We start from the raw sequence: 56,858 nt of genomic DNA on the forward strand, positions 1-56,858 counted from the left end.
AGCAACAGCATTGCTGTCATCCCGAGCGCCGCGAGCGACCTTAACGAAACGCCGGCGCTTGCGGCGCCGCCGAAAAGTCACAGGGTCCGAGAAGCCGCCAGCGACCCGCCTCAGCGGGCGTCGATGACGCGATAGGCGATTCCGGCCGGCACGGTGTAGCTCTCGCCCGCGCGGACATATGTCTGCGCCAGGACGTCGCCCGTGGGCGAGCGCAGCTCGACCCAGCTGTTGGTGCGGACCCGGACCGGCGTGTCGACCTTCACCGGAATATTGCTGGTCGCCGGATCGGGAGCCGCCGGCTTGGCCACCGCTTCCTCGGTGGCAGGCACGGACGTCGCGGCTTTCGGCGTGTCGACTTGAATGGGAGGCTGTGCGGCCTGCGCCTGACCGATCGCAGGAACCGTCATGACGGCGGGCGGCGCGGGCACCTGCACCACGACAGGCGGTGCCAACGGTGCCGGCTGGCTCTCCGGTTGAGTGGGCGGTGCGACGCTGTCACGGCGCATCGCCGGCCACAGCTCGGCGGGCTGCGCCGCGGGCGGAGAATTGCGCACTTCGCGCGAAGGTTGTGGCGACGTCGTGGTGCCGGGCGCCGGCGCCGGCGCGCTCACCGTCGGCGGCGCAGCGCTGCCGGTCGGCGCGGCATCCGGCCGCGACGCCAGCAGACGATCGGGCACCGGCGGAACCTTCTCGACCACCACCGCCTGCTCGCGCGGCAGGTAGTGCCATGCGGCATAACCCGCGGCGACGACCAGCAGAACCGTCAGCACCGCAAGACCCACCGGCGCGCGCCGTTCGGCGATCGGGAAATCAGCCGGCAACGCGACAGGCCGTTTGATCGGAACGGCACCGGAATGATGGTACGCCGTCAGTACCTTGTCGGGATCGAGGCCGACGTGAGCCGCGTAGGCGCGCAGGAACGCGGGGACGTATGCCGCGCCAGGCAACTTGTCGAAGCGCCCTTCCTCGATTGCTTCCAAACTGGAACAACGAATACGCAGAGCTTTCTCGACATCGGACAGAGCAAGGCCGCGGGCCTCGCGCTGGTCTCGTAGCAAGCGACCGACCGCACGCCCCGACGACGTATCGCGTTCAATCGCACGCCAATCAACCTGATCCGGCATGATGAACCCTGCTCTTCCCCTCTGGCGCGAGTCTTAGCAGAGGGATTCTGACAGGGCAAAAGCGATTCGACTCTTCGTGGCTAAATTTCGATGGCGTGATCCGCAGCGAACAGTCGCAGCGTCTCGCGCATCGGTCGATCGGGCTGCGATAGCGCAGCGCGCATGAAGCTTGTTGCTTCGCCGAGATCGAGCGAACGGATCATCGCCTTCACCGGCCCGATCGCGCCGGGTGACATCGACAATGCGCGCACGCCGATCGCCAGCAGCGCCAGCGCTTCGACAGGCCGTCCTGCCATCTCGCCGCACACCGCGAGATCGACACCAGCAGGCCGCGCCTTCTCGACTACAAAATGTAGGAGCCGAAGCAGCGCCGGCGACAAGCTGTCGTAGCGCGATGCGACCCTGCTGTTGCCGCGATCAGCCGCATACAGAAACTGCAGCAGATCGTTCGTGCCGATCGAAACGAAATCGACCTGACGCAGCAAGCTGTCGAGCTGCCAAGCCAACGCCGGGACTTCGAACATCACGCCGACGCGCAAGGGCTGGGGAACAGGTTGGCCGCGACGCGACGCGCGCTCGAGCTCGAGATCGAGCAGGCGCCGTGCGCTTTGCAATTCACCCACGTCGGCGATCATCGGAAACATGACCGACAGTGGCCGACCGTTGGCCGCCTGCACGAGGGCGCGCAGCTGTCGCCGCAGCATGGCAGGTCGATCGAGACCGATGCGAATGGCACGCCAGCCCATGGCCGGATTGTCGTCGCCGAAAGCGCCGACATACGGCAGCACCTTGTCGCCGCCGACGTCGAGCGTGCGAAACACAACTGGCCGGCCATCGGCGAGATCGATCACGCGCGCATAGAGCCAAGCCTGTGCATCGACGTCGGGAAATTCCGAACGCACCATGAACGGGATCTCCGTGCGGTAGAGACCGACGCCGTCGGCGCCGACTTCAACCAGATGCTGCATATCGATCAGTAAGCCCGCGTTCATATTCAAGGAAATGCGAACCTGATCGCGTGTCGTCGGTGGCAGATCGCGCAGCGCGGCATACTTGCGCCGCCGTTGCGCCCGGGCGTCGATCGCATCGAAGATCGATTGCAACACATCCTCTGCCGGGCGCACCAGCACCTGGGCGTTGTCGCCGTCGACCACGATCGAATCGCCCGGTTCGATGCGCGCCAGGACGTCCGGCGCTCGACCGACCACGGGAATGTCGAGGGCGCGCGCGACGATCGCGACATGGCTCTGCGCCGAGCCTTCCTCGAGCACCAGGCCGCGCAGGCGCGCCCGGTCGTAGTCGAGCAGCTCGGCCGGGCCCATGTCGCGGGCGATCACGATCATGTCGTCGGGCAGCGATTCCGGATCGACGACGGCGCGACCGGTCAGGCGCAGCAGCAGGCGATTGGTGAGGTCCTGCAGGTCGCTCAGGCGCTCGCGAATATAGGGGTCGGTCGACTGGCCGAGCCGGGTGCGCACGTCGTCGAAGGCGCGCTGCACACCCGCTTCCGCCGTCAGGCCCGACGAGACGGCCTCGCGCACCCGCTCGAGCCAGCCGCGATCGTCGATGAACATACGGAAGGTTTCCAGGATCTCGCGCTGCTCGCCCGACTGCATGTCGTGCGCCTCGAGCATGCGGTCGATATCTTCGCGCACGCCGTGTGCAGCGCTTTCGAAGCGCGCCAGCTCCTGCCCGACATCCTCGGCTACGACCTTCTGGATGGCGATCCGGGGCTCATGCAGGACGGCGTGGCCAATGGCGACGCCCGGCGTCAGTTGAACGCCGTCGACGCGCAGCGGCAGCAGTCCCAGGCCATCGACCTGCTGTACCTCGTTGGGGCTGACGAAGTGGCCGGCGGCGATCAGCTCGGCCAGCACCATGGCGATGGTCTGGAGAGTCTCGATCTCCTCCTCGTCGTATTGCCGGCGGGTGCGGTTCTGGACAACCAGCACGCCCAGCGAACGGCCGGCGCGCACGATCGGCACCCCGGCCAGCGAATGGTAGATCTCCTCGCCCGTCTCCGGCCGGTAGGCGAACTGCGGATGGCTCTGGGCATCGGCCAGCGCCAGCGGACGGGCGTGGGCGGCGATGTCGCCGACCAGGCCCTCGCCGACCCGCAGGCGGGTCCGGTGGACGGCCGACGGGTTCAGGCCCTGGGTGGCGAACAATTCGAGCACTTCGCCAGCGCGCAGCAGGTAGATCGAGCAGACCTCCGCCACCATCTCGTTGGCGACCAGGCGCACGACCTCACCCAGCGTGTTCTCGACGGAGTCGGCACGCGCCATCGTGTCCCGGAGCCGCTTGAGGAGCATTCGCGGTCCGGCCGGGGGAGTTGCTCTCTCCATGGTCAGACCGCTGGATGCTTGAGTCGGATTACGACGAAGCTACGGTCGATGGTTTGGGCGCAGAATCGCCATGCCGCCCTGGACCGATGGGTCCGTCGGGCGGTCCGGCAGGCCATGAGGATGGCGTCGACGCACATGGCCTGCTTATAGCAAGACCCGCGCCGAACTGCCTAATCGCTTGTTCGCATAAGCGAAAAGCGCTCAGGCGGCGTCGAGCTCGTAAGCCGTATGCAAGGTACGGATGGCGAGCTCGGCGTACTCGGCGGCGATCAGCACGCTGATCTTGATCTCCGAGGTCGAGATCACCTGGATGTTTATCCCCTTGGCGGCCAGGGTCTCGAACATCTTGAGGGCGACGCCGGCATGGCTGCGCATGCCGACGCCGATCACCGAAAGCTTGACCACGTTGGTGTCCGCCTTGATCTCGGCGAATCCAAGATCCTTCTTGGCCCGGTCGAGCCGCTCGACCGCGCGCGGCAGATCAGCCCGCGGCACGGTGAAGGTTATGTCGGTCGAGCTGCCGTCGAGCGACACGTTCTGGACGATCATGTCGACGTTGATGTTGGCCTCGGCCAGCGGACCGAAGATCGCCGCCGCCACGCCCGGCCGATCGGCCACCCGGGTCACCGTGATCTTGGCCTCGTCCTTCGAAAAGGCGATTCCGCTCACGACCGATTTTTCCAGACCCTGCGCCATGATCTCTTCCTCGTCCACAACCAGCGTGCCGGGCAGGTCGCTGCCGAGCGCGGCATCGAACGACGACAGGACCTGCACGCGCACGCGATGATTCATCGCCAGCTCGACCGACCGCGTCTGCAGGACCTTGGAACCCTGCGAGGCCATCTCGAGCATCTCTTCATAGGTGACCCGGTCGATCTTGCGCGCCTTCTCGACGATCCGCGGATCGGTCGTGTAGACGCCGTCGACGTCGGTGTAGATGTCGCAGCGATCGGCCCCGAGCGCCGCTGCCAGGGCGACCGCGGAGGTATCGGAGCCGCCGCGACCCAGTGTCGTGATGCGGCCCTCCGGCGACACGCCCTGGAAGCCCGGGACGATCGGCACCTCGCCGGCCGCCATGGCTTTGGACATCTCCGCCGTATCGATGTCGACGATGCGCGCCTTGGCGTAGGCCGCATCGGTGCGGATCGGAATTTGCCAGGACACCCAGGAGCGCGACTTGACGCCTTCCTGCTGCAGGGCCATCGCCAGCAGGCCGATCGTCACCTGCTCGCCGGTGGCGACCACGACGTCGTATTCGCGCGCATCATGCAGGGGCGCGATCTCGTTGACCCATTTGACCAGCTGGTTGGTAGCGCCGGACATTGCCGAGACGACGACCGCGACCTCGTTGCCGCGCGCGACCTCGGCCTTGGCCTTGCGCGCGACATTCTTGATCCGCTCGGTATCGCCGACCGAGGTGCCGCCAAATTTGAGAACGATGCGCGCCATGGACCTGCTCGAAAGCGCGGTATAGACACCGTGAGCACTGGAAAGGTCAAGGGTGGCCCATGGCCCGCACGGCTGAGACCACTTCGGCTGAGACCACTGTCGACCCCGGCGAGGTCGAGCGCTTCGCCCGCATCGCCGGCGAATGGTGGGATCCTGTCGGGAAGTTCGCGCCGTTGCACCGGCTGAATCCGGTGCGCATCGGCTACATCCGCGACCGCGTCGCGGAGCATTGGCGCCGCGATGCCCTCGGAGGCACGCCGCTGGCCGGCTTGTCGCTGGCCGATATCGGCTGCGGCGGCGGCCTGCTCTGCGAGCCGATGCGCCGACTGGGCGCGACGGTGACCGGCATCGATGCCGCCGCCGACAACATCGAGGTCGCCGCCTTGCACGCCGGCAGGCAGGGGCTCGCCGTCGACTACCGGCAGAGCACGGCCGAAGCCCTTGCCGCTGCGGGCGCTCGCTTCGACATCGTGCTGGCCCTCGAGATCGTCGAGCATGTCGCCGATGCCGACCTGTTCCTGCGATCGTGCAGCCGGCTGGTGAAGCCGGGAGGTCTTCTCTTCCTGTCGACCCTCAATCGCACGGCCAAGGCGTGGGCCCTGGCGATCGCGGGCGCCGAGTACGTGCTGGGCTGGCTGCCGCGCGGCACGCACGACTGGCGAAAATTCCTCAAGCCGTCCGAGGTCGCGCGCAGCCTGCGCGCCAGCGAGCTGGACGTGCGCGAGATCGTCGGCGTGGTCTACAGCCCGCTCAGCCGGACCTGGTCGCTGAACCGCGCCGATCTCGACGTCAACTACATGCTCTACGCAACGTCGCGCCCGTAGAGGGTTCGCATATTGGCGCTCTCTTCATTTTCCTCCCCAACTCTGTTGTGGTCGGCATTTGGCCGCAAGCGGCCAAAAGCCTGAGGTGTCGCCGTCTTCGGCGACGGGGTCATGAGCAACAGGACTGAGGCTCATGACCCCTCCGCCCCGTAAGACGGGGCACCTCCCCAGCGAAGCTGGGGAGGAGAGTGAAAGGCTAATTCCCCCGGGGAATCCACGGCAGGCGGCCGAACTCGATGCCTTCCTCGGCGAGCGCCTCGGCCTCCTGATCGGTCGTCTCGCCGTAGATGCCGCGCCGATCGCTTTCGCCATAGTGGATCTTGCGCGCTTCCTCGGCGAAGCGGTCGCCGACATGCTCGCAATTCTTCTCGACCTGCTCGCGCACCTTGACCAGCGCCTCGCGCAGCTCCTTGGGCATGTGGCGGGCCAAGGCGGCCATCTGCTGCTGCTCGGGCGAAGGCGCCGGCGCAGGGGCGGGAGGCGAAGCGGCCTCTTCCGGCGCGGCGGCCTTGCCGCCCTTCTTGCCAAGGCGCGGCGTCATGAGCGCGCGCTGAACCGCGACATCCCCGCATACGGCACAGCCGATCAGGGATTTCTTCTCCTGGCGCTCATAGGTCTTGCTGTCCTTGAACCAGCTATCGAACTCGTGGCCATTGGAGCAGCGCAGTCGGTATAGGATCATGAAACGAGCAACAATTTCCTGCAGTTGGCACTCCCCAAAGGGGAGTGCCAGAGATGATGGGGTGTGATCGTGGCCCATGCAAGAGGCACGCCTTCTTCCTGGATCGTGCAATGGGCAGGTCTGGTTTCCAACGGGGTCGCGGTGCTCGACGTTGCTGTGGGCCGCGGCCGACACAGCCGCTTTTTCGCCGACCGTGGCCATCCCGTCACGGCAGTCGATCGCGACATCAGCGCCGTCGATCCGCATCCTGCTATCGAGGTCATCCAAGCCGACCTCGAGAACGGGTCGCCCTGGCCGCTCGGCAGTCGGATCTTCGGCGCCGTCGTCGTCACCAACTACCTGCACCGTGGGCTGATGCCCGACCTGCTCGGCGCCCTCGCGCCAGGCGGCGTGCTCCTCTACGAAACCTTCATGGTGGGCAACGAGCGCTTCGGGCGGCCCAGCAACCCCAACCACCTCCTGAAGGATGGCGAATTGCTCGACCTTGCGCGCGGCCGTCTCTCGGTGACCGCCTACGAAGCCCGCCTGATCAGCGCCCCGCAGATGGCGATGGTGCAACGGATCGCCGCCCGGCGTCCCGGGTAGAACGTCATCGCCGGGAGCGCGCCGCTCCGTGGCGCTCACGGCTATGGGCGCCACGCGCTCATAGCGCGCTAACTCAATTTTGGTCGGCGGTCCAACAAAACCCTCATCCTGAGGAGGCCGCGAAGCGGCCATCTCGAAGGATGGGCCGCGGAAGAGATCGCGAAACAGGGCGAGTTGTAGCACCTGCCGTATTGCCACCCTGCGAGACGCTACGCTTCGCGTGGCTCTTCAGGGCGAGGTCCTCTGCAAAGTGAGCGCCTGTGAGTGGCCCGCTCCCAGCAATGAACTGGCTGATCCTACTCCGCAGCCCTGGCGAGGCCGGGCTTGTGGAGAACCGGCGTGCTGTACTTCCGATCATGCGTCAGCGACGGCACCATCTTGCGGGCTTCGGCGACCTTGCCGAGGTCGATGTCGGCGACGACGAAGCCCGCGGTCTCGCCGCCCGCATCTGCCAGGACCTCGCCCCACGGCGCCACGGCGACGGAGTGGCCGTAGGTCTTGCGGTTAGAGCCCTTGTGCGTGCCGACCTGGGCCGGCGCGAACACGAAGCAGCCGGTCTCGATCGCCCGGGCGCGCATCAGGGCGTGCCAATGGGCCTGTCCGGTCGGCACCGTGAAGGACGACGGGATCGACAGCATCGTCGCCCCGGCATGCGCCAGGTCGCGGTAGAGATAGGGGAAGCGCAGGTCGTAGCAGATCGTCATGCCGAGCACGCCCCACGGCGTCTCCGCCAGCACCGACCGCTCGCCCGGCTTGAAGGTCGACGATTCCCGGTAGCTCTCGCCGCCGGCGAGCTGGACGTCGAACATGTGGATTTTGTCGTAGCTCGCCACCACGCCGCCGGAGGAGTCGATCAGATAGGATCGGTTGCGGATTTGTTCCTCACCCGGCACGCGCACGTGGATCGAGCCCAGCAGGAACCACGCCCCGGTCTCGCGCGCGCTGGCCCGGGCCGCGGCCAGCATGCCGTGGACGTCCTCCGTCTCCGCCTTCTGCAGCGTCTCTCCCCGATTGGCGCCGATCAGGCCGGTATTTTCCGGCGTCATGACGAAGTCGGCACCGGCGTCCCGGGCAAGCCGCGCCTGCTCGCGCACGAACGCGATGTTGTCCGCCATCTCGTTGCTGACATTGGTCTGGATCAGACCGGCCTTGAACGCCGTCGTCATGGCTTGAGGCTCCCTCAGCCGGGCTGGGCGAGCATTGCGTCGAGCTTGCCCGCCCTCTCGAGGGCCGCCAGCTCGTCGGAGCCGCCGATATGCGCACCATTGATGAAGATCTGGGGGACGGTCTGGCGCCTGGCGCGCTCGCGCATCTCGCTGCGCTTCTTGTCGTCCATCATCACGTCCATTTCCTCGTAGGCTGCGCCCTTGGCGTCGAGCAGGCCTTTGGCCCGCGCGCAGTAGCCGCAGAACGGCGTGGTGTAGATCTCGATCTTGGCCATCGTGGTGAACCTCTTTGGCCAAACTATACCGCCGGACGGACAACCCGCGCCAGCGTGAGCACGTCAACGTGTCGCGCTCCGCCGCGTTGCAGAACGCGCGTGCAGGCCTCGACCGTCGCCCCCGTGGTCAGCACGTCGTCGACCAGCACGACGGCCTTGCCGGCGACCTTCGGCATCCAGCGCGGATGGATGTCGAACGCCGCGCGCACATTGCCGCGACGCTCCTCGGCTCGCAGGCCGGACTGCGACCCCGTCCAGCGGCGCCGGCGCAGCAGGTCGGGCGCGAGGCTGAGATGCGCGCGATCCTCGGCATGCCGGACGACAGCCCGCGCCAGCAATTGCGCCTGGTTGTAGCGGCGCGCCAGCAGGCGCCGCCAATGCAACGGCACCGGCGCCACGATGTCGGCATCGGCCAGGAGCTCGGCCCCGGCCCGCGCCATCCAGGTGCCGCAGGCCCGCGCCATGTCGGTGCGGTCGCCATGCTTGAACGGCAGCACCAGGCGGCGGCTCTCCTGGTCGTAGACCAGTGCGGCGCGTGCCCGGCGATAGCGCGGCGGTCGGGCGAGACAGCGGGCGCACAGGGCTTCCGCCCCCGGATCGGCGGCAAAGGGATCGGCGCAGCGCGCGCAGTAGGGCGGCGCGATGAAGGAAAACCCCCGCCAGCAGGCGGCGCACAACGTTCCGGGCGTCTCGACGATCTCGGCGCAGCGCAGGCAGAGCGGCGGCAGCACGGCGTCGAGCACCAGGCGACCGGCACCGCGACAGAACCGGCCAAGTCGCGCGGTCAGCATGGTGCGGAAAAGTGCATGCCCCGAGATGACTGGGCAATTGCGCCGACAGGATGGCGCTTCCCCTACCCGACGGCGGGCTTTGGCCCTACATACGGGCTGTGATCATCCCCGATCCTCTGCTGGTCTTTGATCGCGCGACCCTGCGGCAGCGGCGCGAACGGGCGGCGGGTCATTGGGATCAGCGTGCCTTCCTCAAGCGCGAAATCGCCACCCGGCTGGTCGAGCGCCTTGACGACGTCCGCCGCGCGTTCCCTCTGGCCCTTGACCTCGGCTGCCATGGCGACGAGATCGCCACGGCACTGGCAGGGCGCCCGGCCGTCGACCGGGTGATCCGCAGCGATCTCGGGCTCGCCTTCGCCCGCCGAGCGCGCGGCTCCGCCGTGGTTGCGGACGAGGAGTTCCTGCCGTTCGCCCCGCGGAGCTTCGACCTGGTCGCCAGCGCCATGACGCTGCATTGGGTCAACGATCTTCCCGGCACGCTGATCCAGATCGCCCGCATCCTGAAGCCGGACGGCCTGTTCCTGGGCGCCATGCTGGGCGGCGCCACCCTGTGGCAATTGCGCCAGGCCCTGGCGGCGGCGGAGAGCGAGATCGAAGGCGGGCTCAGTCCGCGCATCTCGCCGTTCGCCGACCTGCGCGATGCCGCGGGCCTGCTGCAGCGGGCGGGCTTCGCCCTGCCGGTGAGCGACAGCGAGACGATCGACGTCGAGTATGCCGACGCGCTCGCCCTGATGCGCGATATCGGCGGCATGGGCGAGGGCAACCTGGTCGTCGAGCGGCGGCGCGGCCTCGCGCGCCGCGCGACGCTGCTGCGCGCGGCGCAGCTCTATGCCGAGCGCTTCACCCTGCCGTCGGGTCGGATCGTCGCCAGCTTCGAAGTGCTGTTCCTGCATGGCTGGGCACCGCACGCCTCGCAGCCCAAGCCGCTCGCGCCCGGCAGCGCCGCGCGGCGGCTGGCCGACGCCTTGGGGACGACCGAAGTCAGCGCAGGCGAGAAAGTCGAACGGAGCTCGAGGTGAACCGGTGATCAAACTGCCGTTCGGCGAGGTGCTGTCCGAGAGCTTCGGCTTCTTCTTTGCCAATCTCCGCCTGTTCTTCCATCTCGTAACCATCCCCTGGATCGCGTCCCTGGCGATTCGCGTGATCGGCGCGGTGCTGGCGCACGATTCGCTGGCCGCCATCCTGATCGAGAAGATGCTCGATGTCGTACCCACCGTGATGTTCATGGTGGCCTGGCAACGCGTGGTCCTGCTGGGGCCCAAGCGGGTCGATCGCCTGCCCGGTCTCGGCTGGTCGCCGCGCGAATCGGCCTACCTGATCCATCTGGCGAAGATCGCCGGCGTCACCTTCCTGCTGATTGCCGCCTTCATCTTCACCATCGGCACGCTCAACCCGGAGACGATCGGCATGGGCGTGCCGGTCGATCCCGAAGCTGCCCGCCGCCAGGCGATGGCGGCGCCGCTCGGCGCAGGCTTCACCATCTCGCTTCTGCTCGCGCTGCGCGTCAGCTTCGGCCTCGCTGCCACCGCCGTCGACGTGCCCTTCTCGCCTCGCCTGTCGTGGACCTACAGCCGCGGCAACGCCTGGACCATCATCGGCGTGCTGTTTCTCACCTTCTTCGTCGGCGCCCTGGCGACGACGGCGGCGAGCCTGGTCGCTCTCGGCCTGATGCGCGGCATGCTGGGCGCCGACAGCGCGGCGGTCCTCGTCACCTGGCTGGTGGCGATCCTGGTTTCCTACGCCGGCGCCGGCCTCGCCGCGACCGTCCAGGCCGTCATCTTCCGCCGGCTGCTCGCCTGGCGCGAGGGCGCGCCGCTGCCGGCGCTGTCGTGACGGGATTCCTCCCCGGCTCCGCCTGGGAGGTGTCGGCGGCTTCGCCGACGGAGGGGTCATAAGCAACGGGACTAGGGCCTCTGACCCCTCCGTCCGCGATTACGCGGACACCTCCCCAGCGAAGCTGGGGAGGAGAATGAGGGAGCGACTTCACAAGAGATCGCGCAGCAGGCCGACGAGCGGCACGTCGGCCGGCGGCATCGGGTAGCGCGACAGCTCCATCGGCATCACCCAGCGCAGCGCCTGGCCCTCGCGCGACTGCGGGGTGCCGAGCCACTTGCGACAGGCGAAGACCGGCATCAGCAGATGGAACGTCTCGTAGCCGTGGCTGGCGAAGGCGATCGGCGCCAGGCAACTGGTCGCCGTCTCGATGCCGAGCTCCTCGTGCAGCTCGCGCACCAGGGCCTGTTCCGGCGTCTCCCCGGCGTCGACCTTGCCGCCGGGGAACTCCCACAGCCCGGCCATCGACTTGCCGGCCGGACGTTGGGCGATCAGCACGCGGCCGTCGACATCGATCAGCGCCACCGCGGCGACCAGCACGAGCGGGCGCTCCCCCAGGGGCGGCGGGCCGCCCGGACACTCCAGCTCGGAAGCGCTCAAGAGCGATTGCCGTCCGCTCAAGAACGATAGCTGCCGTTTATGTCGATGTAGCCGTGCGTCAGATCGCAGGTCCACACGGTGGCGCGGCCGCGGCCGATGCCGAGATCGATATCGATCACGATGTCGGTGCCCTTGATATGCCGGGTCACCGGCGTCTCGTCGTAGTTGGGAACGACCTGGCCGCCATCGGTGATGCGCACGCCGCCGATCGAGATCCGGAGCTTGTCGCGGTCGGCGCGCTCGCCCGACTTGCCGACGGCCATGACGATGCGGCCCCAATTGGCGTCCTCGCCGGCGATCGCCGTCTTGACCAGCGGCGAGTTGGCGACGGCCAGGCCGATCTTGCGCGCCGCACCATTCGACGAGGCGCCGCCGACATTGATGGTGACGAACTTGCTGGCACCCTCGCCATCGCGGGCGAGCAGCTGCGCCAGCTCGATCAGCACCTCGTCGAGCGCCCGCTTGAAGTCGACCAGCACCGGGTCGTCGGCTTCCTCGATCGGGGCGTGCCGGGCGACGCCGCTCGCGACCATCAGGAGGGTGTCGCTGGTCGAGGTGTCGCCGTCGACGGTGACGCAGTTCAGCGACTTGTCGGCGGCGTCGGACACCAGCTTCTGCAGCACCGGCCCCGGGATCTTGGCGTCGGTGAAGACGAAGGCCAGCATGGTCGCCATGTCGGGCGCGATCATGCCCGAGCCCTTGAGGAAGCCATTGATGGTCACGGTGCGCTCGCCGATCCTGGTTTGGCGCGTGGCGAGCTTGGGGAAAGTATCGGTCGTCATGATGGCGCCCGCGGCGGCCGCCCAGCCATCCTCGCGCGCCGACTTGATCATCGCCGGCACGACGGCCGCGATCTTCTCCCACTCCAGCGGCTGGCCGATCACGCCGGTCGAGGCCATGAAGACCTCGTTGCGCGGGCAGCCGAGGGCCTGGGCGACGGCCCGCGTGCTCTCCTCCACCGCCTTGTCGCCCAGCTTGCCGGTGAAGGCGTTGGCGTTGCCGGCATTGGCGACGATGGCGCGCACCTTGCCGCGCGGCAGGTTCTTGCGGCACCAGTCGACCGGTGCGGAGCAGGTCTTCGAGCGCGTGAGCACGCCGGCGATGGTGGCGCCCGCCGGCACCACGGCAAGCATCACGTCATCGCGGTCCCTGTAGCGCACGCCGGACGGCGCGGCGGCAAGCTTGACGCCGGCGATGCGCGGCAGCGTCGGCGTCGTCTTCGGCGCGAGCGGCGATTGGGCGTGCGTGACAGCCATTTAACTCCCCCAACGGACGGCCGACGAGCGGGGTCGACCGTTCGATGCCGGGAGCCTACACCAGAACGACTGAAAAATGTGAGTTCTACTTGGTGCCGGCCGGCGGCGTGGCGGGCGCTGCGGCCGGCGGCGTGGCGGGCACCGCAGCGGGCGGCTTGGCGGGCGTCGCCGGCTTGGCGGGCGCTGCCTCGGCCTTGGTGCCGTCGATGTTGAATTTCTCGATCTTGGCGCCCGAGCGCAGCTGGTCGAGATGGGCGGTCACCGCCTCGCGGACCATTTCCTCGCGCAGTTGCTCGGACAGCTCCTCGAACGGCGGCGGTGGCGCCTTGCGGCGATCCTCGACCTTGATGATGTGGTAGCCGAACTGGGTCTTGACCGGCGTATCCGTCAACCCGCCCTTGTTGAGGGCGAATGCCGCGTCGGCAAACTCCTTGACCATGTCCGATTTCTTGAACCAGCCGAGGTCGCCGCCCTCGGCACCGGAGGCCTTGTCGGTCGATTTGTCTTTGGCGAGCTTGTCGAAGGCTGCCCCCTTCTTGAGCTCGGCAATCAATGCCTTGGCCTCGTCCTCAGTCGCCACCAGGATGTGCCGGGCGTGCACCTCCTCCTCGGCCGGCAGGGACTTCAGCCGCTCCTCATAGCGCTCCTGCAGCTTCTCGGCCGTGACCTTGCGGGCAATCTCGCGCTGGATCCAGAAATCCTGCAGCACCTGGTCCTCGACAAAGGCCATCCGCTTCTTGAAGGCCGGATCCTCGGTGACCTTGTTCTTGCGCCCCTCCTGGACCACCAGCTTGCTGTCGATGATGCGGTCGAGCAACGCCGGGAACACCGCCTGCAGCGGCATGTTGCGGTATTGTTGCGGCAGTGCCTGCTGGGCGACCTCGAGCTCGGAGAGACGGATCGGCAGGCCGTTGACGATGGCCACCACCGGGTCCTTGAGCGGCTGGGCGGCCTGCGTCGGCGGCTTGGCTGCCGGCGGCTTCTGCGTCGGCTGCGTGGCCTGACCGCCCTGGGGTGCTGCCGGTTGAGCTGGATTGGGCTGCTGGGCGGCGGCCGAGCCGGCGATCACGGCGGCTGCGCAAAACAGCAAAAAGGGGCGCAGCGGACGCAGGCAAAGGCTCATGATGGACTCCGGAAGCTCGTCGCGACGGCGAATCGCGATTGATTGCGTTTACACAGGGCCGCACCAGCCAAGCAAGGCCCACCGACCCGACGAGGATCGCAATGACAGTCGATTGCGGCACTTTTTCGTGAGCACCGTGTCGCCGAGGAGATCGTCGCCGGCCGATTTGTCGCTGGCCGGCGCTTTGGTGCCCCTGCCCTCGCCCCCCTGCGTCGGCGCGTTGACACTGGCAAGCCTGCTCTCTATCTGAGATAAGGTCGGCGGGCCCAAGTGCCCGCCTAAGTCATTAAAGTATCGAGGGTTTCATGCTGCGAGCGCTCGCTCGAAGCCTGTTCGGCACTGCCAACGATCGGGTCGTCAAGGGCTTCGACAAGCCGGTGGCGAAGATCAACGCTCTCGAGCCTGACCTCGCCAAGCTGTCCGACGAGCAACTGCGTGCGAGGACCACCGAGTTCCGCGAACGCCTGGCCAAGGGCGAAAGCCTGGACGATCTCCTGCCCGAGGCCTTCGCCACGGTGCGCGAGGCGGCCAAGCGCACGCTGGGCCAGCGTCACTTCAACGTGCAGCTCAAGGGCGGCATGGTGCTGCACCAGGGCAAGATCGCCGAGATGAAGACCGGCGAGGGCAAGACGCTGGTCGCCACCCTGCCGGTCTATCTGAACGCCCTCGAAGGCAAGGGCGTGCACGTCGTCACGGTGAACGACTACCTCGCCAAGCGCGACGCCGAATGGATGGGCCAGATCTACAGGTTCCTCGGCCTCACCGTCGGCGTGATCGTGCACGAGCTCGACGATGCCCAGCGCAAGGACGCCTACGCCTGCGACGTCACCTACGGCACCAACAACGAGATCGGTTTCGACTACCTGCGCGACAACATGAAGTACCGCCAGGACGCCATGGCCCAGCGGCCCTTCAACTTCGCGATCGTCGACGAGGTCGATTCGATCCTGATCGACGAGGCCCGTACGCCGCTGATCATCTCCGGGCCGGCCGAGGATTCCTCGGAGCTCTACCGCCGCGCCGACACGGTTATCCCGCGCCTGCAGGCGAGCCATTTCGAGAAGGACGAGAAGAACCGTACGGTCGTGCTGACCGACGCCGGCGTCGAGGCGGTCGAGGATATCCTGCGCGCCGACGGCCTGCTGCCCGAGGGCATCGGCCTCTATGCCCCGAACCAAGTCTCGGTGCTTCACCACGTGACCCAGGCGCTGCGCGCCCACAAGCTGTTCACGCGCGACGTCGACTACATCGTCAAGGACGGCCAGGTCGTCATCATCGACGAGTTCACCGGCCGCATGATGGCAGGCCGTCGCTACTCCGAGGGGCTGCACCAGGCGCTCGAGGCCAAGGAGCATGTCGAGATCCAGCGCGAGAACCAGACGCTGGCCTCGATCACCTTCCAGAACCTGTTCCGCATGTACCCGAAGCTGGCCGGCATGACCGGTACGGCGATGACGGAAGCCTCCGAGTTCGGCGAGATCTACAAGCTCGAGGTGGTCGAGATCCCGACCAACGTCGACGTGGCGCGCAAGGATGCCGACGACGAGATCTACCGCACGCTCGGCGACAAGACCCGCGCCATCGTCAAGCTGATCGAGGAATGCCGGGCGCGCCAGCAGCCGATGCTGGTCGGCACGGTGTCGATCGAGAAATCCGAGGCGCTTTCCGACGAGCTCAAGAAGCGCAGCATCCCGCACAACGTGCTCAATGCCCGCTACCATGAGCAGGAAGCCGAGATCGTGGCCCAGGCTGGCCGGCCGGGCTCGGTGACGATCGCCACCAACATGGCCGGTCGCGGCACCGACATCCAGCTCGGCGGCAACGCCGACATGCTGGTGCGCCACGCCGAGGCCGAGATTGCCAACAGGGTCGCCGACGAGGCCGCGCGGCAAGCCGAGATCGAGAAGGCGGCGGCCACCATCAAGGCCGATGTCGCGCGCGACCGCGAGATCGTGCGCGGCGCCGGCGGTCTCTACGTCGTCGGCACCGAGCGCCACGAGAGCCGGCGCATCGACAACCAGCTGCGCGGTCGCTCCGGTCGCCAAGGCGATCCGGGCGCGTCGAAGTTCTTCCTGTCGCTGGAAGACGACCTGATGCGCATCTTCGGCAACAACAAGGTGCTCGACTGGGTCCAGAAGAAGGGGATGGCCGACGACGAGGCGCTCACCCATCGCTGGCTGAACAAGGCGCTGGAGACGGCGCAGGGCAAGGTCGAGGCGCGCAACTTCGAGATCCGCAAGAACCTGCTGCGCTTCGACGACGTCATGAACAGCCAGCGCAAGGAGATCTACAACGAGCGCATCGAGCTGATGGCCACCGAGGACGTCTCGGAGACGGTGGCCGGCATGCGCCGCGACGTGGTCGACGGGCTGGTCTCGAAGACCATCCCTGCAGGCGTCTATGCCGAGCAGTGGAAGGTCGGCGAGCTCAAGGACGAGGTGCAGCGCATCTTCGGCCTCGACCTGCCGATCGACGCCTGGGCGAAGGAAGAAGGCATCGCCGAGGACGAGATCAAGACGCGCCTGAATGACGCGGCCGACCGGCTGTTCGCCCAGCGCGCGGCGCAGTACGGGCCGGAGGTCTGGCGCCAGGTCGAGAAGAGCGTGCTGATGCAACTGTTCGACCAGAGCTGGAAGGAGCATCTGCTCCATCTCGACCATCTGCGCCAGGGCATCGGGCTGCGCGCCTACGGCCAGAAGGATCCGCTGAACGAGTACAAGCGCGAGGCGTTCAACCTGTTTAACGACATGCTGGGCGGCCTGCGCGAGCAGGTGGTGGCCCTGCTGTCGACCCTGGAGCTGCGCATGGAACAGCCGCCGATGCCCGAGATGATGCCGGCGGCGCAGATGCACGAGATCCACGAGGACCCGGCTCTGGCCGCCGCGATGAGCGAGGATCCCGCGTTCGATCCGGCGGATCCGGACGGCGGCGGCGTCGCCACGCTGCACCGGCCGCGCCCCAACGCCAAGCAGGCCCGCGACCCCAACGATCCGTCGTCCTGGGGCAAGGTCGCCCGCAACGCAGCCTGCCCGTGCGGCTCGGGCAAGAAGTACAAGCACTGCCACGGCCGCGTTTAGGGCCTGTGACGTGCTTCGTTTGTGACGACACTACTGTCATCCCGAGCGCAGCGAGGGACCTTTGTTGCTGCCTCAAAGGTCCCCTCGCTGTGCTCGGGATGACGGCGATTCTGCATCTACCATCTCGTCACAGACCCTGAGATCAGCGGTCAGCATTCCGTCGAGACGATAAGGATCATCGGGCGTTCGATCTCCGGCGCGAGACGGGCATCGCCGGCGACCTGATCGGCAGTGGGCGCGAACTCGACGACGCCACGAAGGGCGAATCCTGTGGCGAGAAGCGTGTTCAGGGTCGTCCCGATCGTGCGATGGTATTTCACCACGCCCTTGGCCAGCCAGTCGGTGACCCGGCGACCTTCCACGGAATAGCCGTCGACCGGCCAGCTCATCCGGCCGTCATCCACCTTCGACCAGCCTGGGTTGGTTGGCGCCATGTAGATCGGATGCTCGATAGTGAACACGAAGCGCGCGCCGGGAGCCAACGCCTGGTGCACGGTCCGCACCAGCCGGCCGAAATCCTCGACATAGTGGAAGGCGAGCGAGCTGTAGGCAAAGTCGTACGCGGCCGCCGGCAGCTCGAGCGTTTCGAGGTCAGCGATCCGGTACTCGACCCGTGCGTCCGGCGTCTCGCGCCTGGCGCGTTCGATCATGTTCTCGGAAAGATCGATGCCGACGACACGGGCAGCGCCCTGCTCCGCCGCCGCCCAGCGCGCGAACCAGCCGAAGCCGCAGCCGAGATCGACCACGCGCTTGCCGCGCAGATCCGGCACCAGCGCGCGGATCGCCGGCCACTCGGGCGCACCATCGAGCCCGTGCCGGGATCGCGGCAGCCGGCTGTACCCCTCGAAGAATTCCGCCGTGTCGTAGATGTTCTGTGCCATGTGTCTCTCCATCGGATGGTCGAAGGACGAGGCACGCGGCGCAACGCTCGTCCGTTTCCGGCGAGGCTGCGGGTCTCCGATACGCGCGTTCAGCGAGCGCGATCCACTCCCTGCATCCCGCCTGTTGGGATGCAGGCCAAGCGGGCGACGATGTGGGTGTCCGGCTCGCGCATGCCGGCTTCTTGGCACAGGGTTTCGAGTCCGGTCAATGCCGACGCGCTGGGCGCTGGATGAACCCGATCCATCGGCCGACGACCAGCACCGAGCGCCAGAGGTTTGACGAGCTGTCCGCAATCAGGCGCACACCGGGATGCAGAACATGATCCCGCCTCGTCAGAGCGCGCCGGCAATCTCGATATGGCCGGGCGCAAGGCCCTGCCGATAGCGGTCGTACATGATCGAATAGGCGCCCTCGAGGTGCCTCGCGAAGGCGGTGCCGTCGAACAGGGCCGACGATTGCCGGTTGGCGGCGAGCTTGCGCTTGATTGCCGCCAAGGCGCCCGGAACCGTCGCCAGGTCGACCGCGCGCTGCTCGTAAACGCGCGCCGTCTCGGTGACCAGGTCAGGCATTCCGATGGCCCGCAGAAGGCTGGTGGCGACCCTGCCCGCGAATGCCTTTCCCGTCAGAGTGAGCACAGGCAGCCCGGCCCACAGGGCGTCGCTCGCCGTGGTGTGGGCGTTGTAGGGCAGCGTATCGAGGAAAAGATCGGCGCATTGATGTCGCGCCAGATGCTCGCCGAGCGGGATGCGCCGCGAGAACACGAGGCGATCGCCGTCGACCCCTCGCGCCGCGGCCTCGCTGCGCAGGTTGCGAACGGCGGCGGCGTTGTCCTCGATCAGCCATAGCCGGCTGCCGTCCACCCGCGTCAGGATGCGCATCCAGCTGTCGAACGTCGCCGGCTGGACCTTGTAGCTGTTGTTGAAGCAGCAGAACACGAAGCCCTCGCCCAGCCCCAGCTCGCGGCGCGACGGCGATCGCGCCGACATCCGCTTGCTGCTGTCGTTGGGCTGGTAGCTGCCGGGCAACCAGACCACTTTCTCGCTGTAGTGCCGCCGGCTCGCCTCGGGGATGACCACGCTGTCGGCGATGATGTAGTCCATGTGCCGCGCGCCCATCGTCCCGGGATAGCCGAGGTAGCTCGCCTGAACCGGCGCACAGCGGCCGGCGAAGATCGCCGGCCTGCTGTCCCGCGTGAAGCCCTTCAGGTCGATCGCGATGTCGATGCCGAGTTCGCGCGAAAGGTCGACGATCTCGCGGTCGCTTCGCGCGCCGACGTCGACGAAGCGATCGAATCCTGATGCCAACCGTTGCCGCATGGCATCGCGTCGATCGGGACCGAACGAGAAGGCGATGCAGTCGAAACGGCTTCTGTCGTGCGTCTCGATCAGCTCGGCGATCAGATAGGCCGTCGCATGATCGTGAAAATCGGCGGAGTAGTAGCCGACCCGGATTCGGCCGCTCTTCTCCCGCCTGACGAACGGCCGGGCACTCTCGACCACGCCGTACCGTGCGGCTGAATAGCTCTCGCTGGCACGGCGGTGCAGAACAGGGTCATCGAGGATCGCAAGGGCAATGAACGGTGACGACGCGCGGCGTCCGGCGGCGATCCGCGCCGCGAGGTCAGCGACGTCGCCATCGTGGGTCGCCCAATCGCAGGCCTGCATCCTGGTGTGCAGGTACTCGCCGAACAGGAAGTCGGCATCAGGGTCGAGAGCGAGGGCCTTGCGGTAACTTTCCACCGCCGCCTCCAATCGTCCGAGATCGCGCAGGGCGAAGCCGCGACGCGACCACGCCTCGGCATGATCGGCGGCAAGGGCGAGAGCCTGATCGTAGCTCGCGATGGCATCCTCGAGGTGCCCCATCTCGTAGAGCGCATGGCCGCGGCTGCACAAGACCGTGGCATCAGACCGAAGGGCGATGGCCCTGTCGTACCCGGCGACCGCCTCCGGCAGGCGCCTCAGCTGGCGCAGCGCATTGGCGCGATTGGCATGCAGGGCCGCCTGTGCCGGCCGGAGCGCGATCGCCTTGTCGTAGCTCGCGACGGCCTCGTCGAAGCGACCGAGCTCGAACAGCGCCACGCCGCGATTGGAATGGGCTTCGGCATGCCCCGGCTGCAGCGCGATGACGCGATCGTAGCTCGCCACCGCGTCGGCGCGACGTCCCGTCGCGTAAAGGACGTTGCCGCGGTTGTAGAGGGCGTCGACGTAGCCCGGCGCAAGCGCAAGCGCCCTGTCGTAGCTCGCCAGCGCCTCCACGAGGCGATCGAGATGAAAGAGGGCATTGCCGCGATTGCTGTGAGCCTGCGGATGATCGGGCCGCAAGGCGATGGCCTGGTCGAACCACGCCAGCGCCCGCGCGGGAGCCCGATCTTCGAGGTCCAGGATACCCAGAAGATGAAGCGCGTCGAAAAAGTCTGGCTGCCCGGCCAGGATGGCCTCGTAGAGCCGCCGCGCCTCGGCCCGCTGGCCGCGCTGATGGAAGGCCAATGCTTCTTGCAGTCTTGCCTCGGCAGGCACATTCCCTCCCCATCAGATCCAGAGCATTACATGTGGGCGCGCTTTTCATTCTCCTCCCCAGCTTCGCTGGGGAGGTGTCCGCGTAATCGCGGACGGAGGGGTCATGAGCAGCGTGACTGTGACTCATGACCCCTCCGTCGCCGCAAGACGGCGACACCTCCCCAGCGAAGCTGGGGAGGAGAATGAAAGGCGCCCGAACTTCCTCCCTGCTCGATCGCAAAGCGAAAGAGCGGCCTCGCGGCGGCGCCCAATGGTAACGCTGATGCAAAGATTCCGCGTCGCAAGCGACATGATTCGGGCACGTCCGTCATGCTAGATCAGAATCATGACCGATTTCTCCCCTCCTCACGTCGTGCCGCTGGAGGGCGGCTCCAACTTCCGTGACCTCGGCGGCTACGGCACCAAGGATGGCCGCGCCGTGCGGCGCGGCGCCGTCTTTCGCTCGGCGCATCTCGGCAACCTGACTCCTGTCGACCGCGCCGCCCTGGGCCGCCTCGGCGTGCGAACGATCGTCGACCTGCGCGGGGTCAACGAGGCGGCAGAGACGCCCCATCAGGTCGACGGCGTCGAATGCCGCATCGTCGGCGCCCACATCGAGCCCGGCGTCGGCGAGAGGATCCGCGGCGCCGTGGCCGACGGCAGCGCCAGCCCGCACCTGATGATGCAGTTCCTGACCGACCATTATCGCGACTATCCGCGCCGCTGCGCGCCCGGCTTCCGCACCCTGTTCGCGACCTTGAGCGACGGCACGCACCGACCGCTGGTGTTCCATTGCACCGCCGGCAAGGACCGCACGGGCTTCGCCTCGGCGCTGCTGCTGACCCTGCTCGGCGTGCCGTGGGAAACGGTGATGGACGACTACCTGCGCACCAACGAGCTGTGGACCGGCCATCTCGGCCGCTATCCCGAGCTCGACATCGACACGCGCGCCGCCATCGTCGAGGCCCGCACGCCCTATCTCGAGGCGGCCTTCGAGGTCGTGCGGGCCGATTTCGGCGGACCGGAGCAATTCGCCGAGCGCGCGCTGTCGCTCGACCGCGCGGCGCGCGAGCGGCTCAGGGCGGATTTGCTGGACTAGTCGCTTTCGCGCTACGCCTTGGCCCCATGTCCGAGAGGCCCATGTCCGAGAGGCCCATGTCCGAGGCGCGCTACGAAACTCCCGAACCCTTCAAGGTCGACATTCCTGAACGGGCGCTGATCGACCTCGACGAACGCCTGCGCCGCTGGCGCCCGCCGGTCGCCATCGCCGACAACGGCTCCTGGGCTTCGGGCACCGACCCGGCGTTCCTCGCCGACCTCGTCGACTACTGGCGCCACGGCTACGACTGGCAGCGCTGCCAGGAAGCGATCAACCGCTGGCCCAACTACCTGGTCGATATCGGCCCGCAGCGCCTGCATTTCATCCGCGAGCCCGGCACCGACGTCGAGGGTGCGCCGCGGCCGATGCCCCTGGTCGTCACCCATGGCTGGCCGGGCTCGATCGTCGAGTTCCTCGAGCTCATCGACCGGCTGGCGCACCCCGACCGTCACGGCGGCGACGCCCTCGATGCCTTCGACGTCATCGTGCCCTCGCTGCCGGGTTACGGCTTCTCCGGCCCGCCGATCCGCGACGACGGCAGCGTGGGCCCGATCGGCCCGCGCGCCATCGCCGGCCTTTGGCATCGGCTGGTGCACGATCAGCTCAACTATCGTCGTCCCTACGGCGCGCAGGGCGGCGACTGGGGTGCCGTCGTTTCCTCGTGGTTGGCATTCGACCATCCGGTGATGGAAGAGAAAGACGGGTGGAAGTCGGGCGTGCTCGGCCTGCATCTCAACATGATGGGACTGCGGCCGGGCGCCGACCTGCGCAAGGCCAGGCTCAGCGCGGCCGAATCGGCCTGGCTCGAGGCGGCGCGGACCGATCGCGATGACAAGGTCGGCTATCAGCGCATTCAGGCGACGCGACCGCAGACCCTGGGCGTCGCGCTGGCCGACTCGCCGGTCGGCCTGGCGGCCTGGATCGTCGAGAAGTTCCAGGCGTGGAGCGACTGCGCCGGCAACCCGCTCACCCGCTTCTCCATGGATCTGCTGCTCGACAACGTCATGGTCTACTGGCTGACCGGAACCGCCGGCACGGCGACCTGGCTCTATCGCGGCTTCGCCCGGCAATCGCCCTATGCCCTGCCCGAGGGCCGGCGCGTCGAGACGCCGACCGGCTTCGCCGCCTTTCCCGCCGACCTCTCGCCGCCGCCGCCCCAGGAGTGGCTCGAGCGCGCCTACAATGTGCGCCAGTACACGGCGATGCCCAAGGGCGGCCACTTCGCCGCCCTTGAGGAGCCCGGCCTGCTGGTCGACGACATCCGCGCGTTCTTTCGCCCCCTGCGTTTCGGAGCGGCGAACGATTGAGCGCAGGAAGACCAAAGCTCCTCGCTGCGCTCGGGATGACGGCATTGCTGTCGCCACAGCGCCCGATGTCATCCCGAGCGCAGCGAGGGAGCTTTCCTCATCGGCTCGATCAAGCCAGCGTCGCCGTCGCCTGCGCGGCAATGGTGCCCTTCGGCGTCACCGTCCACAGCTCCGCGCCGTTGCCGTCGGGCGTCGGCCGGCCGACGACATTGAACGGCGCCGTGTCGAACAGCGGCGCACGGGCGCGCACGGCGAAGGTCTTGATGCGTCGGCCGGGCATCGAATCGCGCAACAGGTCGAGCAGACATTGCTGGGCGAACGGGCCGTGCACCACCAGGCCGGGATAGCCCTCGACCTCCATGCAATAGGTGCGGTCGTAGTGAATGCGGTGCGGGTTGAAGGTGATCGCCGAATAGCGGAACAGAGTCACCGGATGCGGCTCGATGGTGCGCCGCCACGGCGTGCCGGTCGGCACGGGATCGCGTTCGGGCACGCCGCTCTTGGTGCCCGCCTTCACCTCTTCGCGGAACACCGTGCTGGCGGCTTCCGTCAGCGCGAGCCCGCGCGGCGTGAAGATGCGACGCGTCTGGGTCGTCACGATCAGGCTGCCGGTGCTGCCCTGGCGCTGCTGGATGTCGGTGAACTCGATCTCGCGCCGGAGCTTGTCGCCGACGCGGATGTCGCCGTCGAAGGTGAAGGTCGAGCCGGCATACATGCGGCGCGGCATCGGAATCTTGGGCAGCACGCCGCCTTCGAACGCGGCGCCGTCGGCACCCAGCGACGCCGGCCGCGCGTAGGAATGCAGGAAGCAGAGATGCCAGCCCGGCGCGATCGGCTCGCCCATCGCCGGCACCTTGTCGGGCCGATCGAAGGTGGCGATCATCGCCTTGAGCGGCGCATCGGTGACGACGTCCTCGTCCTCGATCTTGCGTCCGAGTTCCTTGCGCAGCGGTTCAATGTCGATGGTCACAGGTTCCTCCCGGCTGCCGCCGAGACTAGCTCATCGCCGCCTTCCGTGCGCGCCGCATGCCGCAGCAATCCGCGCGCTTGCCGCGATACGAAAGCGGGCAATAAAGAACCGGCTCTTCACCATCCTGCCCCAACCCATCGACGCATGATCCGGCCACCGCATCCTCACGAGATCAGGCTTCTGCCTGACATCGAGAACGAGGCCGACCGGCGCTACGCGCGCGTCGGTCTGCAGCGCGTCATCGATATGCCGCCGGCATCCGTCGCCTCGCTGGAGCACGCCAGACGGCAAGGACAGCTGTGGGTCGCTGCTTCGTCGCAGGGCCGTGCGGTCGGCTTTGCCCTGATGAAGCTGCGCGCCGACCGCGCCTGGCTCGACCAGCTTTCGGTGCTCGATGCCTGGCAGGGACATGGCTTGGGGTCGGCGCTGATCGACCGCACCGCCGAGGCGGCGCGCGCTCTCGGCTACCGCGCGATCTTCCTGTCGACCTACCTCGACGTGCCGTGGAATGCCCCGTTCTACGCCCGTCGCGGCTTTGCCGACGTGCCGCGCGGTCAATGGGATTGGCCGATCCGCCAGCAGATCATGAGCGAGAACCGCCACGGCCATCCGCCCTGGCGGCGCACCGTCATGTCGCGCGAGGTCTAGAGATGGTCTTCCTGACCGCGAGCGTCCCGCTCGCTCAGATTCATGAGCGAGCGGGACGCTCGCGGCCAGGAAGACCATGAACCTGATCCTTCTCGAAGCCTCATCTGTTTCCACTTGAAAGTCTGCGTGGCCGCCGTGCGCGCCCTCGCTCGCCCCGTCGAGCGACAGGGCGAGCTTGCGAAAGGCCGCTGGCGTCATTCGGCAGCGACGGCCAGTCCCATCTGCTCGCAGGTCGGAGCGACGTCGGCCACCGTGGCGCGGCGCATGTCGCGGGCGTAACGCTGATCGTCGAACTCCATGCCGCGATGCATGGTGCAGCGGTCGTCCCAGATCACCAGGTCGTGGACGCGCCAGCGATGGCTGTAGACGAACTGGCGCTGCGTGGCGTGCCGGGTCAGCTCGTCGAGCAGCGCCCGAGCCTCGCCGTCCGCCATGCCGCGGATGGCGCCGGCATGGCTCGCGATATAGAGGCTCATGCGGCCGGAATCCTGCAGACGGCGCACCAGCACCTGCGGCACCGGCTTGAAGGCCTCGCGCTCGCTCTCGTCGAAGTCCGAAAAGCCCAGCCTGGCGCGCGAGGTCATGATCGAATGCTCGGCGACCAGGCCGGCGATGCGCCGCTTGGTCGCCTCGGGCAAGGCGTCGTAGGCCGCCCGCATGTCGGCGAACTCGGTGTGGCCGCCGATCGGCGGGATCGACCGGGCATGCAGCATCGAGCAGTAGGCCGGCACGCGCTTGAACGACGAGTCGGTATGCCACAGCCGATTGCCGAGATTGTACAGGCGCTGGCGGTCGTTGGTCTCGAGCAGGCGGTTCTCGTTGTCGAGATTGCCGACGTCGGCCAGGTTCTCGTGCAGGCGCAGCTTGTGGTCCTTGCGTGCCTTGAACACCGTGGTCTCGAGGGGGCCGAAATGGCGTGCGAAGGCGAGCTGGCTCTCGTCGTCGAAATGCTGGTCAGGGAAGACCAGCACCGCATAGCGGGTGAAAGCGGCGCGGATCGCGGCGAGATCGCCTGATGCAATCGGTCTCGCGAGATCGACGTCGCCGATCTCGGCGGCGAAACTCTCGGTGACAGGCTGGACGGTGATGGCCACGGGCTCCTCCTGGTTCCTCCCGATCCTGTGTGGAGCGACAATTGGACCACCGAACCGGCGTGGCTGCAAATCCCTTCGTCCCGAATCCCGCTATACTCGGGGCATGATCGAGAAGCAGGAAGTCCAGGAGATTTTCCCGACCCCGTTGTGGATCGTGGATCTTCAGCCCGCCGCCGCGGCGTCGCTCAACGCCGCTCTCGCCGCCGAGATCGAACGGCTGATCGCGCCGCGCCCCAAGATTCCTGCCGGCAGCAACTGGCAGACGCCGCAGGACCTGCACACCAGGCCGGCCTTCGCCGAGTTCGCGAAGCTGGTCGAGACGGCGGCGCGCGGCGTCGCGCGCTTCCTGCAGGTCGACCAATACCCGATGGCGATCACCGGCTGCTGGGCCAATATCAATCCGCCGGGCGCCTATCACCCGATGCACCACCATCCCAACAACTACCTGAGCGGCGTCTACTATGTGAGGATTCCGACATCAGGCTCCCAGATCATCTTCCAGGATCCGCGCGGCCAGGCGTCGATGATCATGCCCAGGCCGCGGCAGTACACGCGCCTCACCGCCAACGGCGCCAACGCCCAGAGCAAGGAAGGCCGCTTGGTGATCTTCCCGGCGTGGCTGAAGCACACCGTCCCCGCCAACGACAGCCAGAGCGACCGCATCAGCATCTCGTTCAACCTCATGTTCAAGAACTTCAGCGAGACCATGGCTGCGCCGCTGTGGGACGCGACGGCCGGGAAAAGCTGAATTCATCCTCCTCCCCAGCTTCGCTGGGGAGGTGCCCCGTCTTACGGGGCGGAGGGGTCATGAGCCTCAGTCCCACTGCTCATGACCCCTCCGTCGCCGAAGACGGCGACACCTCCCCAAGCTACGCTTGGGGAGGAAAATGAGAGGCGAGCCCGAACGCCTCTGCAAGCAGCTCGTACGAGCGCTTACGCTTCTCGAAGTCGAAGCAGATCGTCACCGCCATGATCTCGTCGATCCGGTAGGCGCCGGCATGCATCTCGAGGCCGGCCCGCACCGTCTTGGGGGAGCCGACGACGGAGCGGCGGCGCAAGGCGGGCAGGATGCGCTCGGCGCCGGGTTCCTTGGCGGCTTGCAGCGCCTCCTCGACCGACGGCACCGGTCCCGCCTCGCCGCGGGTACGCAGGCGCATCGCCCAGACCTCGCGGCTCTTGGCCAGCAGGTCGGCCTCCTCGTCGGTCTCCGCGCACAGCACCGAGATCGCCATCATCGGCAGCGGCCTCGCATGCAGCGACGACGGCTTGAAGTGCTCGCTGTAGGCGCGCGTGACGCGATCGCCGCCGTCCGGATTGATGAAGTGGGCAAAGCAGAACGGCAGGCCGAAATGCGCCGCCAGCGCCGCGCTGTCGTCGCTCGAGCCCAGCAGCCAGACGTCCGGTGCGGTCTCGCCGACCGGCTGGGCCGTCACGCCGAAGCCTTCGTGCTTGGGCGGCAGCGCGTCGTGCAGCCACGAGACCAGGTCGCGCACCTGGTAGGGATAATTGTCGGCGCTGCTCCAGTTCGGCTTGCCGTCGGCCAGGATGCGCATGGTGCGCTGATCGCTGCCCGGCGCACGCCCGATGCCGAGATCGATGCGGCCCGGGAACAGGGTCTCGATCATGCGGAAATTCTCCGCCACCTTGTAGGCGCTGTAGTGCGGCAGCATCACGCCGCCCGAACCGATGCGCATGCGCGACGTCAGGCCGGCGATCCGCGTGATCAACACCTCGGGCGTCGAGCCGGCGAGCGCCTCACTGCTGTGATGCTCGGCCAGCCAGTAGCGCGTGAAACCCAGCCGATCGCACAGCTGCGCCAGCTCGAGCGTCTCGCGCACGGCGCCGGCGGCCGTCCCGCCCTTGCGGATCGGCGACTGGTCGAGAACGCTGAGACGCAGAGCGGACGGCATGACGGCGACGGGGCGGGCCAGGAGCGTGATTGCCTTAAGGGGAAACCTCACCCTGAGGAGCCACGCAGAGCGTGGCGTCTCGAAGGGTGGGCAGCAGACGTGTCTTTTGCGACCCTTCGAGACGCGGCCTGCGGCCGCTCCTCAGGGTGAGGACATTTTGTGGCGCTTCAGCCAAAGAGAATCACGCCCTAGAGGCCCTTCTTGCCCATGGCCAGGAACTTCTCCTGGCGGCGTGCCCGCAAGGTGTCGGCATCGAGCTGGACCAGCTCGGCCACGGCTTCGGTCAGGACCTTGCCGACGACATCGATCGTCTCGTCGGGCGAACGGTGGGCGCCGCCCATCGGCTCGGGAATGACGTCGTCGATCACGTCGAGCTTCTTGAGGTCGGCCGCCGTCATCTTCATCGCGTCGGCGGCTTCCTGCGCATTCTCGTTGGAGCGCCACAGGATCGAGGCACAGCCTTCCGGCGTGATCACCGAGTAGACGGAATTCTCCAGCATGTAGACGCGGTCGGCCGAGGCGATGGCCAGCGCGCCGCCGGAACCACCTTCGCCGATCACGACGCTGACCAGCGGCACGCCGAGCGACAGGCAGGTGTCGATCGAGCTGGCGATCGCTTCGGCCTGGCCGCGCGCTTCGGCGTCGAGGCCGGGATAGGCACCCGGGGTGTCGACCAGGGTGACCACCGGCAGGTGGAACCGGTCGGCGAGCTTCATCAAGCGCTGCGCCTTGCGATAACCCTCCGGCCGCGGCATGCCGAAATTGTGCTTGATGCGCGAATCGGTGTCGTCGCCCTTCTGCTGGCCGAGCACGACGACGCTGCGGCCCGCCAAGCGGCCGACGCCGCCCACCACTGCGGCATCCTCGCCGAAGGCGCGGTCGCCGGCCAGCGGCATGTAGTCGGTGATCAGCCGGTCGATATAGCGCTGGGCATGCGGCCGTTCGGCATGGCGCGCCACTTGGACGCGCTGCCAGGGCGTCAGCTTGGCATAGGTCGCGCGCAGCTGCTTCTGCACCTTGTCCTGCAGGCGCATGACCTCCTCGGCGATGTCGACATCGCCCGAGTTCGGCAGATGCCGGAGCTCGGTAATCTTGCTTTCGAGGTCAGCAATCGGCTTCTCGAAGTCGAGATAAGTGGCCATTCGCCGTCAGATGTCGCCTGTCGCCGGAATCCTGTCAACCGGCCGGGGTACGGCGACGGCGCCGCGCCAGAGGATGCTTGTCCTGCACCAGCGACCGCAGCTTCTCGTCCAGGACATGGGTGTAGATCTGGGTCGTTGCAATGTCGGCATGCCCCAGCATCAGCTGCACGCTGCGCAAATCGGCGCCGCCCTCCAGCAGATGGCTGGCGAAGGCGTGGCGCAGCACGTGCGGCGACACGCGCGCCGGATCGATTCCCGCACCGAGCGCCGCCTCCTTGAGGAGCTGGGCGAAGCGCTGGCGCGTCAGATGGCCGGTCCGGCCGCGCGAAGGAAAGAGGAAGCGCGAGCTCTCGCCCTCACCGAGCGCTGCCGCCCGCACATGCAGCCACGACGCAATCGCCTTGCGCGCCGGGTCGCTGAGCGGCACCAGGCGCTCCTTGTCGCCCTTGCCGCGCACGATCAGCATCGTCGGATCGCGCTCGACGGCGACCAGCGGCAGGGTCACCAGCTCCGACACCCGAAGCCCGGTGCCGTAGAGGATCTCGAGCAAGGTCGCCATGCGGCCGCCATCCACGCCACCCTTGACGCGCGCCGCCTCGATCAGGCGGTCGACCTCGTCGCGCGACAGGACCTTGGGCAGCGGTCGCCCGAGCCGGGGCGAATCGAGCGCGCTCGCCGGATCGTCCTCGCGCAGGCGCTCGGCCAGCAGGAACCGGAAGAGCTGGCGGATGACCGACAGGCGACGCGCGACGGTGCGCGGCGTCATACCGACATAGTCGAGCGATTTCAGGTAGGCGCGGAGCGCGTCGGTATCGGCCGTCACCGGCTTCTGCCTGCGGCGTGCGAGGAATGTCTCGAGATTCCGGAGATCGTTGGCGTAGGCGGCCTCGGTGTTGCGGGAAGCACCCCGCTCCGCCGTCAGCATCTCCATGAAGGCCTGCGCTTCGCGCGACAGCGGCGGCGGCTTGGTCCTCACGGTCACCTCACAGGCCGTAGGCCATCGCCGTCTCGATCGCGAACAGGCGTGCCGCGTGATCCTCGCCGGCCTGGCGCAGCGCGCGCACGATCGCCGCGACGCCTGCGGGATGCAGCTCGGCGAGCGGCGTCTCGCCGGCGGCAAGCGAGGCCAGAAGAGAGGCCTCGGCGCGGCGGCGCCCGGCGCCGGCGGCCTGCAGGGCCTGCAGCGTCGCGACGGCCGGCATGACCAGGCGGACGCCGGCCGGCGGCGCTTCCGGCAGGTCGGTCGACCCCGCCGGCACGTCGATGCCGGTGGCGCGGAACAATTCGACCAGCAAGGCGCCGCGCAGGGCCGCGCGCGCCGGATCGTCCTGGCGGATCGTGGCATACCAGCGATTGACCTCGGACGGCGGCAGCCGCTTGGGATCGTCGATGCCGGCGATCGCGGCGAGCGGCATCAGCCGGTCGAGGGCGTTCAAGGTCTGCGGATTGTTGTGCGCGGCGGCGATCGCCAGCTGAATCCAAGCCTGCGCCTGCTTCTTGTCGCCGAGCAGCAGGAAAGCGCGCAGCGCCTCGGTCGCAACGCCGGCAAACTGCTGCTGGGCGGGCAACTGCAGCAATCCGGTGGCGCTGGCCCGCGCGACCGTCGGAAACAGCGGGCTGCCGCGGGTATCGGCATAGACCACGCCGATCGAGTTGACGACTTCCTGCGGATTGGCGGCCCCGCGGGCCACCGCGACCAGGTGGGCGCGGCGCGCGATGGCCGGCGGCAGCCGAGCGCCGGTATTCACCGCCTCGAGGTAGAGGTCGCTCAACCGGGTGGCCTCGACGATCGCCAGCGCCTCGCCACGCTCGCCGATCTCCAGCCGCGTCGCCATCGGCAGGCTCTTCATGCCGACCAGCGCCCGGATGACCGGCGGCTGCGTGCTGCGCAGCAGGTTGGCCGTCGGCTGGGTACGCGTCATGTCGAGCATCATCATGGTCGGCCCGTCGACCTGCCCGAGCGAAACGGCACCCGCCGCCGCCTTGTCGCCGTCGAGGTAATTGCACGCCGCCTGGGCGCGACGGCCGAACGGCTCGGCGAGCTCCCAGTTGCGCACGATCGCACAGGCGCCCTGGCGCTCGCCGGCCATCATCAGCGCATTGGCGACGTAGGTGGCAGCCGTGGGGTCGGAATAGGCGCCGGCATTGCGCACCATCTCGTTGAGGCTTTCGGCTTCCCCCATGGCTGCGAGCTTCTCGACCCGGCGTATGAACAGGCTGGGCGGCGGGCTGCCGTCGGGCGGCGGCGGGCTGAGCTCGCTCACCAGCACCTTGAACTGCAGGTCACGCAGCGCGCGGCTGCCCGGCGCCGCCGGCAGCGCCGCCACCAGGCGCTTGGCAGTGGCAAGCGACGTGCCCTTCCAGGCGTCCGCCGGCATGCCGCCGATCCGCGCCGTCAGGAAGCCGGTCGGCCGGTCATCGAAATTGGCAACCTGCGCCGGCGCCTCGAGGGCGCTGGCGGCAAGAGTCGCGGCAACCAGCAGGCTAACGCGCAAACCGCTCATTGGGGACCGGCACCTCGAAGTGACGCAGCGGCGGCCTGGGCTCTATGACGGCCAGCGCCACGAGGCCGGCGATCACCAGGCCGACAACGATCACGACGACCACCGGCCCGAACTTGAGGGCCGGGACGTTGAGGCGACTTCTGGAACGAAACATCGGCACGACGCGACCAAACTACTCCGGAGGCCGCCGGCCGGGCAATCGTAAGCCGGGCGACACAGGCTTCTCCTCCCCAGCTTCGCTGGGAGGAGAAGCCTGAACGCGAGACGCCGCACCCGCGGGCTGGCTTGAAACAGCCGCCGGAATGGGCGACATCCTCCCGACAGCTCGTCATGGACGCCCCAATACCCCTATCATTGCCGCGCACCGTGGCCCTCGTCGGCCTGATGGGCGCCGGCAAGAGTGCCATCGGCAAGCGCCTGGCCATTCGGCTTGGCCTGCCTTTCGTCGATGCCGACGACGAGATCGAGCGCGCCGCCGGCTGCTCGATCGCCGAGATCTTCGCCAAGTATGGCGAGGCCGACTTCCGCGCCGGCGAGCGCCGCGTCATCGCCCGCCTGCTCGACCGGCCCTCGCACGTCCTGTCGACCGGCGGCGGCGCCTACATCGACGCCGACACCCGGGCCTTGATGCGCGCCAAGGCCATAACCGTGTGGCTGCGCGCCGATCTCGACGTCCTGTTCGACCGGGTGAAGAAGCGCGGACACCGGCCGCTGCTGCGCCAGGGCGATCCGAGGGAGATTCTCGGCCGCCTGATGGCCCAGCGCTATCCGATCTACGCCGAAGCCGACATCGTGGTCGAATCGACCGCCCAGCCGGCCGATCGCACGACCGAGCAGGTGATCGATGCGCTGCGCCTCCACCTCGAAGCGACAGCGGAAAAGGCTCCGGCATGAACGCCCCGACCGAAGCTGCAGACCAGGCCCGACGGACCATCCGGGTCGATCTCGCCGGACGCGCCTACGACATCGCGATCGGCCCGGGCCTGCTCGACCGTACCGGTGAGCTGGCGGCAGGGCTTCTCGCCGCCCCGCGGGTCATCATCGTGAGCGACCACACCGTGGCGCCGCTCTATGCCGCCCGTCTCGCCGCCGCCTTCGAGAAGACCGGCGTACGGACCCGCGTGCTCGCCGTGCCGGCCGGCGAGACCAGCAAGGAGTTTACCGGCTTCGGCCAGCTGATGAACGACCTGCTCGACCAGCGACCGGACCGCAAGACCACCCTGGTGGCGCTGGGCGGCGGCGTGGTCGGCGACCTCACCGGCTTTGCCGCCGCCGTGCTGCTGCGCGGCGTCGACTTCATCCAGGTGCCGACGACCCTGCTGGCCCAGGTCGATTCCTCGGTCGGCGGCAAGACCGGCATCAACACGCGCCATGGCAAGAATCTGGTCGGCGCCTTCTATCAGCCACGCCTGGTCGTCATCGACACCGACCTGCTCGACACCCTGCCGCGGCGCGAGCTGCTGGCCGGCTACGCCGAGGTCGCCAAGTACGGGCTGATTGACGAGCCCGATTTCTTCACGTGGTGCGAGGAAAACGGCGCTGCCCTGCTGGCCGGCGATGCGGCCAGGCGCAGTTACGCCATCGAGCAGAGCTGCCTTGCCAAGGCCCGCATCGTTGCCGCCGACGAGCGCGAGACCACCGATCTCAGGGCCCTGCTCAATCTCGGCCACACCTTCGGCCACGCGCTCGAGGCGGAGACCGGCTTCGGGCCGGATCTGCTGCATGGCGAGGCGGTAGGCGCCGGCATGGCGCTGGCTTTCGACCTGTCGGCGCGCATGGGACTGTGCCCGGCCGTCGATGCCGAGCGCGTGCGCCGCCATCTCGCCGCGGTCGGTCTGCCGGTGCGCCTGCGCGCGATCGGCGGCGGCAATCGGCGCGACTGGCAGACTGCGCGCCTGATCGATCACATGCGCGGCGACAAGAAAGCCGAGGCCGGCAAGCTCACCTTCGTGCTGGCACGCGGCATCGGCCGAGCCTTCGTCTCGCGCGACGTCGATGAAACGGTCCTGCACGGTCTGCTCGACGACGCGATCGCCGCCTGATCCCGCATGGACCCGGATATTCAGTTCGATCTGCCGATCTCGGTTGCCGTCCCGCTGGTGCTGATCTGCCTGGCGCTCGGCGCCTACATGTCGGCGGCGGAAACCGCAGTGACCGGCGCGTCGCGCCCGCGCATGCATCGCCTCGCCCAGCAGGGCAATCACCGTGCGACCATCGTCAATGGCCTGCTCGACCGCAAAGACGAGGCGGTAAGCGCCGTGCTGCTGGGCAACAACGTCGTCAACATCCTGTCCGCCTCGCTCACGACCGCGGTACTGACGGCGATTTTCGGGGCGGCGGGCGTGGTCTACGCCACGATCATCGTCGGCATCCTGGTGGTGATCTTCGCCGAGGTCATGCCCAAGACCTGGGCCCTGTTGCGCGCCGATCGCGTCGCGCTGCTCATGGCCCCCTCGCTGGTCGTCACGCTCGCCATCCTGGGGCCGCCGGCGCGCACCATTGCCGCGGTCTCGCGCTTCTTCCTCGGCCTGCTGCGCGTCCGTGTCGACCGTACGCCCGACGCCGAGGAGCACGCCGATGTCCTGCGCGGCGCCATCGAGTTGCATGGTCAGGATCTGACCGACGAGGCGGCCCCCGCCGAGAAGGCGATGCTGCGCTCGGTGCTCGATCTCGGCGAGCACACCGTGTCCGACGTCATGACCCACCGCGGCGCCGTGGTCCTGATCGACGCCGACCAGCCGGTCGCCGCCATCGTCGATGAAATCCTGGCCTCGCCCTATACGCGCATACCCGTCTATCGCGGCGAGGCCGACAACGTTGTAGGCGTCGTCCACGCCAAGGACCTGTTCCGCGCCGTCAAGGCAGCCGGCGGCACGGAGGACGTCAAGCTCGACGACGTCATGACGACCCCCTGGTTCATCCCCGAATCGACCGTCCTGTTCGACCAACTGCAGGCGTTTCGCGCCCGGCACGAGCATTTCGCCATCGTGGTCGACGAATACGGCGCGCTGCGCGGCATCGTGACGCTCGAGGACATCATCGAGGAGATCACCGGCGACATCGAGGACGAGCACGATGCCGTCAAGCGCGGCTTCGTCCCGCGCGAGGACGGCAGCGTGGTGTGTCGCGGCGACGTGCCGATCCGCGACCTCAACCGCGAGTTCGGCTGGGGCCTGCCGGAGGACGTCGCCATCACCATTGCCGGCCTGGTCCTGCACGAGGCGCGACGCATTCCCGAGGTCGGCCAGATTTATGCTTTCTACGGCTTCCGCTTCGAAATTCTGAAGCGCGAAGGCACGCGTATTGCAGAGTTGCGCGTCATGCCGCCAATCGACATACAAGCCGGCTGACCGAACGCCATCCCCTTTTCGAGAGGACCGACCATGCCGCTTTCGCCGCCAGTCGGGCGACAGCATCTCCATACGCGCCGCGTGACTTGTCAGGGCTTCTTCCGCGAGGACGGGCTATGGGACATCGAGGGCCACATCACCGACGAGAAGAGTTACGAGCATTCGAGCGAATGGCGCGGCCAGATGAAGCCGGGCGATTTCATCCACCAGATGTCGATCCGTCTGACGCTCGACCATCGCTACACGATCGTCGACGTCGAGGCGGTGACCGATCAATCGCCTTATCCGGTCTGCGGCAACGTCACGCCCGATTTCAAGAAGCTGATCGGCCTGCGCATCGCCGGCGGCTTCCATCGCGAGGTGCGCGCCCGCCTGGGCGGCGTGCACGGCTGCACCCACATCGTCGAGCTGTTGGGTCCGGTGGCGACGACGGCCTACCAGACCATGTCGTCGGGCCGAGCACGCGCCTTCAACGAGGCCCATCGCAAGCGCCAGGCGAATGGCACGGCGCCCGACCGGCCGACCGAGCCGAAGCGCAAGCCTTACGTCATCGACACCTGCCACGCCTGGGCAGCCGACGGCCCGGTGGTCAAGCGCTGGGCACCCGACTACTACAGCGGCCCCGACGCCGAGGCCGTACGCGCCGCCGCCGCCGGCAAGGAAGTCGAGCTCGAGGGCGGGTGAGATGGCTGGGGACGCGCCCCAACGCATTACATCCCCATGGCCGGAACATGGCGAAATGGGTGCGCAAAATCCCCAATCGGGGCAGGCCACGCAGGCGCCATTCGGCGCGTAGACCCCTTCGAGCGCGACTGAGTGACGGCACCGCCGCCGCCCGTCGCACGATGGAGGTTCACATGATGAGGCGTTTCGTTCTTGCCAGCATTGCCGCCGCGAGCCTCGCCGGAGCCGCGACTGTCGGCTCGGCAGTCATGACGCCGGCGGATGCCCAGGTCACCGTAACCTTCGGATCGCCACCGCCGCCGTTGCGCTACGAAGCGGTTCCGGCGCCGCGCGCCGGCTATGTGTGGGCGCCCGGTCACTGGCGACTGGTGCGTGACCAGTACGTCTGGTTCCCGGGCCAGTGGTACACGGCACGGGCGGGTTATCGCTACGTGCCGGAAGCCTGGGAGCGCATCGTCGTCAATGGTCGCGACCAGTGGCGCTTCGTGCCGAGCCGCTGGGATCGCAACGCCAACGGCGTTCCCGATCGCTACGAGAGCCGCAGCTGGGACCGCAACCACAACGGCGTTCCCGATCGCTACGAGAGTCAGCGGCGCAACTGGGACCGCGATCGCGACGGCATCCCGGATCGCTACGAGCGCTAAAGCGATTCTCATCTCATTCCCTCCCCAGCTTCGCTGGGGAGGGAATGAAAGAGCAGGCAGGTGCGCTTTCGGGCGCACCTGCCTATCATGGGATGCGCGGCAAGCCGCCTGATCTCCTGCGAGGACCCCATGACCGCTCCGCTCACCATTCGGCTGCATCCCGCCGACAACGTCATCGTTGCGCGCATGGACATCCTTCCCGGGACCACGGTCGAGGGCGACGTGGCGGCGGCGACGCGCGTGCCGCCTGGCCACAAGATCCTTACCCGGGCCATCAAGCAGGGCGAGCCGCTGCGCAAGTACAATCAGATCATCGGCTTCGCCGGCGAGGACATGGCGCCCGGCACGCACATCCACACGCACAATTGCGTCATGGGCGATTTCGAGCGCGACTATGCCTTCTGCATCGACGCCCATCCGACCGAGTTCATGACACCGCAAGCGACCTTCCAGGGCTATCGCCGATCGGATGGCCGCGCTGCCACGCGCAACTACATCGGCATCGTCACGACGGTGAACTGCTCGGCGGCGACCAGCCGGATGATCGCCAACCACCTGCAGCCGCTGCTCGCCAAGTACCCCAACATCGACGGTGTCGTGCCCCTCACGCACGGCGGCGGCTGCGGCATGGCGGCCTCCGGACTGGAGATGGACGTGTTGCGACGGACCCTGGCGGGCTACGTGCGCCATCCCAACATGGCCGCTGTCGTGGTGCTCGGGCTGGGCTGCGAGACCAACCAGATCTCCGGCCTGATGAAGGCCGAGGGCCTGACGGAAGGCCCCAAGCTTATCCCGATGGCAATCCAGGACGAAGGCGGCGTCGCCCGGACGGTCAGGCGCGCCGTCGGCTTTCTCGAGGAGCTGTTGCCGCAAGCCAATGCCGTCGAGCGCGAGCCGATCCCGGCCAGCGAGCTCATCCTGGCGCTGCAGTGCGGCGGTTCGGACGGCTATTCCGGCATCTCGGCCAACCCGGCGCTGGGCGCCGCGGTCGACCTGCTGGTGCGTCACGGCGGCACGGCCGTGCTGTCGGAGACGCCCGAAATCTACGGCGCGGAGCATCTGCTGACCCGGCGTGCGGTGTCGCGCGAGGTCGGCGAGAAGATCGTCCAGCGCATCCGTTGGTGGGAGGATCACTGCGCACGGACCGGCGGCGAGATGAACAACAATCCATCGCCCGGCAACAAGGCCGGCGGCTTGACGACGATTCTGGAGAAGTCGTTGGGCGCCGTGGCGAAGGGCGGCACGACCAACCTGGTCGATGTTTACGAGTACGCCCAGCCGATCACGGCGAAGGGTTTCGTCTACATGGATTCGCCCGGCTACGATCCAGTGTCCGCTACCGGACAAGTCGCAGGCGGCGCCAACGTTCTGTGCTTCACCACCGGCCGCGGCAGCGTGTTCGGTTGTAAGCCGACGCCATCACTCAAGCTTGCAACGAATAGCTCCCTCTATCGACGCATGACTGACGACATGGATATCAATTGCGGCACCATCGTCGATGGCGAGGAGACGATTCAGGACAACGGGAGACGCATCTTCGAGCTCATCCTGAAAACTGCATCGGGACAGAAGACAAAATCGGAAGCGCTCGGCATCGGCGACGATGAGTTCGAGCCCTGGAAGATTGGTGCAACCATGTGAGGATGTCAGTGCAACCAACTTGACTTCCCGGCGTTACATCCTCATATGCCGGCTTACGACTTACGAACTTGGCTATGCCTTGGCGGTCAGCCACAACGGCCCAGACGACCCCACGAGCTGCTTTCCAATTTCTTCGAGTTGTCGTGGACCGTGCAAACGAGCGCGGGCCACGCTTATTCGTGGGCCGTTTTCTGCCGAGGAGAGAGAAGTAATGGCAACAGGTACTGTCAAGTGGTTCAACGCCACCAAGGGTTTCGGTTTTATCCAGCCGACTGATGGCGGCAAGGACGTCTTCGTCCATATCAGCGCCGTCGAGCGCTCGGGACTGAACGGCCTCAACGAGGGGCAGAAGATCAGCTACGAGATCGCTACGGAGCGCGGCCGCTCGGCCGCCGTCAACCTCAAGTCTGCCGACTGACGGAGACTGCACCGTCGCGTTCGGCCATGGGCCGAGCGCGACGGGTTTGACTCCTTTGCGACCGAATTAAGTCTACCCCTCCGCGTGCCGGCGTGCTGTCGGCGCGCCTGTCGTGCTATAATGCCGTTTGGGGTGCGGCACATGTCGGTCGAATTGCACTACGAGGCGCTCGGCGGGATCGCGCGGCGATTGCAGGCGTGCGAGCTTTCAGCTGTCGAACCGACCCGGACGATACTCGACCGCATCGAGCGGCGCGACGGTCGGCTCAAGAGCTTCGCCACGGTTGTGCCGGAACATGCGGACTCACCGGCCTCGAGCCGACATCGGGTCTCGCCAGCTGCGCCGGCGTCTTTCCCGCTTGCCGAGTCGCTCGATCATGTCGGCCCGATGTGCCGTAGCGCCCTTGATGCCGCGCTGGGCGGACATCCCTTGCCCACCTTGCCGGCGGCATGACCAGCGACGGCGTGCCCATCGGCTTCCAGATCGTCAGCCATGCCTTCGACGAGACGGGGATCCTGGCCGGCCGCCGTGCCTATCAACGGGCCACCGACTGGCATCTCGAGCGGCCACTCCTGTGAGCGCGGATGGGCAAAATGGACGCTGAATCATTGTTACTGTACGATTGCTGCAGCACATGAGAAGCATTTTCCGGAACAATCTCAGGCTCAAGCCGAGCATTCTGGCGTCGTTCGCCTTCCTGACCGTTCCGGTGTTCTTCACGGTCATCATCGTCAATTACATTTCCAACGACAGCATCGCCCGCGCCAACGCCGCAGAGCTCGTCGAGCGCTTCCGGGTCGATGCGCTGGCCAACATCCAGGCCGACTTCAACCCGTTGAAGTCGCTGGTCCGTTCGGCGGCCTCGATCGGCAGCCAGGACCCCGGCTTTTATGCCGACGACCGCAGCTTCCGCTATTTCTACAGTATCGTCCTGCACAGCACGAAGATCGTCAGCGCCTATGTCGGTCTGCAGGACGGCTCGTTCCGCCAGACGCGGCGGGTCGATCCCGGCGTGAGCATCCAGGGCAAGCTTCCGCCAGAAGGGTCGCAATTCGCCTTCCGTTGGGTCGTCCCGACCGCCGGCCAACCGCTGCTCGACCACTATACGTTTCTCAATGCCGACCTGAAGGAGCTCGGCAGCACAAAGGAGGTCACGACCTACGACCCGCGCGTGCGGTTATGGTATCGCAGCGCCGAGCAGGCCGGGACGACGATGATCTCGGATCCCGACATCTTTGCCGCCCTCGGTTTGATCGGGTTTACCGTCGCCGCGCCCTTCTACCTCGACGGCAAGCTCGCGGGCGTGGCCGCCGCCGACGTCACCCTGGATGGCCTCGGCACCTATCTGGGCGAACGCAAGATCAGCCCCGGCACGCTAAGCTACATCCTCGATCACCAGGGGCGCGTGATCGCCGCCTCCGACCTGTCCAAGACCTACGCCAACAACGAAGGCCGGCTCGAGCTGCGCCACATCACCTCGCTCGACGACGATCTGCCGGCGATGGCCTACAGCGTGCGTCCCCGGAAAAGCGAGGACATGTACTTCTTCATGCACGGCGGTCGCGAGTACATCGCCAGCATCACGACCCTGCCGCAGGAATTCGGCAAGCGCTGGCAGCTCTTCGTCATCACGCCGGTCTCCGACTTCACCGGCACCTTCCAGCACAACAACATCCGGCTGGCGATCTTCGGCCTGCTTGCGACTGTCGTGCAGATCATCATCATCTACTTCCTCACCAGCGTCGTGTCGTCGCCGCTCGAGCGCATGGCCTTCAAGGTCGGCAAGATCCAGGATTTCGGCGGCGAGCAGCTGCCGTCGGTCCGCTCGTCGATCCGCGAGATCGCGGTCCTGTCCAAGGCAATCGACACGCTCGACGCTGCCGTGAAGTCGTTTGCCGCCTTCGTGCCCATGGGTCTGGTCACCCAGCTGCTTCAATCGGAGCAGAAGCTGGAGCTCGGCGGCCACAGCCGCTTCCTCACCATCTTCTTCTCGGACCTCGAATCCTTCTCGACCCTGTCGGAGGAGATTCCGTCGCAGGAGCTGTTGTTGCGCGTCTCGGCCTATCTCGAGCTCGTCACCAAGACGGTGAACCAGGAGCACGGCACGATCGACAAGTTCATCGGCGATGGCGTCATGGCGTTCTGGGGCGCTCCGGCGTTGCTGGATGATCATGCCTGGCGCTCGTGCGTGGCGGCGCTGCGCATCCAGCGCGGCATGGATACGTTGAACGAGCGCTGGCGAGCCCAGGAGCTGAAGCCGCTCAATGTCCGCATCGGCATCCACAGCGATGCGGTGCTGGTCGGCAATATCGGCTCGCGCGAGCGCATGAGCTACACCGTGATGGGGGACGGCGTGAACGTCGCGGCGCGGCTCGAGGGCATCAACAAGGAATTTCACACCCGCATCTGCATCAGCCACAACGTCTTCAAGGAGGCCGGCGAACGGCTCTGCGTGCGGCCGATCGACGACGTCATCGTCAAGGGCCGGCGGTCGAAGGTGCCGATCTACGAGCTGGTCGGCGTGTACGGCGCCGACGATCCCGGGCTCGAACCGGACGAAGCGGTGGTGAAGCTGTGCAAGATGACGCGCTTCGCCTACGAAGCCCTGATCAAGGAAGACAATGTCCTGGCGGCGCGGCGCTATCGCGACATTCTCGAGCAGTTTCCCGACGATCCCATCGCCGCGACTGTCCTCAAGCGGCTGGTCGCGGCATGACAATCCACTGGAAGCGCTTCTGTGGCGAATCATCGTCTTCCGGACCGCGAGCGTCTCGCTCGCTCGAGCCCATGAGCGAGCGAGACGCTCGCGGTCCGGGAGAAGGAAGAATGCCCCACGGGAATGGCGCGCCCATGGGCGCCAACCTTGGTCGAAGACCCGCCAAGATCCTCATCCTGAGGAGGCCGCCTAGCGGCCGTCCCGAAGGATGGGCTGCACACGAAATCACCGAAACAGCGGTGCCGCGGCACCCGCTATGGTGCCGACCAAAGGGCGAAGGTTACTTCGCCCGAATCGAGACGCGGCCCTCCGGGTCGCTCCTCAGGGTGAGGTCCCTTTGTAAGTTAGCGTCTATGAGTGGCGCGCTCCCGGCACTCGAGAGCTCGCCGTGACGGACGCCAGCCTGCTTTCCAGCGCGCGCGAATCTCTCGCCGTCCTGCGACCGAGCGAATACACTGCTGCGCTCATTCAGGTCCTGCAAGCCGAGGCCAATTCGGTGCGCGGCGCGACCGTGCTGGAGATCGGTTCGGGAAGCGGCGTCGTGCTGGCGGCCGTCGCCGCCCTGGGCGCAGCCACGGTCTGCGGCATCGATATCGAGCAGGACGCGGTGACCTCGGGACGGCTGCTGCTGCACGAGCTCGGCCATGGCGAGGTCTCGGAATTTCACCGTGGCGATCTCTGGGAGCCGGTGCTCGGGCGGCGCTTCGACCTGATCGTGGCCAACCTGCCGCACTTCCCGATGGCGAGCAATCACGTGCCCGGCCGCCTGCCGTCCTGGAGCGCGGGCGGACCCGACGGCCGCTATCTGCTCGATCCGTTTCTCGAAGGTCTCGAAAGTCACCTGACGCCGCACGGACGAGCCATCATCACCCACAACGCCTTCGTGAGCCTCGAACGGTCGCGCGAGATGGTCGCGCGCAGCGGGCTCGCCTTGCAGGCGGCATTGACGACCTTGGTCTACATTCCCGAGGACAAGCTCGCCTGCATGACCGATCACGTTCTGGAGGCCGAGGACGGCCGTTCGATCCATCGCTACGGCCGTTATGCGTTCGGCGAGATGCATATCCTCGAGATCGGCGCGCCCGGAACGGTTGGCTGACGTGACACGGATCCACTGCTTCTCACGCGCCCTGATCGGCATCGTTGTCGGTGCGCTGATCATGGCCGGGCTGGTCCTGCAAGGAGCCCGGGCTCAGGGTGCCAGCTCGCCCGACGCCGCCCTCGGGCGGTTGCTCGACGCAGCCCGCGCGACCATGCCGGGGGCCTGCGTGCAGGGCGATGCCGATCGCCTGACTCGCATCCTGTGTGCCAAGCGCATCAGGATCGGGGTCCGCGACTACTACCCTCTGTTCGGCACCAGGGCCGGCGACAAGCGCGAAGGCTACGAGGTCGACGTGGGGTTGGCGATCGGCCGCATGCTGGGCGTCGAGGTCGAGTTCGTCCGTGTCAACGCTGCGACCCGCATCCCGCTCCTGGCCGAGGATCGCATCGACCTCGCGATCGCGACCATGGGCCACAATACCCAGCGCGACAGCCAGGTCCGGTTCATCCGTCCGCACTACTACCAGTCCGAGACGATCGTCGTCGGCCCCCGTGACCTGGCGGTGGCGAACACGACCGACCTGCCGGGCCGCACAGTGTGCGTGACCATCGGCAACGGCTCGAACGCCGAACTGGTCTCCCAGGGCGCTCGCCTGATGCTGTTCGACGAAGCCGGCGTGCTGCCGGACCGCCTCAAGGACGGCACCTGCAATCTCGCCGCGCAGGACGACAGCTTCTTCGCATACTATTTCACCGACGCGGATTTCTCGGCCGCATTCTTTCCCAAGTTCGGCTTCGCCCAGGTCCCGTGGGGCATGGCGGTCGCCCGCCAGGGCAGCGACCGGCTGGCGCACGCGCTCGACCTGATCGTCCAGATCTTCCATCGCGACGGCGTTCTCATCGACATCGCGCGCACGCACCGGATCGGATTGGCGTTCCTGCAGCGCCAGCAGCGGGTGTGGCGCAGCGTGGAGTGCAACGTCGAGACCGGCTCGACGAACCCCAATTGCATCCTGCCGCCGCTCGACGCGGCCTTGAAGCCGACCTCGTTCGCGCCCGAGGTGACGGCCTTCGAGGATTGGGTGGAAAAGCAGGCAGGCATCGACCTGACCCTGCCGATGCTCAAGACGGCCCCGGCCTGGTCGATGTTCAAGGATGGCGTGGTCAATTCGCTGATCCTGATCGCCGGGGCGCTGATCGCCACGCTTGCCCTGGCCGTGCTGTTCGGCGCAGCGATGGCGGCCCGGTCAGCCCTGGTCCGCTGGCCGGCACGAACCTTCACCGTGGCGCTGCAATCGTCGCCGATCGTGCTCACCCTGGTGGTCGCCGCGGCGATTTCCCATGCGCTGTTCCCCTTCTCCGACACGGTGGCGCTCGGCGCCGCCATCGTCGCTCTCGGCCTCGCCAACGGCTGCAATGCCGGCCAGGCTCTCGCCGAGGCGGTGTGGAGCCTGCGCGCCGAGCAGGGCACGGAGGCGGCGCGCGCGACGGCTCCCGGCACGCTGCGCGGCAGCGGGCTGTTCGCGCACGCGCTCGGTCGGTCGGCGACCCAGATCGTGGCCTTCCTGGTCAACGCCGCCAAGGGCACGCCGATCGCGAGCTTCATCGGCGCGCCCGAGCTGTTGAGCGCGCTCACCGACATCACCTCGTTCTCCAGCGGCCGCGTCACCACCTACAGCCTGCTGCTGGTGTTCTACACCGTCGTGGTGATGATCGTGGTATGGCTGTGCGGCAAGCTCAGGGTCTATCTCGAGAGCCGACAGGCCCGGGTCGACGATGCCGGCAAGGTGCCGGCATGATGTCGCTGGTCGAGACCCTGTCAGCCGACTTCCTGCCGCGCTTCCTGGCCGGCATGGCGGTCAATTTCGAGATCGCGGTCATCTCGATCGCCATCGGCCTTGCGTTCGGAGCCCTGCTCGCCTTTGGGCGGCTGGTCGGTGGCGCGCTGGGCGGCTTGTCGGCCGCGATCGTCGCGCTCATGCGGGCGGCGCCGACCTTCGTCGTCATGTTCTTTCTGCTGAACGCCATTCCGCGTGACGCCAAGCTGTTCGGCATGCCCTTCGCGCTGTCCGGCGTCATGACGGTGGCGCTCTCCCTGGTGCCGTATTCGGCCGCCTACATCGCCGACGCCGCCGTCGACGCGCTGCGCCATCTGCGTGGCGGGACGATGCTGGGCGCACTGCTGTTCCTGCCCAACGTCACCCGGGCCTTCTTCGTGCTGGTGATGTCATCGAGCGCCGGGGCGGCGATCGGCGTCACCGAGGGCATCACCGTGATCCTGCGCCAAGCCGAGAAGCTGCCGGCGCTCGATGAGCGGCTGGTCCTGTTCGCAATCGGCGTCGTGATGTTCGGCATTCCCCTGCAGCTGGCCTTCGTGCTGATCAGCCTCATCCAGAAACGGTTGAGCCGGGTCATCGTGCAGGCGCCGCCGACCGAGGCAGCGCAGTCGGGCAAGTGAGCCATTGCTGGGAGCGCCGACTCGCCGCGCCGTCATCCCCAGGGTATTCGCATGGGGGCGCTCTTTCATTCTCCTCCCCAGCGTCATCGCTGGGGAGGTGTCGCCGTCATCGGCGACGGAGGGGTCATGAGCAGCAGGACTGAGGCTCATGACCCCTCCGCCCCCGATTACGGGGGCACCTCCCCAGCGAAGCTGGGGAGGAGAATGAAAGGAGCGCTGTCAACCCGATCGAGAGACTCCATGCAATATCATTCCGTCTTCCGGCCCGGCCTGTTCGCCGGCCAGGTCATCATCGTCACCGGCGGCGGCTCGGGCCTCGGTCGCTGCACTGCGCACGAGCTCAAGTCGCTCGGCGCGCGCCTGGCGCTGATCGGCCGCACGGCGGAGAAGCTCGAGCAGGTGAAGCGCGAGCTCGATGATCCTGATGCCTTCACCTTTGCCGCCGATCTGCGCCAGGAGGACCAGGTTCGGCGCGCCGTCGACGGCGTTCTGTCCTGGGCGGGCCGCATCGATGGCCTGGTCAACAATGCCGGCGGCCAGTTCCCCGCCAGGCTCGAGGACATCTCGCTGAACGGCTGGAATGCCGTGGTCGCCAACAACATGACGGCGACCTTCCTGATGTCCAAGGAGGTCTATCGCCGCTCGATGCGCGACCATGGCGGCGCGATCGTCAATGTCGGTGCCGACTGGGAGCTCGGCATGCCCGGCATGGGCCACAATGGTGCGGCGCGCGCCGGCCAGACCAACTTCACCTACACGGCCTCGGTCGAGTGGGCCCATTCGGGGGTGCGGGTGAATGCCGTCCTGCCAGGCTTCATCGCCTCGTCGGGTCTCGACCGCTACCCCGAGCGCGCCCACGACGTGCTGCGCAACGTGCGCGGACGCATCCCGATGAAGCGCCACGGCACCGAATCGGAGATCGCCGGCGCCATCGTCTACCTGCTGAGCGAAGCCGCCGCCTACGTCACCGGCATCGCGCTCCGGGTCGACGGCGGGTTGCACAACAACAGCAAGTCGAACTTTTACGAGGTGCCGGACCACGACCGATCGAAGCCGTTCAACGGCTTCCCGCTGTATCGGCGGCCAAAGGTGCTGGATTAGTTCTTCTCCTCCCCAGATTCGCCGCGGAGGAGAATGAAGAACAGGAAGATGAAGCGGCGGACGAAGTCCGTCAGTACACCGAGGGCACGTACATGGTCTGCGGCACGGGCGTGCGTGCGTAGTCGGGCTTGTGCTCGCGCGCCGGCAGCACGATGGGCTGGTGCTCGACCTCGGCATAGGGAATCTGCTGCAGCAGATGATGGATGCAGTTGAGCCGGGCCTTCTTCTTGTCGTTGCCCTCGACCACCCACCACGGCGCCTCGGGGATGTGGGTGCGCGCCAGCATCTCCTCCTTGGCCTTGGTGTAGTTCTCCCAGCGACGCCGCGATTCGAGATCCATCGGGCTGAGCTTCCACTGCTTGAGCGGATCATGGATGCGCATGAGGAACCGCTCGTTCTGCTCCTCGTCGCTGATCGAGAACCAGTACTTGACGAGCACGATGCCCGACCGCACGAGCATGCGTTCGAACTCCGGAACAGTGCGGAAGAATTCCTCGACGTCGTCGTCGCCGCAGAAGCCCATGACGCGCTCGACGCCGGCGCGGTTGTACCAGCTGCGGTCGAACAGGACGATCTCGCCGCCGGCCGGCAGATGTGGCACGTAACGCTGGAAGTACCATTGGCTGCGCTCGCGGTCGGTCGGCGCCGAGAGGGCCACGGTGCGGCAGATCCGCGGATTGAGGCGCTGGGTCACCCGCTTGATCACGCCGCCCTTGCCGGCGGCGTCGCGGCCTTCGAACAGCACGACAACCTTGAGCTTCTGGTCGACCACCCAGTCCTGCAGCTTGACCAGTTCACCCTGCAGGCGAAGCAGCTCCCGGAAGTACTGGTGGCGATCGGCGCTGTCCCCCTGCCCCACCCCGCCGAGGTTGCCCCCGCCGAGGTTGCCTCCTCCGAGGTTGGTCGTGCGGTCCAGCATGTCGTCATCGATCTCGAGCTCCAGCTCTTCATCGATGCTGTCGGCCAGCTCGTTGCGCAGCTTCTCTGCCAGACTCCGCTCGCCTTTCTCGACGCTCATTGCAGGCTCCTCCACCGCGGTGACTTGGGAAAGTGCGGCTCTCTTGTGACAACTTCGAGACTTTGGACTTAAAGTCCCGGCAGTGGCTTGGTGCGGGGTGGTGATGCAGGGACTGAAACCGGCGATATTCGGCGCCTGCGCCTTGTTGGCAGGCTTGGTGCTGCTTTGCGCCGGCCATCCGGCGGCGGCCCAGAAAGCCGCCGACCCTGCCGCCTGCGTCCTGCCGCCCCGTCCCGATACGCTGTGGGCGCTGGCACAGTGTTGCGAGCGGTCGCTGACGGGCGACGTCGGCTGCCGAGCCTACGACAAGAAGGACCAGTACGTCATCATCAAGGACAATTCGGTCCGCAAGCCGCAATCGTACCTGATCATCCCGACCAAACGGGTCACGGGGATCGAGGATAGCCTGATCGCGCAGCCACCGGTCTTGGAGTTCTGGCAGTACGGCTGGGCGCAGTCGCGGACCTATCCCGGCTATCCGCCGGCCGATACCGCCATGGCGATCAATTCGGCGCACTCCCGTACACAGAACCAGCTCCACATCCACATCTCGTGCGTACGCCCCGCCGTCAGGACGGCGCTCGACCAGGCCGAGATCGACTTCTTCCCGGCCAAGCCCGTCACCCTCCGATTGCCACCGCACGACAATCTCTACCGCGCGATCAGGGTCACCGGCCTGTCCGGGGAGCAGAGCCCCTTCGTGGTCTTTCAGGACGATCCGGGCGTGAAGGATCACATGGCCGACCAGAGCATCGCGGTCGTCGGATCGGCGACCGCCGGCCAGTACTTCGTCCTCGATACCCGGGTCGACGGAGGCAATACGGCGCACGCCGAAGAGCTGCTCGATCAGACCTGCCAGTCGGCGACCAGGTAGCTGGCGCTCGCGGCCCCTTGCTGCTGCGGCCGCCCGGCCTCGGTGCTTCGCCTTCCGGCAGGCGAACGGGCTGCGCGCCAGGGATGCCACCTCGATGGCCGCGAACGCGCGGCCTTTCACCTTGATCGCGTGCTCCTGCCAGTGGCTGGTGAGCTTGCCGATCTCTGTGTCGTCGACGATCACGTACTCGAGGCTCTTGCTTGCCCGAACGCAGGGATATCTGACTTCGGATTTGGCCACGCGACGCCGCATCACCCCGGAGCTTAAGCGTGCACCGCAACAGGTCAACCATCGAGGGTGACGCAAACGGCCGGTTCACCGGTCCGTGAAGCCCGGCGGATGATCTGGCGCGGCGATGCTAGAGTATCAGCGTCATGCGCCGGACCTGGACCTGGACGTTCGGCCTGCCGCCGGAGATGCTCTGGCCGGTGTTGGCCGATACCAATCGCTTCAATGAAGCGATGGGGCTGCCGTCCTATGCGCTGGAGGAGACGCCGCAGCCCAACGGCACCATCCTGCGGCGCGGGCGCGGCAAGGCCGCGGGCTTCACCCTCGAATGGGAGGAAAAGCCCTACGAGTGGATCCACGGGAGATACTTCCGGCAGGCCAGGGAATTCACCAAAGGTCCGTTCCGCCGCTTCGGGCCGATCTTCGAGCTCGAGGCCGACGGGACCGGCAGCAGGCTGACCTACACCCTGGAATGGGAACCGCTCTCGATCGTCGGCCGGTTGTTCGGCGCGCGCCTGGGGAGAAAGGCAGGCGAGGTCGTCGGCAAGCGCATCGTCGAGGCGGCGGCTTTCGCCAAGGGCGAGCGCGCGACTTTTTTTGACCTGCCACCGCCCGAACTGCCGGCCGGCGCGCGCGAACGGGCGACGGCACTGGCCGCCGAGATCGACCGCAGCCCCTACGGCAACGGCCTCGGCAGGAAGCTCGCCGAGCTGGTGACGACCGGCATGGCGACCGATCTTGCCCAACTCAAGCCGAAGCGGTTGGCCGTGCAGTTCGCCGTGCCGACGCGGGTCGCCGTCGAAGCCTGCCTGGCCGGCGTGCGCGCGGGCCTGCTGACGATGAAGTGGGATCTGTTGTGCACCAACTGCCGCGGCGCCAAGTTCAGCACCGCCGCCCTGAGCGAGCTGCCGCGCGGCGCGCACTGCCCTTCCTGCAACATCGACTACGACCGCGATTTCGAGCGCAACGTCGAGCTGTCGTTCGCGCCGGCGCCCTCGGTGCGCCCGCTGCTGGCCGGCGGCTTCTGCCTGAGCGGCCCGCTGGCGACACCGCATGTGATCGCGCAACTCCTGCTTGCGCCAGGGGAGCGCCGCACGGTGGGTCTCGCGCTGCCGGCTGGCAGCTATCGCCTGCGCACCCTGCATCCCGGGACGTTCGTCGATGTCGAGCATCACGGGGGCGCCTTCCCCGGCCTGCATGCGACCGCGACCGGTGTCGAGGCGGGGCTGCCGGGCGAGGCCGGAACCGTCACCTTCGCCAACGATGCGGGCTTCGAGCTGGCGGCGCTGATCGAGGATCGCACCTGGACGCGCGAAGCCCTGACGGCCCCCGAAGTGATCTCGCTGCAGGCCTTCCGCGATCTCTTCGCCGCGGCGACCTTGCGGCCGGGCGATGAAGCGGGCGTCGGCCAGGTGGCGCTGCTGTTCAGCGACCTGCGCGGCTCGACGGCGCTCTACGAGCGGGTCGGCGATTCGGTCGCCTTCAACCTGGTGCGCGAGCATTTTGCCCTGCTGGCCAGCATCGTGCGCGATCACGACGGCGCGGTGGTGAAGACCATCGGCGATGCGGTGATGGCTGCGTTCGGCGATCCGGCCGATGCGGTGAAGGCGGCACTCGACATGCAGGCGCGCATCGCAGGCCACGAGCTGGTGCTGAAGCTCGGCATCCATGCCGGGGCAAGCGTCGTCGTCAACCTCAACGACCGGCTCGATTACTTCGGCTCGACGGTGAACATGGCCGCGCGCCTGCAGGGCCAGAGCAAGGGCGGGGACATCGTGCTGAGCCGCGCCGTGGCCGACGATCCCGCGGTCGAGGACCTGATCGCCACCGTCCCGGCCGCCGAGGAAAGCGTTGCCCTGAAGGGCTTTGCCGATCCGATCAGCTTCGTGCGGCTGCGGCCGAGATGACGCTTTCATCCTCCTCCCCAGCTCTGCTGGGGAGGTGCCCCGTCTCACGGGGCGGAGGGCTCATGAGTCACGACTCATGAGATTTATGCCCCCTCCCTCGCCTAGGCATTTTGGCCGCAGAGCGGCCAAAAGCCCTTAGACGGCGACCCCCCAGCGAAGACGCTGGAGAGGAGAAGAGCCTACGTCCCGAAGTGGGCCGCCAGCACGGCGGCCGCCTCGTCATTCGCCTTGAGCCCCTGCTGCAGAAAGCGGGTCAGCGAGAAGAAGCCGTGGATCGTGCCCGGATAGTTGACGTAGGTGGTCTTCACGCCGGCATCGATCAGCCGGTCGGCATAGGCGCGGCCCTCGTCGCGCAGCGGGTCGTAGCCCGCCGTCAGAACGAAGGCCGGCGGCAAGCCGCGGAAATCCTTGGCCAGCAGCGGTGACAGCCGAAGGTCGGCCTGGTCGATGCCGGCCGGCACGTAGGCGTTCCAGAACCAGTCGATCAGATCCTTGGTGAGGAAGTAGCCCTCGGCGAAATCCTTGCGCGAGGCGCTGGTGCGGCTGGAATCGGTCGCCGGATAGATCAGCATCTGGAATGCCGGACCGATGTCGCCGGCATCGCGGCAGGTCTGGCAGACCACGGCGGCAATTGCCCCGCCGGCCGAGTCGCCGCCCACCGCCAGGCGCGCCGGATCGGCATCGAAGACCGCAGCCCTGTCGCGGATGTGGCGGAACGCGGCCACGCCGTCGTCGGTCGGCCCCGGAAAGGGATGCTCGGGCGACAGGCGATAGTCGATCGAGATCACCTGGCAGCGGCTCTTGTTGGCGAGTCGCCGGCAGGTCGAGTCATGTGTGTCGACATTGCCGATCACGAAGCCGCCGCCGTGATAGTAGACCAGGGTGGCGAGCGCACCCGATGGCGCGCCGAGCGGCCGGTAGCGGCGGTAGCGGATCGGGCCCGCCGGGCCGGCGAAGGCGCCATCGTCGACAGCGCCGACCTCGGGAGGCTCGGCTTCACTGTCCTCCGACATCTTGTCGACCGCGGTGCGGCCTTGCGCATGGGGCAGCGTGTTGAGCCGCGGCCGGCCGGCCTGGACGGCCTGCTCCATCAGGTCGAGCAGGCTGCGAGCTTCCTTGTCGAGCATGGCGTTCCCCCTCCCCCCGTGTCAGCTCACGAAGCCGCGAACGTGCGCGGCGATGTCGGCGGCGCGCTCCCAGCTCATGCAGAAGCGCCCGCCGGGCACGATCTCGACCCGGCCGTGCGGGCACTGGGCCTGCAGGCGGGCGCGATGCTTGCCGTAGATGAAATGCTCGCCGTAGAGCATCAGCACCGGGCACTGGAGCGCCGCCATGCCGGCCAATGTATCGAACTTCGCGAGCGCGCCCATGGCCTGCCAGCGGTCGCGGCCGATCTCGAGCTGGGCGGTGTTGATGCGGTCCATCCACGATTGCGTCGGCGCCATCGGCGCGTGCTCGGGATCGTGCTGCAGCAGGAACTCGATCGAGCGCGGCGCCGGGAAGCCCGAGGCGTCGCTCGGCCGCACCTTGGCGATGTCGGCGATGTCGTTCCTGGCCGTGTCGGCGTCGGCGAAGAAGGGCGTGTTGATCAGCACCGCCTTGTCGATACGCTGCGGCCAACGCGCGCCGAGCGCGATCGACACCGCCGAGCCCACCGCCTCGCCCAGCGCCGTGGCGCGCGCGATCTTCAGCGCGTCCATGGTCTCGATCACCGCCCGGGCATAATCCTCGATGGTCGGCTGCCAGTCGATGTGATCGGAATGACCGTGGCTCGGATAGTCGATGGCGACGGCGCGGTAATGGGTGCCCAGCGCCTGCAGGAGCTCTGCCATCACCGCCGAGCTCTGCTGGTTGATGTGGCTCACCATGATGGTCGGGCCCTTGCCGCAGGCCCGCCAGTGGATATGGCCGGCGAAGGTCTTCGCCAGTCCGCGATCGACGTCGAGGGCCATGATCTACTCGAGCTTGATGTTGGCGGCCTTGATGACGGCGGCCCATTTCTCGCCCTCGCCGCGCAGGAACGCGACCAGCTCGGCCGACGTGCCGCCGCCGGCAATGCCGCCCACCGCGGCATAGGCGTCGATCAGCTCCTTCGACTTCAGGGCGCCAGTGGCGGCCTCGAAGATCTTCTTGCGCGCCTCCGCGCTCGCGCCGGCGGGCGAGACCAACGCGTACCAGTTGTCCGAGTTGACCTTGGGGAACCCCAGCTCGCGCATGCTCGGCACGTCGGGCAGCAGCGGCGCCCGGTTGTCGGAGGTGATGCCCAGCGCCTTGATCGCCCCGGTCCGGATGTGCGGCAGCAGCACGGGAATGTCGAGAAGCACCGCCTGGACCGTGCCGGAGATCAGATCGTTCATCGCCGGCGCCGCGCCGCGATAGGGCACGTGCAACAGGTCGGTGCCGGTCTCGCGCTTGAACAGCTCGATAGCGAGGTGGGTGATGCCGCCGGTCCCGGCCGAGCCGCAGGAAATCTTGCCGGGGTTCGCCCTGGCGTAGGCGATCAGGCCCTTCATGTCGTCGATGCCGAGCTTGGCGTTGATCGCCAGCGCCTCCTGGACGCGCACGACCAGCACCTGCGGGGCGAGATCCTTGGTCGGATCGAAGGGCATCTTGGGCATCAGGCTCTGCATGATCGCGCCGGAGCTGGCGCTCATCAGGCCCATGACGTGCGCGTCGGTTCCCGACTTGGCCACGAAGTCGATGCCGGTGACGCCCGCCGCGCCGCTCTTGTTCTCGACCACGATCGGTTGGCCGAGCGCGCCGGTCATGCCCTGGGCCAGATGGCGCCCGAAGATGTCGGCCGGCCCGCCGGCCGGGAACGGCACGACGAGGGTCAGGGGCTTGGTGGGAAAGGCCGGTTGCTGGGCAACAGCCGATGCAAGCGGCAGAGCGGTCAAGCCCGCGACCGCGCCACGGCGCGTGATGTTCAAGGTTGTTCCTCCCTTTATCCCGCCGACTGTGCAAGGCGGCGCGGGACCGGACAAGGGTCATTCTCCTCCCCAGCGATGACGCTGGGGGGAGCAAAGAGTCAAAACTCGACGTCGAGCTCCTCGACCTCTTCCGGCTCGTTCCGGGCGGCGACGGTCCATTCCAGCATCGGCGGGAATTTCAGCATCAGGTCGCGGTAGGCGGCACAGGCCGGCTCGAGCTTCACGTCGTAGGTGGCGAAGCGCGAGCAGACCGGGGCATACATGGCGTCCGCCATCGTCGCGGTCTTGCCGAACAGGTAGGGTCCGCCGTAGCGCCGCAGGCAGTCTTGCCAGATCGCCGTCACGCGGTCGATGTCGGCCTGCGCGCCGGCCCACACCTTGAAGCCCGGATGATGCGCCTTGAGGTTCATCGGCAGGGCCGAGCGCAGGTTGGCGAAGCCCGAGTGCATCTCGCCGCATACTGCCCGGCAATGGGCGCGGGCTGCCGGGTCGGCCGGCAGCAGGTGGGCCTCGGGCTTGATCTCGTTGAGGTATTCCGCGATGGCCAGCGTATCCCAGACCTTGACCGGTCCATGCTCCAGGCAGGGCACGAGAAACGACGGCGACAGCAGCAGCAGCTCGGCCCGGGTCGCCGGATCGTCGATCGGAGCGACGCGCTCGTCGAACGCCAGTCCCGCCATGCGGCACAAAAGAAAACCGCGAAGCGACCAAGAGGAATAGTTCTTGCTACTGACGGTGAGCGAAGCCTCGGCCATGGACATCACTGTGGTGTATTCGAGCTTTCGTGGGGATGCAATTTTCGAGCCGGTCGCCTTCGATGCTCTACGCGCTGTATCAGACCGCCGCTGACGTCATGCTGCCGATCAGGGCATGGGCGGCGGCGACCAGCCAGACCCTGGGCAATGGCCAGGCGCCGTCGCTCGACAGCTGGCGAGCTGCGGCGGCGCTCTGCGAAATGGTGAGCCGGGCCACGCTCACGCATCGCCGGCCGACCTTCGGCATCAACGAGATCCGGTGCGGCAACGACATGGTTCCGGTGCGCGAGGAGGAGGTCTTCGCCACGCCGTTCGGCACCCTGCTGCGCTTCGCCAAGGAGGGTGTGGGACCGCAGCCCAGAGTCCTGGTCGTGGCGCCCTTGTCGGGGCACTTCGCCACATTGCTGCGCGATACCGTGCGCGTGCTGCTGCCCGAGCACGACGTCCACATCACGGACTGGGCAAACGCCCGCGACGTCGGCTTGTGGCACGGCGCGTTCGGCTTCGACGAGTATGTCGAGCACCTGGTCACGTTCCTCGAGGCGATGGGGCCGGGGGCCCACGTCGTCGCCGTCTGCCAGCCCTGCGTGCAGGCGCTGGCCGCCGCCGCCCTGATGGCCGAGGACGACCATCCCTGCCAGCCGCGCAGCATCACCCTGATGGCGGGGCCGATCGATACGCGCATCAATCCCACCAAGGTGAACGAGCTGGCGACCGGACGATCGATCGAATGGTTCGAGCAGAACCTGATCGCGCGCGTGCCGTGGCGCTATCCCGGTGCGGCGCGGCGCGTCTATCCGGGCTTCGTCCAGCTGACTGCCTTCATGAGCATGAATGCCGAACGCCACGTCAAGGCGCAGATCGATCTCTACCGCGCCATGGCCAACGGCGATGCCGGGCAGGCCGAGACCATCAAGACCTTCTACGATGAATATTTCGCCGTGCTCGATCTGACGGCGGAGTTTTATCTCGAGACCGTGCAATGGGTGTTCCAGGAGCATCGGCTGGCCAGGGGCGAGCTCGACTGGCGCGACCGCCGGATCGATCCCAAGGCGATCCGCCGCATCGCCCTGTTCACCGTCGAGGGCGAGCGCGACGACATCTGCTCGATCGGCCAGACCGTCGCTGCACACGATCTGTGCACCAGCCTGCGTCCCTACCGCAAGAAGCACTACATGCAGGCCGGCGTCGGCCATTATGGCGTTTTCGCAGGCCGGCGCTGGGCCAATCAGATCTATCCCTTGGTACGGAACACGATTCTCGCCAACGAATAGACAGTGGCGATCTTCCTCATCCTCCTCCCCAGCTTCGCTGGGGAGGTGTCTCGGTAATCCGAGACGGAGGGGTCATGAGTCACGTGAGGAGGCCTATGACCCCTCCGTCCGCGATTTACGCGGACACCTCCCCAGCAGAGCTGGGGAGGAACAAGAAGCAGAGTGGCGCGCTCTCGGCCATGAGCCGCACGCGCCGGGTGTTTCCCCGGACGAAGAACCGTCTTTTCTGGCGGCAAATCCGCAGTACATTGCAGGGCATGGCTGACTTCCCGAAGAAAACCCAGGCCGACTGGGAAAAGCTCGCCGCCCGGGAGCTGCGCGACCGGCCCGTCTCCTCGCTCGACTGGACGACGCCCGAGGGCATTGTGGTGAAGCCGATCTACACGGCCGAGGATCTCGAAGGGCTCGAGGTGGTGGGATCGCTGCCGGGCTTCCCGCCGTTCACGCGCGGGCCCAAGGCCACGATGTATGCCGGCCGGCCGTGGACGGTGCGCCAGTACGCCGGCTTCTCGACCGCCGAGGAGAGCAACAAGTTCTATCGCGCCAACCTCGCGGCCGGCCAGATGGGCCTGTCGGTGGCGTTCGATCTGGCCACCCACCGCGGCTACGATTCGGATCATCCGCGCGTGGTCGGCGACGTCGGCAAGGCGGGCGTGGCGATCGACTCCGTCGAGGACATGAAAATCCTGTTCGACGGCATCCCGCTCGACAAGATGAGCGTGTCGATGACCATGAACGGCGCCGTGCTGCCGGTGCTGGCCGGCTACATCGTCGCCGCCGAGGAGCAGGGCGTGCCGCAGGACAAGCTCGCGGGCACGATCCAGAACGACATCCTCAAGGAGTTCATGGTCCGCAACACCTACATCTACCCGCCCGGACCTTCCATGCGCATCGTGGCCGACATCATCGAGCACACCGCGCAGCACATGCCGAAATTCAACTCGATCTCGATCTCCGGCTATCACATGCAGGAGGCGGGCGCGACCCTGGTGCAGGAGCTCGCCTTCACGCTGGCTGACGGCCTCGAGTACGTGCGGGCGGCACGGGCCAAGGGGCTCGACATCGATGCTTTCGCGCCGCGGCTGTCGTTTTTCTTCTGCATCGGCATGAACTTCTTCATGGAGGTGGCGAAGCTGCGCGCCGCGCGCTTCCTGTGGGCCGAGCTGATCCAGCCGTTCAATCCGAAGAAGGCCGATTCGCTGTCGCTGCGCACGCACTGCCAGACCTCGGGCGTGTCGCTGACCGAGAAGGACCCGTACAACAACGTGATCCGCACCGCCTACGAGGCGATGGCGGCGGTGCTGGGCGGCACGCAGTCCCTGCACACCAACTCGTTCGACGAGGCGATCGCGCTGCCGACGCCGACCTCGGCGCGCATCGCGCGCAACACGCAGCTGATCCTGCAGCACGAGACCGGGATCACCAAGGTGGTCGATCCGCTGGCCGGCAGCTACTATGTGGAATCGCTGACCGCGAGCCTGGTCGCCGAGGCGCGCAAGCTGATCGCCGAGGTCGAGACGCTGGGCGGCATGACCAAGGCGGTGGAAGCCGGCATGCCCAAGATGCGCATCGAGGAGGCTGCGGCGCGCAAGCAGGCGCGCATCGACCGCGGCGAGGAGATCGTGGTCGGCGTCAACAAGTTCCAGCTCAAGGAAGAGCCGGCGATCGAGATCCTCGACGTCGACAACGACGTGGTGCGCGAATCGCAGGTGAGCCGGCTGAACCGGATCCGCGGCAGCCGCGACGAAGCCAGGTGCGTGGCGGCGCTGAAGGCGCTGGGCGAGGCGGCGCGCAACGGCACCGGCAACCTGCTGGCGCTCAGCATCGAGGCGACGCGCGCGCGCGCGACGGTGGGCGAGATCTCGTCGGCGCTGGAAGGCGTCTACGGCCGCTACCAGGCGACCATCCGCTCGATCTCCGGCGTCTATGCCGGCGAATGGGAGGGCGACCAGGGCCTCGAGCGCATCCGCACCGACATTGCCTCGTTCGCCGAGGAAGAGGGCCGTCGGCCGCGCCTGATGGTCGTCAAGATGGGCCAGGACGGCCACGACCGCGGTGCCAAGGTGATCGCCACGGCGTTCGCCGATCTGGGTTTCGACGTCGATATCGGCCCGCTGTTCCAGACGCCGCAGGAGGCGGCGCGGGCGGCGATCGAGAACGACGTGCACGTGATCGGCGTGTCGAGCCAGGCGGCCGGCCACAAGACCCTGGTGCCGCAGCTGATCGAGGAGCTCGCCCGGCAAGGCGGCTCCGACATCCTGGTGGTGGTCGGCGGCGTCATCCCGGCGCAGGACTATGACTTCCTGAAGAAGGCGGGCGTCGCCGCGATCTACGGCCCCGGCACCAACATCCCGGCGGCCGCCGCCGAAATCCTCACCATCCTCCGCCACCGCGACCAGAAGCGCGCGGCGTAATCATTCTCCTCAGCTTCGCTGGGGAGTTGCCCCGTCATACGGGGCGGAGGGGTCATGAGTCTTCGCCGGGAGTGCGCCACTCCGTGGCGCTCTTGTCATTCTCCTCCCCAGCTTCGCTGGGGAGGTGCCCCGTCATACGGGGCGGAGGGGTCGTAGGCCCCCTCACGTGACTCATGACCCCTCCGTCCGCGAAGACGCGGACACCTCCCCAGCTTCGCTAGGGA

The 56,858-nt window shown here is 67.3% G+C and carries 51 protein-coding genes; 27 read left to right on the plus strand and 24 right to left on the minus strand.

Going from position 1 to position 56,858, the window contains the following annotated elements; all coding sequences use genetic code 11:
- Nucleotides 1-110: 110 nt before the first annotated feature.
- The 3 genes from ACILR9_RS31190 to ACILR9_RS31200 form a co-directional block, all read right to left on the minus strand.
- Nucleotides 111-1,124: a helix-turn-helix domain-containing protein gene (locus ACILR9_RS31190; protein WP_395713882.1), complete on the minus strand. Its 1,014-nt coding sequence runs from the start codon at nucleotides 1,122-1,124 to the stop codon at nucleotides 111-113.
- Nucleotides 1,125-1,204: 80 nt separating this feature from the next.
- The gene (gene ptsP / locus ACILR9_RS31195) at nucleotides 1,205-3,409 is read right to left on the minus strand and encodes a phosphoenolpyruvate--protein phosphotransferase (protein WP_395713883.1); all 2,205 of its coding nucleotides are present in this window, start codon (nucleotides 3,407-3,409) and stop codon (nucleotides 1,205-1,207) included.
- Nucleotides 3,410-3,670: 261 nt separating this feature from the next.
- Nucleotides 3,671-4,918 (minus strand): aspartate kinase, encoded by a 1,248-nt coding sequence (locus ACILR9_RS31200; RefSeq protein WP_395713884.1) that lies wholly within the window; start codon nucleotides 4,916-4,918, stop codon nucleotides 3,671-3,673.
- Between the two features lie 59 nt (nucleotides 4,919-4,977).
- On the opposite strand from ACILR9_RS31200, the gene ubiG reads away from it, so the two are divergent.
- The gene (ubiG, locus tag ACILR9_RS31205; RefSeq protein WP_395713885.1) at nucleotides 4,978-5,742 is read left to right on the plus strand and encodes a bifunctional 2-polyprenyl-6-hydroxyphenol methylase/3-demethylubiquinol 3-O-methyltransferase UbiG; all 765 of its coding nucleotides are present in this window, start codon (nucleotides 4,978-4,980) and stop codon (nucleotides 5,740-5,742) included.
- A 196-nt stretch (nucleotides 5,743-5,938) separates the two neighbouring features.
- Here the strand turns inward: ubiG and ACILR9_RS31210 are convergent, their stop codons facing one another.
- The gene (locus tag ACILR9_RS31210) at nucleotides 5,939-6,502 is read right to left on the minus strand and encodes a DUF1178 family protein (protein ID WP_395713886.1); all 564 of its coding nucleotides are present in this window, start codon (nucleotides 6,500-6,502) and stop codon (nucleotides 5,939-5,941) included.
- Here ACILR9_RS31210 and ACILR9_RS31215 point away from each other — a divergent pair.
- Complete coding sequence (locus ACILR9_RS31215) at nucleotides 6,494-7,009, plus strand: class I SAM-dependent methyltransferase (RefSeq protein WP_395713887.1); 516 nt, start codon at nucleotides 6,494-6,496, stop codon at nucleotides 7,007-7,009. The two genes, ACILR9_RS31210 and ACILR9_RS31215, sit on opposite strands and share 9 nt — an antisense overlap.
- Nucleotides 7,010-7,305: 296 nt before the next feature.
- Here the strand turns inward: ACILR9_RS31215 and ACILR9_RS31220 are convergent, their stop codons facing one another.
- The 3 genes from ACILR9_RS31220 to ACILR9_RS31230 are packed head-to-tail and all read right to left on the minus strand — an operon-like array spanning nucleotide 7,306 to nucleotide 9,241.
- Nucleotides 7,306-8,175, minus strand: coding sequence for a carbon-nitrogen hydrolase family protein (locus ACILR9_RS31220; RefSeq protein ID WP_395713888.1), 870 nt, complete (start codon nucleotides 8,173-8,175; stop codon nucleotides 7,306-7,308).
- A 14-nt stretch (nucleotides 8,176-8,189) separates the two neighbouring features.
- Nucleotides 8,190-8,450: a glutaredoxin 3 gene (grxC, locus tag ACILR9_RS31225; RefSeq protein WP_395713889.1), complete on the minus strand. Its 261-nt coding sequence runs from the start codon at nucleotides 8,448-8,450 to the stop codon at nucleotides 8,190-8,192.
- Between the two features lie 23 nt (nucleotides 8,451-8,473).
- The gene (locus ACILR9_RS31230) at nucleotides 8,474-9,241 is read right to left on the minus strand and encodes a ComF family protein (RefSeq protein WP_395713890.1); all 768 of its coding nucleotides are present in this window, start codon (nucleotides 9,239-9,241) and stop codon (nucleotides 8,474-8,476) included.
- Between the two features lie 50 nt (nucleotides 9,242-9,291).
- Here ACILR9_RS31230 and ACILR9_RS31235 point away from each other — a divergent pair, with 50 nt between their 5' ends.
- Nucleotides 9,292-10,260, plus strand: coding sequence for a methyltransferase domain-containing protein (locus tag ACILR9_RS31235; protein ID WP_395713891.1), 969 nt, complete (start codon nucleotides 9,292-9,294; stop codon nucleotides 10,258-10,260).
- Nucleotides 10,261-10,264: 4 nt separating this feature from the next.
- A complete protein-coding gene (locus tag ACILR9_RS31240; RefSeq protein WP_395713892.1) occupies nucleotides 10,265-11,074 on the plus strand; it encodes a hypothetical protein in 810 nt (269 codons plus the stop codon).
- Between the two features lie 150 nt (nucleotides 11,075-11,224).
- Here ACILR9_RS31240 and mutT read toward each other — a convergent pair whose 3' ends face one another.
- The 3 genes from mutT to ACILR9_RS31255 form a co-directional block, all read right to left on the minus strand.
- Nucleotides 11,225-11,632: an 8-oxo-dGTP diphosphatase MutT gene (gene mutT, locus ACILR9_RS31245; RefSeq protein ID WP_395713935.1), complete on the minus strand. Its 408-nt coding sequence runs from the start codon at nucleotides 11,630-11,632 to the stop codon at nucleotides 11,225-11,227.
- 59 nt (nucleotides 11,633-11,691) lie between these two features.
- A complete protein-coding gene (gene argJ, locus ACILR9_RS31250) occupies nucleotides 11,692-12,930 on the minus strand; it encodes a bifunctional glutamate N-acetyltransferase/amino-acid acetyltransferase ArgJ (RefSeq protein WP_395713893.1) in 1,239 nt (412 codons plus the stop codon).
- 85 nt (nucleotides 12,931-13,015) lie between these two features.
- Nucleotides 13,016-14,053 (minus strand): peptidylprolyl isomerase, encoded by a 1,038-nt coding sequence (locus ACILR9_RS31255; protein ID WP_395713894.1) that lies wholly within the window; start codon nucleotides 14,051-14,053, stop codon nucleotides 13,016-13,018.
- Between the two features lie 305 nt (nucleotides 14,054-14,358).
- On the opposite strand from ACILR9_RS31255, the gene secA reads away from it, so the two are divergent.
- Nucleotides 14,359-17,130 (plus strand): preprotein translocase subunit SecA, encoded by a 2,772-nt coding sequence (secA, locus tag ACILR9_RS31260; RefSeq protein ID WP_395713895.1) that lies wholly within the window; start codon nucleotides 14,359-14,361, stop codon nucleotides 17,128-17,130.
- A gap of 149 nt (nucleotides 17,131-17,279) precedes the next feature.
- Here the strand turns inward: secA and ACILR9_RS31265 are convergent, their stop codons facing one another.
- Complete coding sequence (locus tag ACILR9_RS31265) at nucleotides 17,280-18,011, minus strand: class I SAM-dependent methyltransferase (RefSeq protein WP_395713896.1); 732 nt, start codon at nucleotides 18,009-18,011, stop codon at nucleotides 17,280-17,282.
- Nucleotides 18,012-18,344: 333 nt separating this feature from the next.
- Nucleotides 18,345-20,528 (minus strand): tetratricopeptide repeat protein, encoded by a 2,184-nt coding sequence (locus ACILR9_RS31270; protein WP_395713897.1) that lies wholly within the window; start codon nucleotides 20,526-20,528, stop codon nucleotides 18,345-18,347.
- A gap of 325 nt (nucleotides 20,529-20,853) precedes the next feature.
- On the opposite strand from ACILR9_RS31270, the gene ACILR9_RS31275 reads away from it, so the two are divergent.
- Nucleotides 20,854-21,606 (plus strand): tyrosine-protein phosphatase, encoded by a 753-nt coding sequence (locus tag ACILR9_RS31275; protein WP_395713898.1) that lies wholly within the window; start codon nucleotides 20,854-20,856, stop codon nucleotides 21,604-21,606.
- A 41-nt stretch (nucleotides 21,607-21,647) separates the two neighbouring features.
- Nucleotides 21,648-22,913: an epoxide hydrolase family protein gene (locus ACILR9_RS31280; protein ID WP_395713899.1), complete on the plus strand. Its 1,266-nt coding sequence runs from the start codon at nucleotides 21,648-21,650 to the stop codon at nucleotides 22,911-22,913.
- A 109-nt stretch (nucleotides 22,914-23,022) separates the two neighbouring features.
- Here the strand turns inward: ACILR9_RS31280 and ACILR9_RS31285 are convergent, their stop codons facing one another.
- Entirely contained in the window at nucleotides 23,023-23,883 is an 861-nt protein-coding gene (locus ACILR9_RS31285; RefSeq protein ID WP_395713900.1) for a MaoC family dehydratase N-terminal domain-containing protein, read from the minus strand.
- Nucleotides 23,884-24,027: 144 nt separating this feature from the next.
- Here ACILR9_RS31285 and ACILR9_RS31290 point away from each other — a divergent pair, with 144 nt between their 5' ends.
- Nucleotides 24,028-24,531, plus strand: a complete 504-nt coding sequence (locus ACILR9_RS31290; RefSeq protein ID WP_395713901.1) for a GNAT family N-acetyltransferase — start codon at nucleotides 24,028-24,030, stop codon at nucleotides 24,529-24,531.
- Nucleotides 24,532-24,725: 194 nt separating this feature from the next.
- On the opposite strand, the gene ACILR9_RS31295 is transcribed toward ACILR9_RS31290, so the two are convergent.
- Nucleotides 24,726-25,625, minus strand: coding sequence for a TauD/TfdA dioxygenase family protein (locus tag ACILR9_RS31295; protein ID WP_395713902.1), 900 nt, complete (start codon nucleotides 25,623-25,625; stop codon nucleotides 24,726-24,728).
- 103 nt (nucleotides 25,626-25,728) lie between these two features.
- Here ACILR9_RS31295 and ACILR9_RS31300 point away from each other — a divergent pair, with 103 nt between their 5' ends.
- Entirely contained in the window at nucleotides 25,729-26,373 is a 645-nt protein-coding gene (locus tag ACILR9_RS31300; RefSeq protein ID WP_395713903.1) for a 2OG-Fe(II) oxygenase family protein, read from the plus strand.
- 121 nt (nucleotides 26,374-26,494) lie between these two features.
- Here the strand turns inward: ACILR9_RS31300 and ACILR9_RS31305 are convergent, their stop codons facing one another.
- From ACILR9_RS31305 to ACILR9_RS31325, 5 genes are all read right to left on the minus strand, one after another.
- Nucleotides 26,495-27,586, minus strand: coding sequence for an LLM class flavin-dependent oxidoreductase (locus tag ACILR9_RS31305; protein WP_395713904.1), 1,092 nt, complete (start codon nucleotides 27,584-27,586; stop codon nucleotides 26,495-26,497).
- A 137-nt stretch (nucleotides 27,587-27,723) separates the two neighbouring features.
- The gene (locus tag ACILR9_RS31310; protein WP_395713905.1) at nucleotides 27,724-28,677 is read right to left on the minus strand and encodes an acetyl-CoA carboxylase carboxyltransferase subunit alpha; all 954 of its coding nucleotides are present in this window, start codon (nucleotides 28,675-28,677) and stop codon (nucleotides 27,724-27,726) included.
- Nucleotides 28,678-28,711: 34 nt separating this feature from the next.
- A complete protein-coding gene (locus ACILR9_RS31315) occupies nucleotides 28,712-29,653 on the minus strand; it encodes a site-specific tyrosine recombinase XerD (protein ID WP_395713906.1) in 942 nt (313 codons plus the stop codon).
- A 7-nt stretch (nucleotides 29,654-29,660) separates the two neighbouring features.
- Nucleotides 29,661-31,181, minus strand: a complete 1,521-nt coding sequence (locus tag ACILR9_RS31320) for a hypothetical protein (RefSeq protein ID WP_395713907.1) — start codon at nucleotides 31,179-31,181, stop codon at nucleotides 29,661-29,663.
- On the minus strand, nucleotides 31,162-31,335 hold the full coding sequence (locus tag ACILR9_RS31325) for a hypothetical protein (protein WP_395713908.1): 174 nt from the start codon (nucleotides 31,333-31,335) through the stop codon (nucleotides 31,162-31,164). Before ACILR9_RS31325 ends, ACILR9_RS31320 begins: the two co-directional genes overlap by 20 nt.
- 212 nt (nucleotides 31,336-31,547) lie before the next feature.
- Here ACILR9_RS31325 and ACILR9_RS31330 point away from each other — a divergent pair, with 212 nt between their 5' ends.
- The 14 genes from ACILR9_RS31330 (at nucleotide 31,548) to ACILR9_RS31395 (ending at nucleotide 45,234) form a co-directional block, all read left to right on the plus strand.
- The gene (locus ACILR9_RS31330) at nucleotides 31,548-32,075 is read left to right on the plus strand and encodes a shikimate kinase (protein WP_395713909.1); all 528 of its coding nucleotides are present in this window, start codon (nucleotides 31,548-31,550) and stop codon (nucleotides 32,073-32,075) included.
- Nucleotides 32,072-33,223 (plus strand): 3-dehydroquinate synthase, encoded by a 1,152-nt coding sequence (aroB, locus tag ACILR9_RS31335; RefSeq protein WP_395713910.1) that lies wholly within the window; start codon nucleotides 32,072-32,074, stop codon nucleotides 33,221-33,223. Before ACILR9_RS31330 ends, aroB begins: the two co-directional genes overlap by 4 nt.
- Before the next feature lie 6 nt (nucleotides 33,224-33,229).
- Complete coding sequence (locus tag ACILR9_RS31340; RefSeq protein ID WP_395713911.1) at nucleotides 33,230-34,531, plus strand: HlyC/CorC family transporter; 1,302 nt, start codon at nucleotides 33,230-33,232, stop codon at nucleotides 34,529-34,531.
- A 33-nt stretch (nucleotides 34,532-34,564) separates the two neighbouring features.
- Entirely contained in the window at nucleotides 34,565-35,215 is a 651-nt protein-coding gene (locus tag ACILR9_RS31345; protein WP_395713912.1) for a DUF2889 domain-containing protein, read from the plus strand.
- Nucleotides 35,216-35,388: 173 nt separating this feature from the next.
- A complete protein-coding gene (locus tag ACILR9_RS31350; protein ID WP_395713913.1) occupies nucleotides 35,389-35,859 on the plus strand; it encodes a hypothetical protein in 471 nt (156 codons plus the stop codon).
- Nucleotides 35,860-35,988: 129 nt separating this feature from the next.
- Nucleotides 35,989-37,500 carry a UxaA family hydrolase gene (locus ACILR9_RS31355; RefSeq protein ID WP_395713914.1) on the plus strand — a complete coding sequence of 504 codons (1,512 nt, stop codon included), beginning with the start codon at nucleotides 35,989-35,991 and terminating at the stop codon, nucleotides 37,498-37,500.
- Nucleotides 37,501-37,711: 211 nt separating this feature from the next.
- Nucleotides 37,712-37,918 carry a cold-shock protein gene (locus tag ACILR9_RS31360; protein ID WP_395713915.1) on the plus strand — a complete coding sequence of 69 codons (207 nt, stop codon included), beginning with the start codon at nucleotides 37,712-37,714 and terminating at the stop codon, nucleotides 37,916-37,918.
- A 141-nt stretch (nucleotides 37,919-38,059) separates the two neighbouring features.
- Nucleotides 38,060-38,371, plus strand: a complete 312-nt coding sequence (locus tag ACILR9_RS31365; RefSeq protein WP_395713916.1) for a hypothetical protein — start codon at nucleotides 38,060-38,062, stop codon at nucleotides 38,369-38,371.
- The gene (locus tag ACILR9_RS31370) at nucleotides 38,368-38,496 is read left to right on the plus strand and encodes a hypothetical protein (protein ID WP_395713917.1); all 129 of its coding nucleotides are present in this window, start codon (nucleotides 38,368-38,370) and stop codon (nucleotides 38,494-38,496) included. Before ACILR9_RS31365 ends, ACILR9_RS31370 begins: the two co-directional genes overlap by 4 nt.
- A 56-nt stretch (nucleotides 38,497-38,552) precedes the next feature.
- A complete protein-coding gene (locus ACILR9_RS31375) occupies nucleotides 38,553-40,634 on the plus strand; it encodes an adenylate/guanylate cyclase domain-containing protein (protein ID WP_395713918.1) in 2,082 nt (693 codons plus the stop codon).
- Nucleotides 40,635-41,022: 388 nt separating this feature from the next.
- Nucleotides 41,023-41,733, plus strand: coding sequence for a methyltransferase domain-containing protein (locus ACILR9_RS31380; protein ID WP_395713919.1), 711 nt, complete (start codon nucleotides 41,023-41,025; stop codon nucleotides 41,731-41,733).
- Between the two features lies 1 nt (nucleotide 41,734).
- Nucleotides 41,735-43,474 carry a transporter substrate-binding domain-containing protein gene (locus ACILR9_RS31385; protein ID WP_395713920.1) on the plus strand — a complete coding sequence of 580 codons (1,740 nt, stop codon included), beginning with the start codon at nucleotides 41,735-41,737 and terminating at the stop codon, nucleotides 43,472-43,474.
- Nucleotides 43,471-44,133, plus strand: a complete 663-nt coding sequence (locus ACILR9_RS31390; RefSeq protein WP_395713921.1) for a hypothetical protein — start codon at nucleotides 43,471-43,473, stop codon at nucleotides 44,131-44,133. Before ACILR9_RS31385 ends, ACILR9_RS31390 begins: the two co-directional genes overlap by 4 nt.
- A gap of 240 nt (nucleotides 44,134-44,373) precedes the next feature.
- Entirely contained in the window at nucleotides 44,374-45,234 is an 861-nt protein-coding gene (locus ACILR9_RS31395) for an SDR family oxidoreductase (protein WP_395713922.1), read from the plus strand.
- A gap of 70 nt (nucleotides 45,235-45,304) precedes the next feature.
- On the opposite strand, the gene ppk2 is transcribed toward ACILR9_RS31395, so the two are convergent.
- Entirely contained in the window at nucleotides 45,305-46,252 is a 948-nt protein-coding gene (gene ppk2 / locus ACILR9_RS31400; protein WP_395713923.1) for a polyphosphate kinase 2, read from the minus strand.
- Between the two features lie 103 nt (nucleotides 46,253-46,355).
- Here ppk2 and ACILR9_RS31405 point away from each other — a divergent pair, with 103 nt between their 5' ends.
- Nucleotides 46,356-47,126: a CDP-diacylglycerol diphosphatase gene (locus ACILR9_RS31405; RefSeq protein WP_395713924.1), complete on the plus strand. Its 771-nt coding sequence runs from the start codon at nucleotides 46,356-46,358 to the stop codon at nucleotides 47,124-47,126.
- A 374-nt stretch (nucleotides 47,127-47,500) separates the two neighbouring features.
- Complete coding sequence (locus ACILR9_RS31410; protein WP_395713925.1) at nucleotides 47,501-49,261, plus strand: adenylate/guanylate cyclase domain-containing protein; 1,761 nt, start codon at nucleotides 47,501-47,503, stop codon at nucleotides 49,259-49,261.
- Nucleotides 49,262-49,440: 179 nt separating this feature from the next.
- Here the strand turns inward: ACILR9_RS31410 and ACILR9_RS31415 are convergent, their stop codons facing one another.
- The 4 genes from ACILR9_RS31415 to ACILR9_RS31430 form a co-directional block, all read right to left on the minus strand.
- Entirely contained in the window at nucleotides 49,441-50,388 is a 948-nt protein-coding gene (locus ACILR9_RS31415) for an alpha/beta hydrolase (protein WP_395713926.1), read from the minus strand.
- A 21-nt stretch (nucleotides 50,389-50,409) separates the two neighbouring features.
- Nucleotides 50,410-51,213: an alpha/beta fold hydrolase gene (locus ACILR9_RS31420; protein ID WP_395713927.1), complete on the minus strand. Its 804-nt coding sequence runs from the start codon at nucleotides 51,211-51,213 to the stop codon at nucleotides 50,410-50,412.
- A gap of 3 nt (nucleotides 51,214-51,216) precedes the next feature.
- On the minus strand, nucleotides 51,217-52,191 hold the full coding sequence (locus ACILR9_RS31425) for a Bug family tripartite tricarboxylate transporter substrate binding protein (protein ID WP_395713928.1): 975 nt from the start codon (nucleotides 52,189-52,191) through the stop codon (nucleotides 51,217-51,219).
- Nucleotides 52,192-52,289: 98 nt separating this feature from the next.
- Entirely contained in the window at nucleotides 52,290-52,946 is a 657-nt protein-coding gene (locus ACILR9_RS31430) for a glutathione S-transferase family protein (RefSeq protein WP_395713929.1), read from the minus strand.
- Nucleotides 52,947-53,008: 62 nt separating this feature from the next.
- Between ACILR9_RS31430 and ACILR9_RS31435 the strand changes: the two genes are divergently transcribed.
- Both ACILR9_RS31435 and scpA read left to right on the plus strand, forming a co-directional pair.
- A complete protein-coding gene (locus ACILR9_RS31435; protein ID WP_395713930.1) occupies nucleotides 53,009-54,220 on the plus strand; it encodes a polyhydroxyalkanoate depolymerase in 1,212 nt (403 codons plus the stop codon).
- A gap of 257 nt (nucleotides 54,221-54,477) precedes the next feature.
- Nucleotides 54,478-56,634: a methylmalonyl-CoA mutase gene (gene scpA / locus ACILR9_RS31440; protein ID WP_395713931.1), complete on the plus strand. Its 2,157-nt coding sequence runs from the start codon at nucleotides 54,478-54,480 to the stop codon at nucleotides 56,632-56,634.
- Nucleotides 56,635-56,858 lie beyond the last annotated feature (224 nt).

Origin of the sequence: Reyranella sp. (assembly GCF_044224635.1) — a bacterium.
GTDB lineage: Bacteria > Pseudomonadota > Alphaproteobacteria > Reyranellales > Reyranellaceae > Reyranella.

Excerpts from the sequence above, each read along its gene's own strand:
- ACILR9_RS31300 (WP_395713903.1), top strand. The coding sequence starts at position 25,729 with ATGATCGAGAAGCAGGAAGTCCAGGAGATTTTCCCGACCCCGTTGTGG.
- ACILR9_RS31190 (WP_395713882.1), bottom strand. The coding sequence starts at position 1,124 with ATGCCGGATCAGGTTGATTGGCGTGCGATTGAACGCGATACGTCGTCG.
- ACILR9_RS31345 (WP_395713912.1), top strand. The coding sequence starts at position 34,565 with ATGCCGCTTTCGCCGCCAGTCGGGCGACAGCATCTCCATACGCGCCGC.
- ACILR9_RS31350 (WP_395713913.1), top strand. The coding sequence starts at position 35,389 with ATGATGAGGCGTTTCGTTCTTGCCAGCATTGCCGCCGCGAGCCTCGCC.
- argJ (WP_395713893.1), bottom strand. The coding sequence starts at position 12,930 with ATGGCTGTCACGCACGCCCAATCGCCGCTCGCGCCGAAGACGACGCCG.
- ACILR9_RS31340 (WP_395713911.1), top strand. The coding sequence starts at position 33,230 with ATGGACCCGGATATTCAGTTCGATCTGCCGATCTCGGTTGCCGTCCCG.
- ACILR9_RS31210 (WP_395713886.1), bottom strand. The coding sequence starts at position 6,502 with ATGGGCCACGATCACACCCCATCATCTCTGGCACTCCCCTTTGGGGAG.
- ACILR9_RS31290 (WP_395713901.1), top strand. The coding sequence starts at position 24,028 with ATGATCCGGCCACCGCATCCTCACGAGATCAGGCTTCTGCCTGACATC.
- ACILR9_RS31355 (WP_395713914.1), top strand. The coding sequence starts at position 35,989 with ATGACCGCTCCGCTCACCATTCGGCTGCATCCCGCCGACAACGTCATC.
- ACILR9_RS31395 (WP_395713922.1), top strand. The coding sequence starts at position 44,374 with ATGCAATATCATTCCGTCTTCCGGCCCGGCCTGTTCGCCGGCCAGGTC.
- ACILR9_RS31200 (WP_395713884.1), bottom strand. The coding sequence starts at position 4,918 with ATGGCGCGCATCGTTCTCAAATTTGGCGGCACCTCGGTCGGCGATACC.
- ACILR9_RS31310 (WP_395713905.1), bottom strand. The coding sequence starts at position 28,677 with ATGGCCACTTATCTCGACTTCGAGAAGCCGATTGCTGACCTCGAAAGC.
- ACILR9_RS31325 (WP_395713908.1), bottom strand. The coding sequence starts at position 31,335 with ATGTTTCGTTCCAGAAGTCGCCTCAACGTCCCGGCCCTCAAGTTCGGG.
- ptsP (WP_395713883.1), bottom strand. The coding sequence starts at position 3,409 with ATGGCGCGTGCCGACTCCGTCGAGAACACGCTGGGTGAGGTCGTGCGC.
- ACILR9_RS31220 (WP_395713888.1), bottom strand. The coding sequence starts at position 8,175 with ATGACGACGGCGTTCAAGGCCGGTCTGATCCAGACCAATGTCAGCAAC.
- ACILR9_RS31435 (WP_395713930.1), top strand. The coding sequence starts at position 53,009 with ATGCTCTACGCGCTGTATCAGACCGCCGCTGACGTCATGCTGCCGATC.
- ACILR9_RS31390 (WP_395713921.1), top strand. The coding sequence starts at position 43,471 with ATGATGTCGCTGGTCGAGACCCTGTCAGCCGACTTCCTGCCGCGCTTC.
- ACILR9_RS31320 (WP_395713907.1), bottom strand. The coding sequence starts at position 31,181 with ATGAGCGGTTTGCGCGTTAGCCTGCTGGTTGCCGCGACTCTTGCCGCC.
- ACILR9_RS31420 (WP_395713927.1), bottom strand. The coding sequence starts at position 51,213 with ATGGCCCTCGACGTCGATCGCGGACTGGCGAAGACCTTCGCCGGCCAT.
- ACILR9_RS31405 (WP_395713924.1), top strand. The coding sequence starts at position 46,356 with ATGCAGGGACTGAAACCGGCGATATTCGGCGCCTGCGCCTTGTTGGCA.
- ACILR9_RS31430 (WP_395713929.1), bottom strand. The coding sequence starts at position 52,946 with ATGGCCGAGGCTTCGCTCACCGTCAGTAGCAAGAACTATTCCTCTTGG.
- ACILR9_RS31230 (WP_395713890.1), bottom strand. The coding sequence starts at position 9,241 with ATGCTGACCGCGCGACTTGGCCGGTTCTGTCGCGGTGCCGGTCGCCTG.
- ACILR9_RS31375 (WP_395713918.1), top strand. The coding sequence starts at position 38,553 with ATGAGAAGCATTTTCCGGAACAATCTCAGGCTCAAGCCGAGCATTCTG.
- ACILR9_RS31410 (WP_395713925.1), top strand. The coding sequence starts at position 47,501 with ATGCGCCGGACCTGGACCTGGACGTTCGGCCTGCCGCCGGAGATGCTC.
- ACILR9_RS31235 (WP_395713891.1), top strand. The coding sequence starts at position 9,292 with ATGGCGCTTCCCCTACCCGACGGCGGGCTTTGGCCCTACATACGGGCT.
- ACILR9_RS31415 (WP_395713926.1), bottom strand. The coding sequence starts at position 50,388 with ATGCTCGACAAGGAAGCTCGCAGCCTGCTCGACCTGATGGAGCAGGCC.
- ACILR9_RS31370 (WP_395713917.1), top strand. The coding sequence starts at position 38,368 with ATGACCAGCGACGGCGTGCCCATCGGCTTCCAGATCGTCAGCCATGCC.
- ACILR9_RS31365 (WP_395713916.1), top strand. The coding sequence starts at position 38,060 with ATGTCGGTCGAATTGCACTACGAGGCGCTCGGCGGGATCGCGCGGCGA.
- secA (WP_395713895.1), top strand. The coding sequence starts at position 14,359 with ATGCTGCGAGCGCTCGCTCGAAGCCTGTTCGGCACTGCCAACGATCGG.
- ACILR9_RS31360 (WP_395713915.1), top strand. The coding sequence starts at position 37,712 with ATGGCAACAGGTACTGTCAAGTGGTTCAACGCCACCAAGGGTTTCGGT.
- ACILR9_RS31280 (WP_395713899.1), top strand. The coding sequence starts at position 21,648 with ATGTCCGAGAGGCCCATGTCCGAGGCGCGCTACGAAACTCCCGAACCC.
- ACILR9_RS31265 (WP_395713896.1), bottom strand. The coding sequence starts at position 18,011 with ATGGCACAGAACATCTACGACACGGCGGAATTCTTCGAGGGGTACAGC.
- ACILR9_RS31255 (WP_395713894.1), bottom strand. The coding sequence starts at position 14,053 with ATGAGCCTTTGCCTGCGTCCGCTGCGCCCCTTTTTGCTGTTTTGCGCA.
- grxC (WP_395713889.1), bottom strand. The coding sequence starts at position 8,450 with ATGGCCAAGATCGAGATCTACACCACGCCGTTCTGCGGCTACTGCGCG.
- ubiG (WP_395713885.1), top strand. The coding sequence starts at position 4,978 with ATGGCCCGCACGGCTGAGACCACTTCGGCTGAGACCACTGTCGACCCC.
- ppk2 (WP_395713923.1), bottom strand. The coding sequence starts at position 46,252 with ATGAGCGTCGAGAAAGGCGAGCGGAGTCTGGCAGAGAAGCTGCGCAAC.
- scpA (WP_395713931.1), top strand. The coding sequence starts at position 54,478 with ATGGCTGACTTCCCGAAGAAAACCCAGGCCGACTGGGAAAAGCTCGCC.
- ACILR9_RS31275 (WP_395713898.1), top strand. The coding sequence starts at position 20,854 with ATGACCGATTTCTCCCCTCCTCACGTCGTGCCGCTGGAGGGCGGCTCC.
- aroB (WP_395713910.1), top strand. The coding sequence starts at position 32,072 with ATGAACGCCCCGACCGAAGCTGCAGACCAGGCCCGACGGACCATCCGG.